The organism is Bradyrhizobium genosp. SA-3, from assembly GCF_004212635.1.
GTDB lineage: Bacteria > Pseudomonadota > Alphaproteobacteria > Rhizobiales > Xanthobacteraceae > Bradyrhizobium.
In genome coordinates, this window is the sequence record NZ_PSRT01000007.1 from 1 (window position 1) to 57671 (window position 57671).

Genomic DNA, 57671 nt, shown 5'->3' on the forward strand with positions numbered 1-57671 from the left:
CGGTGACCTCGGCCGGCTCGCGCCTGCTGGCGCAGCGGCTGGCGGCGCCGCTGACGACGCGCCAGCGATCGCGCGGCGGCTCGACGCCGTCAGCACCTTCGTTGTCGACTCGGCCACGCGCGAAGACATCCGCAGCATCCTGCGCGGCGCGCCGGACATGTCGCGGGCGCTTGCCCGTCTCTCGGTCGGCCGCGGCGGACCGCGCGACCTCGCCGGCATCCGCGACGGCATCATCGCGGCCGACCAGGTGCTGACGCGGCTGTCCGAACTCGACCAGCCGCCGCAGGAGATCGTGGCGGTGATGGCGGCGCTGCAAAAGCCGTCGCGTGCGCTCGCATCCGAGTTTGCCAGCGCGCTCGACGAGCAACTGCCGCTGATCAAGCGCGATGGCGGCTTCGTGCGCCAGGGTTACGAGCCCGCGCTCGACGAAGCCCGCAATCTGCGCGATGCCTCGCGCCTGGTGGTGGCCTCGATGCAGGCCCGCTACGCCGACCAAACCGGCGTGAAGGCCCTGAAGATCCGGCACAACAACGTGCTCGGCTATTTCGTCGAGGTCACCGCGCAGCACGGCGACAAGCTGACGTCGCCGCCGCTGAATGCGACCTTCATTCATCGCCAGACGCTGGCGGGCCAGGTGCGCTTCACGACCTCCGAACTCGGGGAAATCGAGGCCAAGATCGCCAATGCCGGCGACCGCGCGCTCGGGCTCGAGCTCGAAATCTTCGAGCGACTGTCCGCCAAGGCGCTCGAGATCAGTGAAGATTTGCGCGCCGCCGCGCACGGCTTTGCGCTGCTCGATGTCGCGACGTCCCTCGCCAAGCTGGCGGTCGACGAGAACTATGTGCGGCCCGAGGTCGACACCTCGCTCGGCTTTGCCATCGAGGCCGGCCGCCATCCCGTGGTGGAGCAGGCGCTCAAGCGCAATGGCGAGCCGTTCATCGCCAATGCGTGCGATCTGTCGCCGGCGCCCGGACAGAAGTCCGGCCAGCTCTGGCTGCTCACCGGTCCCAACATGGCCGGTAAATCGACTTTCCTGCGCCAGAACGCGCTGATTGCCCTGATGGCGCAGATCGGCAGCTTCGTGCCGGCCACGCGGGCGCGGATCGGCATCGTCGATCGGCTGTTCTCGCGCGTCGGCGCCGCCGACGATCTCGCCCGCGGTCGCTCCACCTTCATGGTCGAGATGGTCGAGACCGCGGCGATCCTGAATCAGGCCGGCGAGCGCGCACTCGTGATCCTCGACGAGATCGGCCGCGGCACCGCGACCTTCGACGGCCTCTCGATCGCGTGGGCCGCGATCGAGCATCTGCACGAGAGCAACCGCTGCCGCACGCTGTTCGCGACGCACTATCACGAGCTGACCGCGCTCTCGGCCAAGCTGCCGCGCATGTTCAACGCCACCGTGCGCGTGAAGGAGTGGCAGGGCAACGTCGTGTTCCTGCACGAGGTGCTGCCGGGCTCGGCCGACCGCTCCTACGGCATCCAGGTCGCCAAACTCGCCGGCCTGCCGCCAGCCGTGATCACGCGGGCCAAATCGGTGCTGGCGAAGCTGGAGGCCCAGGATCGCGGCCAGACCGCCCGCGCGCTCGCCGACGATCTGCCGCTGTTCGCCGTGCCCTCGCGCGCCGCCGCGGAGGCCGCGCCGCCGAGCGAAGCGGAGCTTTTGATGGAAGCTGTGAAGGCGTTACATCCCGACGAGATGTCGCCACGCGAGGCGCTGGATGCGCTGTATGCGTTGAAGGCCAAGCTGCCGAAGCAGTGATAGTGCAGTAGTGCCGTAGGGTGGGCAAAGCGAAGCGTGCCCACCATGCAACGGCGAATCCGCAGGCAGATGGTGGGCACGGCGCGAAATGCGCGCCCTTACCCACCCTACGAAGGTACGAAGCTCACGCCGCCGCCAGCCGCTTCCTTCGCCCGTTCCACCACAGCGTCAGATTCCAGACGATGCAGGTGGCGAAACCCATGCTGAGGCCGATCGCGGAGCCGAAGTTTGCGGCGCCGAGATGCATCACTGCGATCGCCATACCGAACCCGAGCAGGCCCCAGGCAGAATTGGCAAGCACCGCGGCGGTCGGCGGGCCGCCGATGCGCGGATGCAGGATCACCATCATGCTGGTGAAGACGATCGGATAGAGCGCGATGACGCCGGAGACACGCGGGCCGACCCAACCCGACGTCGAGACCACGATCGCGACCAGCGTCGCCACCAGCGCGGCGCGGAACGGAATGTCGTACCAGCGACGCGTGACCAACGGCATCTTCACATGGCGATACTTAGCCAGTAGCGGAATGCAGATGCCGAAGGCAATCAGGTTCACGGCGAGTCCGGCCGTCAAGGTCCAGTCGAACAGGCGGATGATGGAGGCCAGCACGATCCACACGGCGATCGCGCTGCCGGCACTCACCAGCAAATTATTCCGCTGCGCCAGCACGACATAACAGAGGCCAAGAACGATCGTCGCAGCGTTCACCGGAAGGCTCGACAGCGCGCCTTGCGCGATGAAGGCGGCGTCATGGTCGAGCGCGAGGAATACATAGGAAGGCCCCGCCGAGATCGGCAGCGTTGCCACCAGCGCGCCGATCACCGGTCCCGAGCGTTCGGTGATGATCGATGCCGTCACGACGAACGCCGCCGCGATCGCCATGCGCAGGAGAAGGAAGAAGATGAAGTGGAGGTCGGGGGACATCTAACGCGGGATGTTTTTTTGAGTCGAATTATCCGCGGGGTCGTTCACCTCTCCCGTAGGGAGAGGTCGATTTGCGCAGCAAATCGGGTGAGGGCTTTAAGTCCCACGATGGAGCGCAGCCCCTCACCCGCGCTTTCAGCGCGACCTCTCCCTATGGGAGAGGTGGGCAGCTACATCCGCTGCATCGACACGGACACCTTCGGGCCGTTCTTGATGGTCTGATAGACCACGCAATAGCGCTCGGTGAGTTTCAGCAACAGATCGAGCTTGTCTTGCGGCGCATCAGTGTCGACCTCGAAGCGCAGGCGGATCTCGGCGAAGCCGACCGGGGTCTCCTTGTCGACGCCGAGCGTGCCGCGGAAATCGAGATCGCCCTCGGCATAGACATTGCCGGTCCTAAGCGGCAACTCGATCGCGGTCGCAACCGATTTCAGCGTGACGCCGGCACAGGCGACCAGCGCTTCCAGCAACATGTCGCCGGAGCAGAGCTCGAGGCCCGAGCCGCCGGTGGCGGGATGCAGACCGGCCATCGCGATGGCGCGGCCGGTCTCGACCTTGCAGGCGATGCCGTCGCGGTCCGTTGACCCCTTGGCCTTCAGCGTGATCAGCGCAGCCTTGGGATCGGTCTTGTAGCGCTCCTTGATCGGGGCCTGCATCTGGCGCAATTGGGCAGCGTCCATGTTCGTTTTCTCCCGGAAAGATTGCTCCTCGATGTACCGGCTTGAAGGCGAATTGTCACCACCACATGGCCTGACCGGGACCCTGGGTTGCGTCACGGTCGGGCACGCTGCGGTCGAGCGAACGGTCGAGTGACGTCAGCACACTTCGCTTGAAGTTCTCGAACAGCGGCGAATTGCGGTCGCGCGGCCGGCCGAGGTTGATCTCGATCTGGTCGAACAGCCGGCCCGGCCGCGGCCGCATCACCAGCACGCGATCGGCCAGCACCACGGCCTCGTCAACGTCATGTGTGACGAGGATCAAGGTCGGCCGCGTGTCGGCCCAGAGGTCGAGCAGATGATCCTGAAGGTCGCGGCGAGTGAAGGCGTCGAGTGCGGAGAAGGGCTCATCGAGCAAGAGCACCTCCGGCTGCGGCACCAGTGCGCGTGCGATCGCGACGCGCTGTGCCTGTCCGCCGGAGAGCTCGCGCGGCCAGGCCTGCGCCTTGTCAGCAAGACCGACACACGCGAGCGCGCGCGCCACCTTCTCGCGCCGCTCGGCTGCGGGCAGATCAGCAAGGCCGAAGCCGATATTGTCGGCGACGCCGAGCCAGGGCAACAGCCGCGGCTCCTGGAAGATGATGCCGATTTTGGCGTGCGGCGAACTGATCGCCTCATCATCGAGCGTCACCGTGCCGGAGCTGGCGCGATCGAGGCCGGCGATGGCGCGCAGCAACGTTGATTTGCCGCAGCCGGAACCGCCGATGATGGCGATGATCTCGCCCTGGCGGATCTGGGCGGAGAAGCGCGCCAACGCCTGCACGCCATTGGGATAGGTCTTGCTGACCCGGTCGAGCGCCAGCATCGTCTCAAGCTCCCTTCGCGCGGGAGAAGGCGTCCTGCCAGCGCAGGAAGGGCGCGGCGGCAACCTCGATCAGCCAGTCCGTGAGCTTGCCGAGGATGGCGAAGATCACGATGGCCGCGAGGATCTGTGCGGGCTTGCCGAGCTGCTGGCCGTCGAGCAGGAGATAGCCGAGGCCTTCGGAGGCGCCGATCAGCTCGGCGGCCACCACGAACATCCAGCCCAGACCAAGGCCGACGCGCAAGGAGACGACATAGGCCGGCAGCACCGCGGGCAACAGGATGCGGCGGATCATGGCGACCCCGGAGAGACGGAAAGTACGACCGACCTCGACGATCTTGCGATCGGCCGAAAGGATCGCGCCCACCACGCCGAGATAGACCGGGAAGAACACGCCGACCGCGATCAGCGCGATCTTCGATGTCTCGAAGATGCCGAGCCAGAGAATGAACAGCGGCACCCAGGCGAGCGAAGGGATCGCGCGCAGTGCCTGCACGGTCGGATCGAGCAGCCGGCGCGCCAGCGACCAATAGCCGGAAATGGCACCTAACAGCGTGCCTGCGACGACGCCGAAGGCAAAACCGAGCCCGACCCGCCACAGCGTCGCTGTGATGTGGCGGACCAGCTCGCCCGAGCGGGCGAGCTCGGTGATGGTGGCAAACACGCGCGAGGGCGGCGGCACCAGCCGTCCGTTGGACCAGCCGAGCCAGACCACGAGCTCCCAGCCAAGCGCCAGCGTCAGCGGCAACAACAGCCCCAGCATCGGCCGCGCATAACGTGCGACGCGCGAAGGCGCGGCAACGCTGTCGGCCGAGGATTGTTGCAGGACTGGCGCGTCGGAGATCATGGAGCTAGCAAGCGCGTCTGGTCGGGGAATGTAACAGTGTTGCCTATGTTCTCAGCCGTCGTCCCGGCGAAGGCCGGGACCCATAACCACAGGGCAGCATGGTTACGGGGACTCGGAGTTATCGCCTTCGCGCAACAACCACTCTCAGTGGGTATGGGTCCCGGCCTTCGCCGGGACGACACCTGAGTTTGCCGCGCGCTTGCCGACATCAATTCGTCGGCAGCGGGACCTGGTCGTCGATCAGGGTATCGAGCGTCGCCTTCACATCGACCTTGGCGTCGACGACGCCGGCCTGCTGGAGCGCGAGGCCGGCGGCGAGGATCGACTCGCGCTGGGGCGCGCCGATGCGGCTGTGGGTGAGCTCGGTGCGCTCCTTGAGCTGCTTGTCGACGACGGCCTCCGGCAGTTTTGTGACTGCGATGAAGGTCTTCTTCAGCTCGCCGTAATTCGCCAGCGAATACTTTCGCGCTTCCTCGTATACCGCAAGCACGCGGCGGGCGGCGTCCGGATAGTCCTTCAAAAACTGCTCGCGCACATTGAGGATGCCCCAGGTGTTGGCGTCGGCCTTGCGATAGAACAGCTTGGCGCCCTCCTCGACCTCGGCCTGCGCCATCATCGGATCGAGGCCGGCCCAGGCATCGACGTCGCCGCGGATCAGCGCGGTCTTGCCATCGGCATGCTGGAGCAGCACCGGCGTGATGTCCTTTTCGGTGAGACCCGCGCCAAGCAGGGCGCGCACCAGGAAGATGTGCGGATCGGTGCCGCGCGTGACCGCGACACGCTTGCCCTTGAGGTCAGCAACGCCGGCGATCTTGGAATCCTTTGACGTCACCAGCGCCGTCCATTCGGGACGCGAATAAACGTAGATCGCCTTGATCGGATTGCCGTTGATGCGGGCGACCAGCGCCGCCGAGCCCGCGGTCGAGCCGAAATCGATCGAGCCGGCGTTGAGGAATTCGAGCGCCTTGTTGGAGCCGGCCGACTGCACCCAGGTGATGGTGATGCCGTCCTTGGCAAACTCCTTCTCCAGCAGGCCCTTCTGCTTCAGGAGCATCGACACCGGATTGTAGGTCGCCCAGTCGATGCGGATCTCCTTGAGCGGATCCGCCGCCCGCGCCACTGGGCTCATTGCGAGCGCGACGGCTCCCGCCAACAGAATGCGTCGTGTAATCCCGGTCATGCCCAGCTCCTCAAAAATTTCATTGTTTTTCAAGGAGTTATGTCTAGAGGTCAACGAGAAAATCCGTCCCTTGCGAGCGTGCGGCCCGAGAACAGATTTGCCCAAAGCCGCAGCTTTCCGGCATGGAACGGCTATTGCCAGAGAATGGCGGGTGACAGCGCCTGCCGCCTCTTATATCCGGTGAGATATGGACAGCGTCGCGATTGAGCAGAAGCCAGAGACGGATGACCGCTTCGACACCGCGCGGATCACCGCCGCGGTCGATGCGCTCGCCGAAAAGCACGAGGGCCGCGAGGACACGTTCCGCACGGCCATGGCGCAATTGCTCAAGGCTGAACTGATCGCCTCGCGCGCCGCGGCACAGGCGATCCTTTTGAAGGACCGCCACGGAAGGCGCTGCGCCGAGCGGCTGTGCCATGTGCAGGACGAGATCATCCGCATCCTCTATTCAGCGGCAACGCGGCATCTCTACCGCTCGCCGATCCCGAGCGGCGCCGAGCGTATGGCGGTGGTGGCGACCGGCGGCTATGGCCGCGGCCTGATGGCGCCGGAATCCGACATCGATCTCTTGTTCATTCTGCCCTACAAGCAGACCGCCTGGGGCGAGCAGGTCGCCGAAGCCATCCTCTACTGCCTCTGGGACATGGGGCTGAAGGTCGGCCACGCCACCCGCTCGGTCGACGAATCGATCCGTCAGGCGCGCGGCGACATGACGATCCGCACCGCGATCCTGGAGACGCGCTTCCTGACCGGTGACAAGCCGCTCTATGACGAATTGGTCGAGCGCTTCGACAAGGAGGTGGTGCAGGGCACTGCGTCCGAATTCGTCACCGCAAAACTCGCCGAGCGCGAGGAGCGGCATCGCCGCGGCGGCCAGTCGCGCTATCTGGTCGAACCCAACGTCAAGGACGGCAAGGGCGCCCTGCGCGACCTGCACACGCTGTTCTGGATCGCAAAGTACGTCTATCGGGTCCGCGACACCGACGAGCTGGTCGAGCGCGGCGTGTTCGACGCGCAGGAATATCGCAGCTTCCGCCGCTGCGCCGATTTCCTCTGGTCGGTGCGCTGCAATCTGCATTTCTACTGCAATCGCGCCGAAGAGCGCCTCTCCTTCGATCTGCAGCGCGAGATCGCGGTCCGGCTCGGCTACACCTCGCATCCCGGCATGCAGGACGTCGAGCGCTTCATGAAGCATTACTTCCTGGTCGCTAAGGAAGTCGGAAACCTCACCGCCATCCTCTGCGCCAAGCTTGAGGACCAGCAGGCCAAGCCGGCGCCGGTGCTGAGCCGGATGATGGCGCGGCTGCGGCCCAGCACCGTGAAGCGGCGCGTCCCCGATAGCGACGACTTCATCGTCGACAACAACCGCATCAACGTCGCCGCGCCCGACGTCTTCAAGCACGATCCGGTCAATCTGATCCGCATCTTCCGCCTGGCGCAGAAGAACAACCTTGCCTTTCATCCGGATGCGATGCGCGACGTGACGCGCTCGCTCGGTCTGGTCAACGGGCAGCTTCGCGAGAATCCCGAAGCCAACCGGCTGTTCATGGAGATCCTGACCTCCAACGACGCCGAGACCGTGCTGCGGCGGATGAACGAGACCGGCGTGCTCGGGCAATTCATCCGCGCCTTCGGCAAGATCGTCTCGATGATGCAGTTCAACATGTATCATCACTACACCGTGGACGAGCATCTGATCCGCTGCATCGGCTTCCTCCAGGACATCGAGCGTGGCGGCATCGAGGAGTTCACGCTTGCGAGCGACCTCATGCGCAAGACGAGGCCCGAGCACCGCGCGGTGATCTACATCGCGACGCTGCTGCACGATGTCGCCAAGGGCCGGCCCGAGGATCACTCCATCGCCGGCGCCAAGGTGGCGCGGCGGCTGTGCCCGCGGCTCGGCTTCAGTCCGGCGGATACCGAGCTGGTGGCCTGGCTGATCGAAGAACACCTGACGATGTCGACGGTCGCACAGTCGCGCGACTTGTCAGATCGTAAAACGATCGAGAACTTCGCTGCCGTGGTGCAGTCGGTCGAGCAGATGAAGCTGCTGACGATCCTTACCACCGCCGACATCCGCGGCGTCGGCCCGGGCGTGTGGAACGGCTGGAAGGCGCAGCTGCTGCGCTCGCTCTATTACGAGACCGAGCCGGTGCTGACCGGCGGCTTCTCGGAGGTCGATCGCGGCAAGCGCCTCGCCGCCGCCTACGCAGAATTCCGTATGGCCTACGCCGAATGGCCGGAGGACGAGCTCGATGCCTATATCGGCCGGCACTATCCGGCCTATTGGCTCAAGGTCGAGCTGCCGCGCAAGATCCGCCATGCCCGCTTCGTCCGCTCCAGCGAGCAGGCCGGCCACAAGCTCGCGATCAATGTCGGCTTCGACGAGGTGCGCGGTGTCACCGAGCTCACGATCTTCGCGGCCGACCACCCCTGGCTGCTCTCGATCATCGCGGGCGCCTGCGCCTCGGCCGGCGCCAACATCGTCGACGCCCAGATCTACACCACGACTGACGGCCGCGCGCTCGACACGATCTCGATCTCCCGGGAATACGACCGCGACGAGGACGAGGGAAGGCGCGCCACGCGGATTGGCGAGATGATCGAGGACGTGCTGGAAGGCAAGCTGCGCCTGCCGGAAGTGGTGGCGCGGCGCACCGTGCGCAGCAAGGCGAAGCCTTTCGTGATCGAGCCGGAAGTGACCATCAACAACCAGTGGTCGGACCGTTACACCGTGATCGAGGTCTCCGGCCTCGACCGGCCCGGCCTGCTCTACGAGCTGACCACCGCGATCTCGAAGCTCAACCTCAACATCGCCTCGGCCCATGTCGCGACCTTCGGCGAGCGCGCGCGCGACGTGTTCTATGTCACCGACCTCCTGGGCGCGCAGATCAACGCGCCGACGCGGCAGGCCGCCATCAAGAGCGCGCTGACCCATGTGATGGCCGGCGACAAGGCGGTGCAGCCGGCGGCGTGACCCTCGTCCGTCATTCCGGGGCGCGCGTAGCGCGAGCCCGGAATCCATTCATCGGCAGAGTCGGTGGCGCGATAGATTCTCAGGTGCGCAATTGCGCACCATAGCTCGCCGCTCCGCGGCACCCCGGAATGACGGCGGAGTACTAAACCTCCACCCCCTCATGCCGCAGCAGCCAGCGCTTGCGCTCGAGGCCACCGCCGTACTTCACCAGTGAACCATCGGCACCGATCAGGCGGTGGCAGGGCAGCACCACGCTGATCGGATTGGAGCCGTTGGCGTGGCCGACAGCCCGAATGGCTTTGGGCATGCCGATCTTTGCGGCAAGCGCGCCGTAGCTCATCGTGGTCCCACTGGGGATTTGCGCGAGTGCGGTCCAGACCTTTTGCTGGAACGACGTGCCGGCGATGCGCCATGCGATGGCCGAGAGCTGGCCGAGATCGCCTTCAAAATAGCCCGACAGCGCGGTCCGCATCTGCGTCGGTGCAGGCTGATCGCGGAGGTCCACCGCACCATAATGCAGCCGCAACAGCTCGCGCATGCGGTGCTCGTAGTCTTCCCAATCGAGCGCGCGCAACACGCCCTCGGCGTCGGTGACGAGCAGCGCGATGCCGATCGGCGTCGTCAGGCGATCGAGACCGAAGCGTTCAGGCATTTTGGTTGACCGAGCGGGCATTGCGGCACCGTTGCATCGAAACACGTCCGTCGCACTTGCCACGCCGGCCGTGCTAACGTCCACCCGAAAGCTGACGCTTTGGGGGAGCTCAACTTGATTTTGATCGCCAATCTTCTGGTGGTGCTGGCCGCCATCCTGCATGTCTTCTTCCTGATCCTGGAGATGTTTCTCTGGGACAAGCCGCTGGGCTTGAAGGTGTTTCGCAACACGCCTGACAAGGCCGAGATCACGAAGGTGCTGGCCGCCAATCAGGGCCTCTATAACGGCTTCCTCGCCGCCGGCCTGATCTGGGGTCTCGCCCATGGCAATCCCGCCTTCGCGTTCCAGATCAAGGCGTTCTTCCTGCTTTGCGTGATCGTTGCCGGCGCTTATGGCGCCGCGACCGTCAGCACACGCATCCTGATGGTGCAGGCGCTGCCGGCGGCGATTGCGCTGGTGGCATTGTTCCTGGCTTAAGCTTTTGGCCTGAGACGCTACGGCGCAGCGCCGTGATCCTTGCGCGGCGGCGAACGTTCCTCCACAATCTTCGGCAGCGATGGCGACCGTTGCAATCAACGGACAAAGACCATCGATCGAAAATTCCGTCAGGAGGAACGACCCAATATGACCAATCGCAGAGCTTTCCTAGCTGCCACGGCGGCGCTCGCCTTCGCGTTCTCCGCGAGCCAAGCCCTCGCCCAGAAGAAATACGACACCGGCGCGAGCGACACCGAGATCAAGATCGGCCAGACCGTCCCGTTCTCCGGCGCCTATTCCGTCTATGCCAATATCGGCAAGACCCAGGCCGCCTATTTCAAGATGATCAACGATCAGGGCGGCATCAACGGTCGCAAGATCAATTTGATCCAGTATGACGACGCCTATTCGCCACCGAAGACCGTCGAGCAGGTGCGCAAGCTGGTCGAAGGCGACGAGGTGCTATTCACTTTCCAGCTGATCGGCACCGCTGCGAACGCCGCCGTGCAGAAATATCTCAACGGCAAGAAGATCCCGCAGCTCCTCGCCTCGACCGGCGCGGCGCGGTTCAACGACCCGCAGAACTATCCCTGGACCATCGCCTATAATCCCAACTACGTGTCCGAGGGGCGTATCTACGCAAAATACATTCTCGCCAATCATCCCAACGCCAAGATCGGCGTGCTCTACCAGAACGACGACATGGGCCGCGACTATCTCGCGGGCCTCAAGAGCGGTCTCGGCGACAAGGCCGCCAGCATGATCGTCGGCGAGGTCTCCTATGAGGTCACCGACCCGACCGTCGACTCGCAGGTGGTCAAGCTGAAATCGATGGGCGTCGACCTGTTCTACGACGCGTCGACGCCGAAATTCGCGGCCCAAGCGATCAAGAAGCTCGCCGACCTCGGCTGGTCCCCGGTGCATATCCTCGACATCAATGCGAGCCCGGTGTCGGCGACGTTGAAGCCCGCAGGCCTCGACATCTCCAAGGGCATCATCTCGACCAATTACGGCAAGGACCCCGGCGATCCCCAGTGGAAGGACGACGCTGGCGTGAAGGCTTTCTTCGCCTTCATGGACAAGTACTTCCCCGAAGGCGACAAGCTCAACACCGTCAACACCTACGCCTATTCGGTGGCCGAGCTGCTGGTGCAAGTGCTGAAGCAATGCGGCGACAACCTGACGCGTGAGAACGTCATGAAGCAAGTCGCCGGCATCAAGGGCTATACGCCGAGCCTGGCGCTGCCCGGCATCAAGATCACCACGGGCCCGAACGACTATCGCGTCAACAAGCAGATGCAGATGATGAAGTTCAACGGCGAACGCTGGGAGCTGTTCGGGCCGGTCATCGAAGACACGGGGCCGTCGGGCTAGGCGACATCGTAGGGTGGGTTAGCCGAAGGCGTAACCCACCACTTCTGCCGATACACGGGAAAGCGAACAGGTGGGTTACGCCCAGCGGACTGCGCTTCGCGCAGCCGCTGCGCTCCCTACGAACTACTACGTTGGTATCTCCCCAAAGTTCTTCCCCACCGGCAGCACTGCATGCCGAATCAGACGCGAATCCTCCACCGCCGCCTGGCGATGCTTCACCGCTTCGCGATAGACGGGATCGCGGATCATCTCGACGAAGGCAGCAACGCTCGGGTATTCGGCGATGAAGCAATGGTCCCAGCGCTCGTCCTGCGGACCGATCAGCATCAGCTCGAACCTGCCCTGCCAGACGATGCGGCCGCCGAGGCGCTCGAACACCGGGCCGCTCTCGCGGCCATAGGCCGCGTAGGCTTCCGCGCCGCTGGCCTTGCGGCCGTCCGGGTAGGCCGCTTCCTTGCGCAAGCGCACCAGGTTGAGCATGTGGATCGGACCCGGGCGGTCGTTGTCCCGGAATTGCGCGAAGATCTCCTTGGTCGGATCGATATGGCCCATGCGAGTTCCCTCTTTCTTGATGCCTGCGATCCTAGCTTCGCCGGCCCAGAAGCGGAACTGCGGCCGGCGAATGCCGCACCTCCTAATCGCGCGTTAAGCTTTGTGTAACCGGGCCTTAAACAGCGACCGCTAGCGTGCGGCGGGGCGGGTTGACCGGGCGTTTGGCGTATGGCGTGGGGAAAGAAAAAAGGTGGGCGAAAGGAGCCGCTGTTCGGCTTGCCCGCGGCGCTCTCCGATTTGCGCCTGACCGCGGCGGATCGCGTTCCCGGCGGCGAGGACAAGCCCAGGAAATCAGCGAAATCATCCGCCAAACGCAAGAGCGACGATGCCGGCGAGGAGCCGCCGCGCGAACGCAAGGCCTCGGCTGGCCGCAGCGGCGCCAAGCGCCGGTCGAAATCGCGCGGAGGCTTCAGCCTCGGCCGCCTGGTCTATTGGGGCGCAGTGCTCGGCCTGTGGGGCGTCATCGCCGTGATCGGCGTCGTGGTCTATGTCGGCGCGCATCTGCCGCCGATCCAGTCGCTGGAGATCCCCAAGCGCCCGCCGACGATCCAGATCGTCGGCATCGACGGCAGCATGCTGGCGCAGCGCGGCGAGATGGCCGGCGCCAATATCGCGCTGAACGACCTGCCGCCCTATCTGCCCAAGGCGTTCATCGCCATCGAGGACCGCCGCTTCTATTCGCATCTCGGCATCGACCCGGTCGGCATCCTGCGCGCCCTCGTCACCAACGTGCTCCATCGCGGTGTCTCGCAGGGCGGCTCGACGCTGACGCAGCAGCTCGCCAAAAACCTGTTCCTGACCCAGGAGCGCACCATGCAGCGCAAGCTGCAGGAGGCGGAGCTCGCGATCTGGCTGGAGCGCAAGCATTCCAAGAACGAGATTTTGGAGCTCTACCTGAACCGCGTCTATTTCGGCTCCGGCGCCTATGGCGTCGAGGCCGCGGCGCAGAAGTATTTCGGCAAGTCGGCCAAGAGCGTCACGATTGCCGAAGCCGCCATGCTGGCGGGCCTCGTCAAATCGCCCTCGCGCCTCGCACCGAACCGCAATCCGGAAGGCGCGGAAGCACGCGCGCAAATCGTGCTCGCGGCGATGGCGGATGCGAAGTTCATCACCGACGCGCAGGCCAAGGCCTCCATCGGCCATCCCTCCTACAATGTGAAGCCGGTCGGCGCCGGCACGGTCAACTACGTCGCCGACTGGATCGGCGAGGTGCTGGACGACCTGGTCGGCCAGATCGACGAGAGCATCAAGGTCGAAACCACGATCGATCCAAAACTCCAGAGCGTGGCGGAAGCCGCCATCATCGACGAGCTCGCGGCCAAGAGCGTCAAGTTCAACGTCAGCCAGGGCGCGCTGGTGGCGATGACGCCCGACGGCGCTGTGCGCGCCATGGTCGGCGGGCGGAACTATTCCGAGAGCCAGTACAACCGCGCGGTCACGGCTAAGCGCCAGCCGGGCTCCTCGTTCAAACCATTCGTGTATCTCACTGCGCTCGAGCAGGGGCTGACACCGGATACCGTCCGCCAGGACGCGCCGATCGAGGTCAAGGGCTGGCGACCCGAGAACTACACCCACGAATATTTCGGCGCGGTGACGCTGACGCAGGCGCTGGCGATGTCGCTCAATACGGTCGCGATCCGCCTCGGCCTCGAGGTCGGGCCGAAGAACGTGGTGCGTACCGCGCACCGGCTCGGCATCACCTCGAAACTCGAGCCCAACGCCTCGATCGCGCTCGGCACGTCCGAAGTCTCCGTCGTCGAGCTGGTCGGCGCCTATGCCCCCTTCGCCAATGGCGGCTTGGCGGTGGCGCCGCATGTCGTGACGCGAATCAAGACGCTGGGCGGCAAGCTGCTCTACATGCGCCAGCCGGACGAGCGCAACCAGGTGATCGACCCCCGCTATGTCGGCATGATGAACTCGATGATGCGGGAAACCTTGATCAACGGCACCGCCAAGAAGGCCGAGATCCCCGGCTGGCCCGCGGCCGGCAAGACCGGCACCAGCCAGGATTACCGCGACGCCTGGTTCATCGGCTACACCGCCAACCTCGTCACCGGCGTCTGGCTCGGCAATGACGACAACTCGCCAACCAAGAAGGCGACTGGCGGCGGCCTGCCGGTCGAAGTCTGGACGCGCTTCATGCGCACGGCGCACGAGGGCGTGCCGGTGGCCGCCTTGCCGAATTCACAAGCCAGCTGGGGCCTGTCGAACCTCGCGCAGGCGGCCTCGCAGATCTCGCCGCCCGCGCCGGCGGCACCGGCACCCGCGAACGCAGGCGGCTATCGCCCGCCGCCTCCCACGCGCGCCAATGTGCGCCCCGAGGCGGCGGCAGGGCTCGATGGCTGGCTGATGGACCGACTGTTCGGCGGGAATCGATAGGTTCGGGGTGAGGGCCACGGGGCCTCAAAACAAAAACTGCGAAAACAACCCCATGCACAGTAGAACGCGACGTCCGGCGTGACGCTGGGTGGATTGTAAGAAGCGTTTGATGTGACGAGGCAAATCAGACCCGCGGCGCAATCCTCGCGGGGTTGGGCAACAATCGCACGAAACGCGCAAGATGCTACCTCGCTCTCCGCTGTCATTCCCCGCCACCGGGTCTCGCCTTCGGCGAGCCCGATGACAGGCTCCGGCGGGGAATCCAGTACGCCGCGGCCTCTCGATTCAATTACGACGGCCTCTGGAATACTGGATCGCCCGCTTTCGCGGGCGATGACACCTTCCAAGACCGCAGCAGCGAAGCCTAATCCTCGGCCCCATACCGATGCAGGTCATTGCCGTACGTATCGAGCCACTTCTTGGCGCGTTCCATCGACGGGCAGACTTTTCCGCAGACGCGCCAGAACCGTGCCGAGTGGTTCATCTCGACGAGATGGGCGACCTCGTGGGCGGCGAGGTAGTCGAGCACGAAGGGCGGCGCGAGGATCAGGCGCCAGGAGAACGACAGCGAGCCGGCCGAGGTGCAGGAGCCCCAGCGGCTGGACTGATCGCGGATCGAGAGCCGCTTGACCCTGACGCCGAGCTCGGACGCGTAGGCCTCCGCCGAGCGCTGAAGGTCACGGCGCGCCTCGCGCTTGAGGAAATCGCTGACGCGGCGGTCGATATAGTCGAAGCCGCCAGCGACGCAGAGAATGCGTTCACCGCTGTCGCGCATCTCGGTCCACACCGTGCCACGCTCACCGGCGCGGTGAACGATGCGATGGGGAACGCCGCGCAGCGGTATCACCGTTCCCGACTGGAACGGAGCGGCCTTCGGCAAGCGGCCGAGACGTGCGGCGATCCAGGCACCGTGACGCTGCGCGAAGTCCTTGGCCTCGACGAGCGTGCCACGCGGCGGCATGGTGAGGATGGCTTCGCGGTCACTCGGATGAATTCTGAGCGTGTAGCGGCGCGCGCGTCTGTGTCGGCGCAACCGGATCGCGAAAAACTGCGATCCGTGGGTGATGACGAGGGTCTTCGGTTCGTGGGGCCGCCGATAAAGGAGCGCGCGAGTGGCCATGTCTGTCAGTCCGGGGGGCAGGAGGGCGCCCGGATTCTGCCATAACCGCCGCCATGGAAAGCGCTCGGCGCAAAAACAAATCATTTGCCCAATATACAGCGGTCAAGCGTCCGGGAGACCCTACAGACTGGGGTTGGAACCCGCTTTTTTCGCCCCCGCTGGACGCATGCGGCACCCCCAAGGGGTGAGTGCCGACTCACTCCTATAAGGCTACCTAAATACCGCGAATCTGGACGGAAGTGACCCCCGTCAGAGCCTCCAATAGGGCCTGAATTTTCGACGGGAAAGCCGAAATACGCGACTAGAGCCGTTCCGATGAAATCGGAGCGGCTCTATTTCCTGTCTTGACGCGTTTTCTTTACGCGAACCGGTCGCCACTTCGCTCGAAAACGCTCTATTCGGCCGCGAGCGCCTGCAATGAGGTCGGATTCGCCGCCGAGACCATGAAATCATGAATCCGCGGCACGATTTCCGACTTGAAACGCGAGCCGTTGAACACGCCGTAATGTCCGACGCCCTTCTGGACGTAATGAACGCGGCGATGATCGGGAATCGAGCTGCACAATGTGTGCGTTGCTTCGGTCTGACCGAGACCGGAGATGTCGTCCTTCTCGCCTTCGACCGTCATCAACGCCACGCGCGTGATCTTGGAGGGATCGACGCGTGTTCCACGATGGGTCATCTCGCCCTTGGGCAGCGCGTGCTTCACGAACACGGTGTCGACGGTTTGCAGATAATACTCGGCGGGAAGGTCCATCACCGCGAGATATTCATCGTAGAACTCGCGATGCTTGTCGACGAGATCGCCGTCGCCCTTCACCAGATTGGCGAAGAGCTGCTTGTGGGCGTTCATATGCCGGTCGAGATTCATGCTGATGAAGCCGTTGAGCTGCAGGAATCCCGGATAGACGTCGCGCATCATGCCCGGATGCGGGAACGGCACCTTGGTGATGACATGGTTGCGGAACCAGTCGATGCCGCGCTCCTGAGCGAGGTTGTTCACCGCGGTCGGATTGCGGCGGGTATCGATCGGCCCGCCCATCAGCGTCATCGAGGTCGGCACGAAGGGATCGCGCCGCGCTTCCATGATCGAGACGGCGGCGACAACGGGCACGGAGGGCTGGCACACCGCCATGACATGGGTGTTGCCGCCGAGGACGTGCAGCATCTCGATGACATAGTCGATGTAATCGTCGAGATCGAAGCGGCCCTCGCTGAGCGGCACCATGCGGGCATCGGCCCAATCGGTGATGTAGACCTCATGCGCGGGCAGGAAGGCTTCCACCGTGCCGCGCAGCAGCGTGGCATAATGGCCGGACATCGGCGCCACGATCAGCACGCGCGGCTGCGGGCTGCGCAAGGGGCGAGCGAACTTGCGATCGAAGTAGAGCAGGTTGCAGAACGGCTTTTCCCAGACCGAGCGGATCTCGACGGGGACGCGGATGCCGTTGACCTCGGTGTCGTTGAGGCCCCATTCCGGCTTGCCGTAGCGGCGCGTGGTGCGCTCGAACAATTCGCAGGCCGCCGCGACCGACTTGCCGACCTCAGTGCGCGCCCAGGGATTGAGGGGATTCTGAAACAGGAGCCTGGTCGCGTCCGTGACCGCACGCGCCGGATTGAGAGAGGCATGCGCCATCTCGTACATCCAATACATCGGCGTCGTCAGGCCGGGACTGCCTTCAGCCGCCAGGGGCGGCGCGCCGCCAAACTCACCAATAGGCATCGCTATATTCCTCTTCGCATCGCAGCATACTGCCGAATGCGCAATATTGCGTCAATGCATGGTTCCGTACATCTACGTGGCGGGAAAGCCCAAACCAACCTGAATCCACGGGAAAGTGACGTTATTCGCCAGCCGAGAGCAGAGAGCCGTGCTTCCTGGCGCTTCTCAACAGGGCAAGGAATGCCCCAAAAGATGCAACCAGTAGTACCGCGTTGATGGCCAATGCCTCCAGCATCAGATCGGTCCTAAAGGTTTGCTCGATCAGGAGTGCGCGCATGCCCTCGAAAGCATAGGTCGGCGGTAACGCCCAGGCGACGTATTGCAGCCAGACCGGCAGCACACTGACGGGATAGTAGACGCAGGCCAGCGGCAGGATGGCGAACATCAAGGTCCAGACGATGCTCTCGGCGCCGAGGCCGTTTCGCAGCACCAGGCCCGAGACGAAGATGCCGACTGACCAACTCGTGAAGATCAAATTGCAGAAGAAGGCGATCAGCGGCAGGCCGAGGGCATAGACATTGAAGTGAAACAGGAACAGCGCGAGCAGGGTCATCGGGATGATGCCGATCGCGAGCCGGATCAGGCTCATGACCATCAGCGACAGCAGAAACTCGATCGGCTTGAGCGGGCTCATCATGAGATTGCCGATGTTGCGCGCCCACATCTCCTCCAGGAACGAGATGGAGAAGCCGAGCTGCCCGCGGAACAGGATGTCCCAGAGGATGACGGCGCCGATCAGCGTGCCGCCGGCGCGCGCGAAGAAATTGGCATTTTCGGCGATGTAGAGCTGGAGAAAGCCCCAGGTGATGACTTGCAGCGCCGGCCAGTACAAGAGCTCGAGCAGCCGCGGCCAGGACGACATCAAGAGATACCAATAGCGCAGGATCATCGCGCTGATGCGATGGACGGAGATGCCGCGATGGAGGGACAGCGTCATTGCGAGGAGCTCGCGACAAAATTGCGTAGCAATTTTGCGCTGATGCGACGAAGCAATCCAGAGTCCCTCCCGCGGGACGATTCTGGATTGCTTCGCTTCGCTCGCAATGACGAAAGAAGCGCCCTAGCCCGGATGGACCCGCTCATCGTGCCGCCTCCTTTGCGCCGTTCACGCGGCCGCGCGCGACGTCCAAAAACACCTCCTCCAGCGTGGTGCGGTTGTAGCGCGCCATGATGGCCTCCGGCGTGTCGTCGTCCTCGATGCGGCCGCGCTTCATGATGATGATGCGGTCGCAGAGCCGCTCGACCTCGAGCATGTTGTGCGACGCCAGGAGGATGGTGGCGTTGTGCTGCTTGCGATAGCGCTCCAGATGCGCCCGCACCCAATCGGCGGTATCAGGATCGAGCGAGGCGGTCGGCTCGTCCAGCAAGAGCAGCTCGGGCTGATTGATCAGCGCCTTCGCGAGCGCAACACGGGTCTTCTGCCCGGCGGAGAGCTTGCCGTTGGCGCGGTCGATGAAATCGCCGAGGTCGAGATCATTGGCGAGCCCGGCGATGCGGTCAGCGAGGTTCTTCACCGCGTAGAGCTTGCCGAACACGGTGAGGTTCTGCCGCACCGTGAGCCGCATCGGCATGTCGACATAGGGACTCTCGAAATTCATCCGCCCCAGCACGGACGCGCTCTCCTCGGGCATGCGATGCCCGAGCACCTGCACACGGCCGGAGGTCGGCAGCACCAGGCCCATGATCATCGCGATGGTCGTGGTTTTGCCGGCGCCGTTGCCGCCGAGCAGCCCGGTGATGCTGCCGCACGGAAGCGAAAAGGAGATATCGTCGACGGCGCGGGTCTGCTTGTAGACCTTGACGAGATGATCGACCGCAATCGCCGCGGGTGCGCTGCGATCCGCGACAGTCGGCCAGCTTGAAGCCTTGTCATTCTCGGTCATGCTGGCCGTTCTTCTGCTATTGCAGCGGATAGCGCAAGGCTTGTAATTCCTGGGTGGTTCCGTGAGCCGCGCGTTTGTGACCTTAGAAGGCAGCGCCACATTGGCCGATATGACCGAAATTGCCGATTCCGACTTTCGCCACGCGCAGCGGCATATCCGGCTGGACACGATCCTGCGGCTGCGCTGGCTCGCGGTGCTGGGGCAGCTCGCCGCGATCTTCATCGTGGCGCAGGGGCTGGAGTTCAATGTCGAGATCGCCCCCTGCGTCAGCATCATCGCCCTGTCGGCGGCGCTCAATCTGGCGCTCCAGACCGCGGCCAATCCGATGCAGCGGCTGGAGCCGATGCAGGCGGCCGGGCTGCTGGCGCTGAACATCGTGGAATTGGCTGGTCTGTTGTTCTTCACCGGCGGCCTCCAGAACCCGTTCTCGTTCCTGTTCCTCGCGCCCGTGCTGATCTCGGCCACGGCGCTGCCGGCCCGCTTCACCTTCGGCCTCGGCCTCCTCGCTGTGGCCTGCGCCTCGGTCCTGTTCTTCTTCCATTCGCCGCTGCCGTGGGATTCCGACGATCCGCTGGTGCTGCCGCCGATCTATCTCGTCGGTGTCTGGCTCTCGATCGCGCTCGCGATCGGCGTCACCAGCCTCTACTCCTTCCAGGTGACCGAGGAGGCGCGCAAGCTCGCGGACGCGCTGGCCGCAACCGAGCTGGTGTTGACGCGCGAGCAGCATCTGACCCAGCTCGACGGATTGGCTGCCGCGGCCGCGCACGAGCTCGGCACGCCGCTCGCGACCATCTTCCTGATCTCGCGCGAGCTGGAAAAAACGGTGAAGGACCCGAGCTTTGCCGCCGACCTGAAAACCTTGCGCGAGCAGACCCAGCGCTGCCGCGACATCCTGAGCAAGATCACCCAGCTGTCCTCCACCGGCGCGCCGTTCGACCGCATGAAGCTGTCGGAGCTGATCGAGGAGGTGGTGGCGCCGCACCGCGATTTCGGTGTCGACATCAAGGTGCGGATCGCAGTGGCCGTCGCAGCCGAGCCGGTCGGCTCACGCAATCCGGCAATCCTCTACGGCATCGGCAACATCGTCGAGAACGCGGTCGATTTCGCTCGCACCACCGTCGAGGTGAACGCCTGGTGGAACAAGGACGATATCGAGCTCGTGATCTCCGACGACGGCCCCGGCATCCCGCCCGACATCCTCAACCGGATCGGCGAGCCCTATCTGTCGCGGCGGCGCACCCAGGATGAAGGCAGCGAACGACGCGGCCTCGGCCTCGGCGTCTTCATCGCGCGCACACTGCTCGAACGCACTGGCGCCAAGGTCTCGTTTACCAACCGGACCTTTCCGGACCACGGCGCGGTGGTCCAGATCAATTGGCCGCGAGAGCGTTTTGAGGCTATCGAGACGCTTGAAGAAACAATAGGATAGGCCGCGACCTTGCGTCGCACAACGGGACCGATCGACCATTTGCCGCCTTGGCACCGACCGATTGCGACGCCATATGTCAATGCGCTGGAGAGAGGACAACACCTTGAACGCCATCGCCGAACTGAACGAACAGACCGACCGCTCGCTTCTCATCGTGGAAGACGACAAGCCGTTTCTGGAGCGGCTGTCGCGCGCGATGGAGACACGGGGCTTTGCCGTAACGTCGTGCGACACCGTCTCGGACGGGCTCGCGCAGATCGGCAAGTCCGCTCCGGCCTACGCGGTGGTCGATCTGCGGCTCGGCGACGGCAACGGTCTCGACGTGGTCTCAGCGCTGAAGAAGAAGCGCCCGGATGCGCGCGCGATCGTGCTGACCGGCTATGGCAACATCGCCACCGCCGTCACCGCGGTGAAGATGGGCGCGATCGATTATCTGTCGAAGCCGGCCGACGCCGACGACGTCGTCGCCGCGCTGCTCTCGACCAGCGCGGAGAAATCCGAGCTGCCGACCAATCCGATGTCCGCCGACCGCGTGCGCTGGGAGCACATCCAGCGCATCTACGAAATGTGCAACCGCAACGTCTCGGAGACGGCGCGCCGGCTCAACATGCACCGCCGCACGCTGCAGCGCATTCTGGCCAAGCGCGCGCCGCGGTAACGGTCTCGTAGGGTGGGCAAAGGCGCGCAGCGCCGTGCCCACCGCTTCTGCCTCAATTCTGATGTTGAATGGTGGGCACGCTTCCGCCTTCGCTCTTCGAGCTACGGCGGACAAGTCGCTTTGCCCACCCTACGGCGTCTGCGCTCGCGATCGCCGCTACTCCCAGAAATCCGCATGCCCCTGCGGATCGACCAGGCGGTTGATCCGCAGCGCAGCCGCCATCGCAAAGCGCACCGTCATCTGCTTGCGCGTGGCGGCAGCAAGCTTGTGCTCGGGCGCCGCGCAATGCATGTGCGCGCCATAGGCGTCGGCGACGATCAGGCCGGTGTCTTCAGGAAAGATCTCGCACGGCAGATCCTGCGTGAAGGCGAAGAACAGCCGGTCGCAATGGGCGCGGTATTCGTGCCATTTCTGATCAGCGCGCAGATCCTCGACCGACGATTTGATCTCGATGATCCAGATCTCGCCGCGCTCGTTCAGCGCGACGAGATCGGCGCGGCGGCCCGAGGGCAGCGGCAATTCGCTGATGCAGGAGAAACCGAGCGAGCGCAGCAGCCGCGCGGTGCCGCGCGCGACCGCCAGTGCGGTCTCCGACTGGCGACGGTCGGGTGGTGGAACAAGAGCGATGTTGCGGGCGGTGCTGTCCATGGGGGGAGGATAGCCGATTCCGTTCTCGATGTCGTCCCGGCGCAGGCCGGGACCCATAACCACAGGGAGGCGTTTGGCGAAGACTCGTAGTGAGCCCTTTCTCGGTATGAATACCGCGCTCCACCGATAGATCACGCGGTATGGGCTTCGCCGGGACGACACTCGGGAACCTCCCTCCTCCCTCGCACTTATCACGCAGCCGCCGCACCTCGGCGGCCCACGAGTCTGCGCGCGCATGATCGACGATCTCTGGTACAAGAACGGCGTGATCTACTGCCTTTCCGTCGGCTCCTATATGGATGCCAATGGCGACGGCGTCGGCGACTTCAAGGGCCTCTTGCGCCGGCTCGACTATCTGCACGGTCTCGGCATCACCACGATCTGGCTGATGCCGTTCCAGATTTCGCCGCAGCGCGACGACGGCTACGACATTGCGGACTATTACAGCGTCGATTCCCGCTACGGCACGCTCGGCGATTTCGTCGAGTTCACCCATGGCTGCAAGCAGCGTGGCATCCGCGTCATCATCGATCTCGTCGTCAACCACACCTCGGACCAGCATCACTGGTTCAAGGAGGCGCGGCGCGACAAGAACTCGCCCTATCGCGACTGGTACGTCTGGTCCGACAAGAAGCCGGCTAACGCCAACGAGGGGATGGTGTTTCCCGGCGTGCAGAAATCGACCTGGACGCGCGACAAGGAAGCCGGCGCCTGGTATTTTCATCGCTTCTACGATTTCCAGCCCGATCTCAACACCTCGAACCCGCACGTGCAGGCTGAGATCCTGAAGATCATGGGCTTCTGGATCCAGCTCGGCGTCTCCGGCTTTCGCATGGATGCGGTGCCGTTCGTGATCGCGACCAAGGGCGCCAAGGTGAAGAAGCCGGTCGAACAGTACGACATGCTGCGCGCGTTTCGCGAATTCCTGCAATGGCGGCAGGGCGACGCCATCATCCTCGCCGAGGCCAATGTGCTGCCGAAGACGGACATGGAATATTTCGGCCGCGACGCCGACCGCATGCACATGATGTTCAACTTCCAGGTCAACCAGCATCTGTTCTATGCGCTGGCCTCGGCCGATTCGCGGCCGCTGGCGAAGGCGCTGAAGGCGACCAAGCCGCGGCCCGCCACGGCGCAATGGGGCCTGTTCCTGCGCAATCACGACGAGCTCGATCTCGGACGGTTGACCAAGGCGCAGCGCGAGGTCGTGTTCAAATGCTTCGGACCCGACAAGGATATGCAGCTCTACGATCGCGGCATAAGGCGGCGCCTCGCACCGATGCTGGGCGGCGACCGCCGGCGGCTCGAACTCGCCTACAGCCTGGTGTGCACATTGCCGGGGACGCCCGTGATCCGCTATGGCGACGAGATCGCGATGGGCGATGACCTGTCGCTGCCCGAACGCGATTGCGCGCGCACGCCGATGCAATGGTCGACCGAGCCGCATGGCGGCTTCACCAAGAGCGACAAACCGGCATGCCCTGTGATCGACAAGGGGCCGTACGGCTATCCGCATGTCAACGTCGCAAAACAGCGACGCGATCCCAACTCCATGCTGAACTGGACCGAACGCATCGTGCGCATGCGCAAGGAGGTGCCGGAAGTCGGCTGGGGCGACTTCACGATCATTCCTGTGCGCGATCCCGCTGTGTTCATCATGCGCTATGACTGGCGCAACAATTCGGTGCTGTTCATGCACAATCTCGACGAGAAGCCGCGCGAGATCGCGTTCTCGGCGGGGCTGCCTGATGGGGCCGGCGCGCACCTCATCAACCTGCTCGCGGAAGATCACAGCCACGCCGACAAGCGCGGCCAGCACCGCGTCGTGCTGGAGCCCTACGGCTATCGCTGGTATCGCGTCGGCGGGCTGGATTATCTGCTGAAGCGGAGCGACATTGAGATGCGATAGTTTGCCCCGCGGCTTCAACGATCGTCATTGCGAGCGCAGCGAAGCAATCCAGAATCTTTCCGCGGAGGGACTCTGGATTGCTTCGCTACGCTCGCAATGACGAGGAGATAGTGTCGGCCACAACTCTCCGCCGTTGCGCTTCGCTTGTCCAGGACGGCGGAGCATGACGCTGTCGCCTCATTCTCCGTTTACGGCGCCGCCACCACCACGCCCTCATTCCCGCGCAAATCCAGCACGCCCTCCAGCCGCTCACCCTCCCGATCGAGAAACGTTGACAGCAGGATCTCGCTGCCGAAGCGGATGGCGCTGGTGGTCACGGCGATCGGATCGGCGCCGAGATTGAGCGCCACGACCACGGCCCGGCCGCCGGCCTCGCGGCGATAGATCAGGAGATCGCCTTGCGCCGCGATCGGATGATAGTCGCCTGCCATCAGCGGCGGCGAGCCCTTCCGCAAGGCGATCAAGCGCTTGTACAGCGTCAGGATCGAGCGCGAATCGGCCTCGAGATTGGCGACGTTCTCGTGGATATGATCCTCCGGCAGCGGCAGCCACGGCCGGACCTCGGAGAAGCCGGCGAAATTGGAGGAATCCCACTGCATCGGGGTACGGCAGCCGTCGCGGCCGACACCGATGCCGGGCACGTTCTTCTCGAAGGGATCGCGCACGTCCTCCGGCGCGATCGCGAGCTGATGCATGCCGATCTCGTCGCCGTAATAGAGCGTCGGCGTGCCGCGCAGCGTCAGCAGCAGCATGGCGGCGACGCGGGCCTGCTCGGGACCAACCCGGCTTGCGACGCGCGGACGATCGTGATTGCCGAGCACCCAGTTCGGCCAGGCGCCGCGCGGCAGCGCCTTCTCGTAATCCTCGATGATCTTCTCGATCGAGCGCGCGCTCCAGAAGGTCGAGAGCAGCGCGAAGTTGAACGGCATCTGCGCGCCGGTGAGATCGTTGCCGTAATAGGCCATCAAGCGATGCAGCGGCAGATAGATCTCGCCGATCAAGACGCGCGCGCCAAAGGCATCGGTGACACGCCGCATCTCGGCGATCACGTCATGCACCTCGGGCTGATCGGTCGAGTATTGCGTCAGGATCTTCTCGTTCGGCGGCCGGCCCTCGACGTAATGCGGGTTCGGCGGATTGTCGCGGAATTCGACGTCCTTGATCAGGTGCCAGATCACGTCGACGCGGAAGCCGTCGACGCCCTTCTCCAGCCAGAATCGCATCACGTCGTAGATCGCGGCGCGCGCGTCCGGATTGCGCCAGTTGAGGTCCGGCTGCTGGGCGAGGAAGGCGTGGTAGTAATATTGGCCGGTGGTCTCGTCGAATTGCCACGCGCTGCCGCCGAACTCGGACAGCCAGTTGTTCGGCACCCCGCCATCAGGCGCCGGATCGCGCCAGATGTACCAGTCGCGCTTGGGATTGTCGCGCGAGGACCGGCTCTCGACGAACCAGGGATGCTGGTCCGAGGTGTGGTTCGGCACGAGGTCGAGGATCAGCTTCAGGCCATTTTCGTGGGCGGCGGCGAGCAGCGCATCGAAATCGGCCATCGTGCCGAACAGCGGCTCGATGCCGGTATAGTCGGAAATGTCGTAGCCGAAATCCGCCATCGGCGAGGGGAAGATTGGCGACAGCCAGATCGCGTCGACGCCGAGCGATTTGACGTAAGGCAGCCGTCCGAGGATGCCAGCGAGATCGCCGACGCCGTCGCCATCCGAGTCCTGAAAGGAGCGCGGATAGATCTGATAGAAGATGCCGTCGCGCCACCAATTCTCGCCGCTCTGAGCCATGCCGGAAAACCCACCGAAAAGTCTGCGCCTCGCGCGGGAGAACGCGACAGCAACGCCCCGGTTCAGATTGGCAGGTCAATTGGGACGGCCGTGTGACGGTTGTTCCCCGGGCTCGTTCCGAATGTTTGCCCCCGAATCTTTTGCTTGGCGGCCTGGCAAAAATCGGCATTGTGAGGCCATGACCGAGCAAAACGATACCAAAGCCAAAGCTGGCGCGATCATCGTTCCCGTGACGCTGTTCGAGCAGAACTGCACCGTCATCTGGGACGAGCCTTCCAAGAAGGCCGTGGTGATTGATCCCGGCGGCGACGTGCCGAAGATTCTGGATGCGATCAAGCAGACCGGCGTCAGCGTGGAGAAGATCTGGCTGACCCATGGTCATATCGACCATGTCGGCGGCGCTGCCGACTTGCGCGACGCGCTGAAGGTGCCGATCGAGGGCCCGCATGAAGCGGACAAGTTCCTGCTCGACAACGTGGTCGAGAGCGGCGCGCGCTTCGGCATGACCGGGGTGCGCAATTTTGCGCCGGACCGCTGGCTCAACGAAGGCGACAGCGTCTCGATCGGCGGCCTGCAGTTCGACATCCTGCACTGCCCCGGGCATTCGCCCGGCAGCGTGGTGTTCTTCAACAAGGACTTGCGTTTTGCCCATGTCGGCGACGTCCTGTTCGCAGGTTCGGTCGGACGCACCGACCTGCCCGGCGGCAGTCACGCCACGCTGATCAACTCAATTCTGACCAAGCTGTTGCCGCTCGGCGACGACGTCGGCTTCATCTGCGGCCATGGCGCCGGCTCGAGCATCGGCCAGGAGCGGATGACCAATCCGTTCATCACCGGCGAGATGTAAGGTATTACTCGGCGGCGTCCGCCAGCGCCGCGGGTTCGCCGAGGTTGCGCTCGCCCCATTCCCGGATCGCAGCGACGACCGGCACAAAACTCCTGCCCTTGCGGGTCAGGCGATATTCGACCTTGGGCGGCACCTCGCCGAAATCCTTGCGGTCGATCAGGCCGCTTTGCGTCAGCGCCTTCAATTCGCGGCTGAGCACGCGCGGGGTGATCTCGGCGCTGCCTTCCGTGCCGCGCAGCAGGCCGCTCCTGATCTCGCCATAGCGGCGCGGACCGTCCTTGAGGTCCCAGACGATGCGCAGCTTGTACTTGCCGCTGATCATCTTCTGAAACGCCGCGACCGGACAGGTGCGCGCGGGGTTCGGTCTTGCCTTCGCCCTTGCCTTGGCCATGTCGTCTCCTCCAGGCGCAGAATTCCTGTCTTGACGCGTTTTCTTTACGCGAACCGGTCTCCACTTCGCTCGAAAGCGCTTTGGCACGAGGATAGGAGCGACACCGAAAAAGTCCATACTATCAATTTTGTCCATACTTGCAGGATCGCTTGCAAGCCGCAGATGATGACGCACACGACGAAGTAAGGAGCGTCACATGAAGCACTTCATGATCACATATGCGTTCAGGAACGGCACGACGGAGGCCTGGCACCAGGAGATCGGCCGTTTCATCAAGGCGATCGACGGCGATCCGGAACTGAAAGGGCGGATCGGCTATCGTGTCCTGAAGCACCGCGATGACGGCAGCTATATCCACCTCGCCAGCGTCACCGACGATGCCGCGCAAAAAACGCTGCAATCGCGCGACTTCTTTAAGGCCTATCAGGAGATGACGCGGAAGGTGGCCGGCGGCGAGGTCACGGTGACGCCGATCGAGGTGATTGACGCAACGGCTTCGGGTTGACGCGAACGACGCGACGGCGCCGCCAAAAACTCCGCTGTCGTCCCGGACAAGCGCAAGCGCAGATCCGGGACCCATAACCACAGGGAGGAGTTTGGGGCAGCCTGATAATTCCGAGTCCCCGCAACCACGTCCGCCTGTGGTTATGGGTCCCGGATCGGCGCGCACTTGGGGCGCGCTTGTCCGGGACGACGGCGGGGACGGAGCTACTTCATCAACCCCGCCGCCGTGAGCGCGCGCGTGATGATCTGGCCGAGATCGAAGCTGCGTGTCCGCTCGGGCTTCGCCTCGACCGGCTGTGCGGCGACCGCTGCGCGGATCGAGCGGGCGAGATGCGGCGCGGGCGTCAGCGCCGGCTTCGGCGTTGCAGGCTTTGCCTCCGCCTTTGGCGCCGCCTCCGCAATCCAGCCGGTGAGACCGAAGAACTTTGCGATGTGGTAGGACGAGGAGATGCCGGCCTCGATCAGGAACGCGCCTTCCATGCCGTAACGCTGGTCGTTGTCGGCAAGGCCGAGCGGCGTGCCGTGCGCCATGTCGGTGATGGCGTAGGATTCGACCAGGGTCTCGCCGTCCTGGTTCCACCAGGCCTGGCGCGGATAGCCGTCGACATTGGTCTCGGCCATCGGCACCTCAGGCAGACCGTGGAGATCGAGCCATTGCTTGACGATCTCGTTGGCATTGCCGGGATTGACGGTGCGGTCGGCGCTGCCGTGCCACACCGACACCTTCGGCCAGGGACCACGATGGTTGGTGGCGTTGCGCACGAGATCGCCGAGCTCGCGCGCCGGACGCGCCGGGGAATGAAACATGCCGTCCAGCGCCTCGCGCAGGTTCGAGGCGATGCCATAGGGCAAGCCCGCGATCACCGCGCCGGCTGCGAAAACTTCCGGATAGGTCGCAAGCATCACCGATGTCATGCCGCCGCCGGCGGACAGGCCGGTGATGAAGATGCGCCTCTGATCGATGCGATGCGCTTCCACCATGTGGGCGATCATCTCGCGGATCGAACGCGCCTCACCGTTGTCCCGTGCGGTGTCCTCCGGATTGAACCAGTTGAAGCAGGTGTTGCCGTTGTTGATCCTCTGCTGCTCGGGCATCAGCAGCGCGAAGCCGTAATGCTTCGCCAGCGTCGACCAGCCGGCGCCGAGATCGTAGCCGGAAGCGATCTGGCCGCAGCCATGCAGCACGACGACGAGCGCGCGCGGCTTCTGCAGCTGCGTCGGCACGAAGGCGAACATGCGCAAGGCCCCCGGATTGTCACCGAAGCCCGTGACCTCTTGCAGTGGGCTGGATGAATCCGCGCTGCGGCCGAGCTCGGCGAAGCGCAGACCGTCCAGCTTTGGCAGACGTCTCAACAGATCGACATTTCGGGCTAGTGACACGGCAACTTCCTGGTGGGCAACTTCCAACGTTCAGCCAAACCAGATAGTTGCTGCGTTGCAAAATAAAAAGACCGTGCGCTGTCAATCGCGCGAAAATCGCCGGGATTTCCCGCGGAATCCGCACTTATTAACCGCTATGCCTCAACTTGGTGCAGAGGCGCGGCGCATCCAGGCCAGAAATGCGGCGCAGATCATGATGAATGTCACAAACAGCGCAAGCGAGACGAGAAATCCTGCGCGCGCTGATTGCAAGGATTCGACGGCGAAGAACAATGTGCCGATTGCGGCCACTCCGGCCGCATTTCCGATCTGCGCCGTGGTGCCGTACATGCCGGAGGCCGAGCCTGCGGCGACAGGTTTTACGCTCGCGAGCACCGCACCCGACAACGGCGCCATCACCAGTCCCTGACCGTAGCCGAAGACGATCATCGTGAGCGCAAGCGCAATCGGCGTCGGTGCATCGACATAGAGCGCGACGAGCGCAAGCGCAGCAAGGCCTGCGATCTGGAGCGCGCAGCCCTCGAGCAACACCTTGGTGCCGCGATGCCGCGCCCGTGCGCCGCTGTGGCGCGAGGCCACGACGAAGGCAAGCGCGAGCGGGATGAAGGCCATGCCGGCCGTGAGCGGCGGGATCTTCAAGCCGCGCTGCATGTACAGCGTCATCACTAGGTAGAACGAGAGGTTGGCGACGAAAAAGAAGAACGCCGCGCCGAGCCCGCGCAGGAAGGCTGCGTCCGACAGCAGCGTGAGATCGATCAGCGGCATGCCGCCGTCGCGCGCGACCGCGTGCTCCAGCTTCAGGAACGCGGCGAGGATCGCGCCGCCGCTTGCCATCACTGCCCATAGCCACGGCGCCCAGCCGACATCGTGACCGAACAGCAGCGGCCCGATCAGGCATAACAAGCCTGCGAACAGCACCACGCTGCCCTTGATGTCGAGCTTTGTACCTGATCGCCGCGGCACCGACGGCATGATGCGCCAGGCGGCAGCGGCGATGGCGAGGCCACCGGGCACGTTGACGAAGAACACCGCGCGCCAGCCGGTGCCGGCGAGATCGAGAGTGACCAGCAGACCGCCAAGCAGGAAGCCCGCGGCGCCGGCAAGCCCGAGCACGATGCCATAGATGGCGAAGGCGCGGCTGCGCGTCTCGTCCGTGAACAACAGATGCAGCGTCGCCAGCACCTGCGGCACCATCAGCGCCGCGGTCGCGCCCTGCGCCAGCCGGGCGATGATCAGCTCTGCGCCAGATTGCGCGAGGCCGCACCACAGCGACGTCAGGGTGAAGCCGAGCACGCCCGCCAGGAAGACATTCTTGGTGCCGTGAATGTCGCCAAGCCGGCCGCCAGTGACGACCAGCGTGGCATAGGCGATCAGGTAGATCGCAATCACGGATTCGATCTGCGCCGGCGACGCTTTCAGATCGACCGCGATGGTGGGGATGGCGACGTTGACCACGAAGGCGTCGACGCCGAACATGAACTGGGCGGCGACGACGATGGCCAGCACCCACCAGCGGCGCGAGGAGTCGAGCTGTCGTGTGACGATCTGATGCATGGGAGCATGATCCCGGACTATCGTTGCCGGATCATTTCAGATCCCGTGCGGTGTCGCGATTACCTGCGAGGTAGGATTCGCGTGCCTCATTCGAAGGCGCGATTGCTTCGCCTCTCCCCGCGTGCGGGGAGAGGCCGGAATTCAAACGCAGTTTGAATTCCGGGTGAGGGGGAGCTTCCGCGAGTCGCACTGCCACTGAATTTGCGGAAGCAGCCCCTCACCCCGCCCTCTCCCCGTAAGAACGGGGAGAGGGAGACGAGACATCTCATCGCGCCTCCGCGCATGCCTGCATTCCGCCGCGCGGGACACCGTGCGATTGCGTTCGCTTCCGCGAGCACGTAGCCTCGCCGCCTCAACAAACAGAAAATCGAAGCCGGAGAGAACGCCATGGCGCGCCTGAAATTCGGAGCCTTTCTTGCCCCGCATCACCCGGTCGGGGAGCATCCGATGCTCCAGTTCCGGCGCGATCTCGACCTGGCCGAGCAGCTCGATAGCCTCGGTTATGACGAGTTCTGGTGCGGCGAGCATCACTCTTCCGGCTGGGAGATGATCGCATCGCCCGAGATGTTCCTGGCCGCGGCCGGCGAGCGCACCAAGCGGATCAAGCTCGGCACCGGCGTGGTGTCGCTGCCCTACCACCACCCCTTCAACGTCGCCCAGCGCATGGTGCAGCTCGATCACATGACCGGCGGCCGCGCCATCTTCGGCTCCGGTCCCGGCGCGCTCGCCTCCGACGCGCATACGCTGGGCATTGACCCGATGACGCAGCGCGACCGCCAGGACGAGGCGATCGGCGTGATCCGCCGCCTCTTCAACGGCGAGCGCGTCACCGCGAAGAGCGACTGGTTCACCATGAACGACGCCGCGCTGCAGATCCTGCCGTTGCAGGAGGAAATGCCGTTCGTGGTGGCCTCGCAGATCTCTCCGTCCGGCATGACGCTGGCCGGCAAATACGGCATCGGCATCATCTCGCTGGGCTCGATGACGACGCAGGGTCTGATGTCGCTGCAGCAGCAATGGCAGTTCGCCGAGGACGCCGCGAAAAAACACGGCACCAGGGTGAGCCGCGCCGACTGGCGCGTGCTCCTGACCTGGCATATCGCCGAAACCCGCGAGCAGGCGCGCCGCGAAGCGGGCGCCGGGCTGATGCGCTGGCACAACGAATATAATGTCGGCACGCTGCAGCGGCCGGGTCTCACCGCTTTCTCCTCGCCCGATGAAGCCGTGGACAAGACCGCCTTCGTCGAGGGCGCAGCCTCCACCATCGGCACGCCCGACGATCTCGTCAAGACCATCAAGAACGTGATGCAGGTGTCCGGCGGCGTCGGCGCCATCATCGGCTTCGTGCACGACTGGGCCAATCCGGAAAACACCCGCCGCAGCTGGGACATGGTCGCGCGCTACGTCGTGCCGGAGATCAACGGCTACATCGACGGTCTTCGCAAGTCGCAAAAATTCGTGATCGAGAATCGCGCGATCTTCGAGCGCGCAGGCCAGGCTGTGATGGCCAAGATCATGGAGAACGAGAAGGCCGCCGAGGCGCTGAAGGTGACCGGCCCCGGCCGCGTCGCCATTCCCGCCGTCAACGCCCCGGATTTGCAGAAAGAAGCGGCGAAGCGGTAGGTCTATCTCTGTCGTCCCGGCGAAAGCCGGGACCCATAACCCCAAGGAGCAATTTTTCGCGAGCTGACAACCGCGAGTCTTCGCCAAACACAATTCGGTGGCTATGGGTCCCGGCCTTCGCCGGGACGACGATGATGATACGTGTCGCGATTTTGTGCGCAAGACGACCGCAGCTCATCGCGACCGGATCGTGCTATGCTCGCGGAGCTTGCCAACCGGAGCATCGTCATGTCGATGCAGAATGTGGCCGCCCCTGCGCTTGGCTTCACCCCGCCCAGACGCAATGAGCTGACCCACATCCCCGGCGACGAAGGCTGGCCGATCATCGGCAAGACCTTGCAGGTGCTCGCCGACCCCAAGGGCCACATCGAGGCGAACGGTGCCAAATACGGCCCGGTCTACCGCACGCACATTTTCGGCGAGACCAATGTCGTGCTGCTCGGGCCCGAGGCCAACGAGCTCGTGCTGTTCGACCAGCAGAAACTGTTCTCCTCGACGCACGGCTGGAACAAGGTGCTCGGCCTGTTGTTTCCGCGCGGCTTGATGCTGCTCGATTTCGACGAGCACCGCCTGCATCGCAAGGCGCTGTCGGTCGCGTTCAAGGCGGGGCCGATGAAGTCATATCTCAGCGATCTCGATCGCGGCATTTCCGCGCGCGTGGCGCAGTGGAAGGCCAAACCCGGCGAGATGCAGCTTTATCCGGCGATGAAGCAGCTCACGCTCGATCTCGCTGCGGCCTCGTTCCTCGGCGCCGACATCGGCCCCGAGGTCGACGAAATCAACCGCGCCTTCGTCGACATGGTCGCGGCCGCCGTCGCCCCGGTCCGCCGCCCCGTGCCCGGCACCCAGATGGCGCGAGGGGTGAAGGGACGCAAACGCATCGTCGCCTATTTCCGCGAGCAGATTCCGCTGCGACGCGGAAATCACGGCGGCGATGACCTGTTCTCGCAGCTCTGCCGCGCGACCCACGAGGACGGCGCGCTGCTCTCGGAGCAGGATATCATCGACCATATGAGCTTTTTGATGATGGCGGCGCACGACACGCTGACCTCGTCGCTGACCTCCTTCATCGGCGAGCTCGCCGCCAATCCGGACTGGCAGGACAGGCTGCGGGCGGAGGTCCTCGCGCTCGGCCTTGCCCCGGATGCGCCGAGCAGCTTCGACGATCTGGAAAAAATGCCGCTGACGGAGATGGCGTTCAAGGAGACGCTGCGGATCAAGCCGCCGGTGCCCTCGATGCCGCGCCGCTCGATGCGCGATTTCAGCTTCAAGGGCTTTACGGTTCCGGCCGGCACCGCCGTAGGCGTCAATCCGCTCTACACCCATCACATGAAGGACATCTGGCCGCAGCCGGACCGGTTCGACCCCCTGCGCTTCACCGAGGAGGCGCAGCGTGGCCGCCACCGCTTCGCCTTTGTGCCGTTCGGCGGCGGCGCGCATATGTGCCTCGGCCTGCACTTCGCCTATATGCAGGCGAAGTGCTTCGCGCGGCATTTCCTGCAGAACATCGAGGTATCGCTGCAGCCGGGTTACAAGCCGGACTGGCAGATGTGGCCGATCCCCAAGCCGCGAGACGGTTTGCGGGTGCGGGTGAAGGCGGTGTGAGCCTCCCGTGTCCCGGACGCGCGAAGCGCGAGCCGGGACCCAGAATTTTGCGACACGTTCAGCTCGGAGAGATGGGCCCCGGCTCTGCAGCGCACCGCTGAAGGAGCGCTGCGCTGCGTCCGGGGCACGAGAACTCCCTGGCGAGATATCGTAGGATGGGGCAAAGCCACCGGGTCGCGCGTACGCGCGCCCGATGACAGGCTCCGCGTGCCCACCACGCCGCTCCGGTCTCGAACATCGATGGTGGGCACGCTGCGCTTTGCCCACCCTACGGCTTCGGCGCCGTGGCTCCTACGTCCCCTGGTCGAACGCCTTGCGCAAGGCCACATAACCCTGCTGCTGCTGGCTCCAGTTGCGGCCACCGGTCATGGCACCGTCGATGACGAGGTCGTGGCCGTTGATGAAGCTGGATTCGTCGCTCGCCAGGAACACCGCGGCGTGGGCGATGTCATCGGGGAGACCGGCGCGCGGGATCGGCTGCGCGGTCTTGTAGACCTCGCGCATCACCGCCGGCGTCTTCTCGGCCGCGTCGGTCGACAGCCCCAGCGCCTTGCCGAAGATGCCGGTTGCGATCGCGCCGGGCGAGATCGAGTTGACGCGCACATTGGACTCGCCGAGCTCCATCGCCACGCATTTGGTGAGATGGATCACCGCCGCCTTGGCCGCGCTATAGACCATCGAGGACGAGAACCCGGCGAGACGGCCGGCGATGCTGCCATTGTTGATGATGCTGCCAAAACCCTGCTTCTTCATGTGGGGCGCGGCGTGCTTCATGCCGAGCATGACGCTGCGCACCAGCGTCGCCATCGCCGCATCGAACCGCTCGACCTCGAGGCCCTCGATGCCCCCGGTCTGTGCCGGGCCGCCCGCATTATTGAACAGGCAGTCGATCCGGCCGAATGTGTCGACCGCGAGCGCGATCAGCGCCTGCATCTGCGCTTCGACGGTGACGTCGGTCTGGCGGAAGATGCAAGTCGCCCCGAGCTGCTTCGCCAGCGCCTCGCCTTCCGGCACGCGCCGACCCGCGATCACAATTTTGGCACCTTCGGCAACGAAGACTTCCGCGGTACGCAATCCGATCCCGCTCGTCGCGCCGGTGATGACCGCAACCTTGCCGTCCAGCCTGCCCATGGAATGTTCCCGTTTTTGAATGATTTGATTTTCAGATGGCGGACACTGACAGATGACGGCGCCGCGACGGTCACTATTCCCGCCGGCCCGCGGCAAGGCAAGCTTTGCTTGCGCGTCCGACATGCGTAACATTCGCAACCATGGCTCGATTTTCGAACGGGCATCGCGACCGGGCGGGGCATGGGGAAGCTGATCGACGAGTTCCGCAAAGGCTGGCAGGGCGTGGCACCGCCATCGCTCGGTCTGAGCATCGCCTTTGCGGTCGTCTGCCTGCTGATTGCGACGCTGGTGCGCTGGGGTCTCGCGCATGTCCGGCCCGACGTCTACTTCACCCCGTATTTCCCGGCCGTGTTCTTTGCCGCCGCGTTCGGCGGCTTCCGGATCGGCATCGTGACGGCACTCGTCGGCGGCGTGCTCGGCGTCGTCGTCAATTTCGGCGATGCCTTTGCCGATCGCGCCCGGTTTGCCCTGCTGACGCTCTATTGGGTGGTCTGTGCGCTCACCATCTGGGGCGTCGAGCATTATCGCTCGCTGCTGATCGAACAGCGCCGGATTTCCAAGCGCCTGATCGAGGAAGAAGACTATCGCAAGCTGCTGGTCGATGAGCTCCAGCACCGACTGAAGAACAAGCTGTCGACGGTGCACGCCGTGCTGCACCAGGTGCTGCACGACCAGCCGCAGGTCTGGGCCCGCATCGATCCGAGGCTGCGGTCGCTGGCCACGACCGACGATTTGATCTCGCGGATCGACAAGGCGGGCTGCGACATCCGCGATCTCCTGATCTCGGAACTCGGACCTTACGGCCACGTCCGCTTCACGCTCAATGGCGACCGGCTGTTCCTGCCGCCGAAGCTCGCAGTCACGCTGTCACTGATGTTTCACGAGCTCGCCACCAACGCGGGCAAGTATGGTGCGTTCTCTGCGCCGCGCGGATTGTTGCAGGTATCATGGACGGTCACCGGCGATCGCCTGACCATCACCTGGGACGAGACCGAGGGACCGAGCATCGGCGAAGTGTCGGCACCGGGCTTCGGCACCAAATTGCTGAAGTCGGCGCTAACCGGCTTCGACGGCAAGACCGAGCTCTCATTCTTGAAGACCGGCCTCCATTGCATCATGCAATGCCGTATCCCCAAGAGCGGCTGACGGACAACAAAGTTAGGTCGATCGGGTGACCTCTCCCCAACGGGGAGAGGTGTGACTACGGCTTGCACCGTTTCAACCCAGGCTCATCGCGGGATCAGGTTCGATACAAGCGAAAGAGAACCGCGCGCTCCGCTCGCAGTTTCGCGGGCGCATTGACCCTCTGTTAATGACGATCGACGTCGCGCGTCGCATCGTCGCAAGTTTCGTCCAAAACACCCCCGTATTTCCTCGGACCCCTTAACCAAACTTAAGAGGGAACCGCGCTAGATCGCGCCCATTGCAAAAGCGCGCTGAAACAACAAGATTCATGACTTCTATGAACGACAACGGATATTTTGGCGCGAGCGAAGCCGAGCTCGGATTTCTCAAGGAAATCGTTAGAATGCTGCCGGCCGGCCTGACCGTGCAGGACGCGCATGGCGAGCTTTTGCTGGTTAACGATGCCGCGGCTTCCCAGCTCGGCATGGACGGCAGCCGTCCCTCGCCCGATCTCGCGCCGCGCCGCGAAGCCTGCCGACAGGCGCTGAGCGCCGGCCAGGCGGTCGTCACCGAGGAAGCCCTTCATAACGGCGCCGCGCGCCAGGTGCTGCTCACGACCCATCGTCCCCTCCGCCTCGCCGGACGCCAGCTCCTGATCTCGGCGTCGTCCGACATCACCGAGCAGAAGAATTTCGAGGACCAGCTGTTCCGCTCGGCCTATTTCGACGAGCTGACCGGGCTGCCCTCGCGGCGCGTGATCGAACATCGCACCAACGGCCTGCTCGCACGCGATGGCGGCGAACGTTTCGCGCTGGCCTTTCTCGACGTCGACAATTTCAAGCACATCAACGACTATTACGGCCACGCCGTCGGCGATGCGCTGCTGGTCGAGCTGTCGAAGCGGCTCGGACGCGACTTGCGCGATTCCGACATGCTCTCGCGCATTTCAGGCGACGAATTCCTGCTGCTGCTGTCGCCGATCCAGAGCCAGGAGGAAGTCGCCGAATTCATGCAATCGACGCTGCAGCGGCTGACCGCGCCGTTCTTCATCGACCATTCGGAAATCTTCGCCTCCACCTCGGTCGGCATCAGCCTCTACCCCGATCACGGCAGCAGCTTCGAGACCCTGCGCCAGAACGCCGACATTGCGATGTACCGCATCAAGAACGACGGCAAGGGGTCGGCGGCCTTCTTCGATTCCAGCATGGAGCGCGAGGCGCTGGCGCGGATGAAGGTCGAGCAGTCGCTGCGCCTCGCGATCCTGGAAAAGCGCTTCTGCTGCGCGTTCCAATCCAAGGTCGACATCAGAACACAGGCGGTGAAGGGTATCGAGGCCCTGGTGCGCCTGCGCGACGACGAAGGCGTGATTCAGGCGCCCGGCTCGTTCATCAACCTCGCCAGCGAGCTCGGGCTGATCGACGAGCTGACTCATCTCGTGCTGGCCGAGATCGTCAGGTCTATCGACCTGATCAACGAGACGTTCGGCGCGGAAGCGACCATCAGCATCAACGTCGCCGCCAAGCAGGCCGGCAATCCCGAGTTCATGCGCAGCTTCGCGCAGGCGCTGCACGACACCGGTTTTCCGCAACGATTCATGATCGAGCTGACGGAAGACGCCTTCGTCGCCAAGAATCATTTCCAGGACGAGATCCTGCCGATGTTCCGCAAGCTCGGCGTCGGCATCTCGATCGACGATTTCGGCACCGGCTATTCCTCGCTCTCGGCGCTCGCCGACATCACCGCCGACGAGATCAAGATCGACCGCTCCTTCATCACCGACATCCATAAGCGTCCGCGCAGCCAGGGCATTCTGCGCGCGATCGAATCCTTGAGCGAAGCGCTCGGCATGACCGTGATTGCCGAGGGCCTCGAATCCTACGAGGAGCTTGCCTATCTCCAGGCCGCGACCAAGATCCGCTACGCGCAGGGCTATTACTTCTCCCGGCCGATCTTCCTGGAAGAGTTGAAGCTCGCAACGACGGTGGCCAGCGAAGCGCGGGTCAACGTGGCGAGCCGCCCGATGCAGCAGAACCGCCAGGGCTATTCGCGAGCGAGCGGGTATCGGCGGTAGGGGGCGCTCCACAATCTCGGCCATCGTCCCGGCGAAGGCCGGGACCCATAACCACAGGATGAGGTTTGGCGAAGACTCGTAGTCACCAGCTCGCCCCACGACGACTGCCGCGGAGTATGGGTCCCGGCCCCCGTGCGCAACTGCGCACTAGGCCGGGACGACACCGAGGATGGGGTCGCACTCCCATCGACCAATTCCCCCTTTGAAATTACTGGCCTTTTGCTAATAAGCAGCCAGACTTCCCGCGAGGTACGTCATGCCCGCCCCCTCCATCAGCGATCCCGCCTATCTTCGTGCGCGCGCGATGGAGACGCTGTTCGAGCGGCTGGAAAAGCTGTGCGAGGGGGCGATCGCGATCGACCGTGGCGGGCGGGTCGTCTACGTCAACGAAAAATACCTCACAGCGCTCGGCCTCAAGCGGACCTCTGAGGCGATCGGCCGCCCGATCGAGGAGGTCATTCCGAACAGCCTGATGCGGAAGGTGGCCGAGACCGGCGAGCCGATCCTGCTCGACATCATGGAGCTCGGCGGCGAGCAGCTGGTCGTCACCCGTATGCCGATCGAGGACGAGAACGGCAAGGTGATCGGCGCGATCGGCTTCGTGCTCTATGACCACCTCGAAAGCCTGAAACCCCTGCTCGCCCGCGTCGCCCAGCTCGAGAGCGATCTGCGGCTGGCGCGGCGGCAATTGTCCAACGCCCGCGCGGCGCGTTTCACCTTCGCCGACTTCGTCGGCACGACGCCGGCCATTGCACAGGCCAAGGAGCTGGCGAGCCGCGCCGCGCGGCAGAGCGTCACGGTGCTGCTCACTGGCGAGACCGGAACGGGCAAGGAGATGCTGGCGCAGGCGATTCACAACGCCTCGTCGCGGGCGGAGAAGCCGTTCGTCAGCGTCAACGTCGCCGCGATTCCCGACACGCTGATCGAGTCGGAATTCTTCGGCACCGCGCCGGGCGCCTATACCGGCGCCGACCGCAGGGGGCGCGAGGGCAAATTCCGGATTGCCGACGGCGGCACGCTGTTCCTCGACGAGATCGGCGAGATGCCGCTGCAATTGCAGGCCAAGCTGCTGCGCGTGCTGCAGGAGCGCGAGATCGAGCCTCTCGGCTCGGACAAGATTTCCAGGGTCGACGTGCGCGTGGTCGCCGCGACCAATGTGGATCTGCGCAAGCGCGTCAGCGACGGCACATTCCGCCCCGACCTTTACTATCGCCTCAACGTGCTCTCGATCGACCTGCCGCCGCTGCGCCAGTGCCTGGATGATCTCCCTGACATCTGCACGCGGCTGCTCGAGGACATCAGCGCATCCGGCGACTATGTCAGCGCCCGGATCACGCCGAGCGCGCTCGCCGTGCTGGCGCGCTACGACTGGCCGGGTAATGTCCGCGAGCTCCGCAACATCCTGGAGCGGGCGCTGATCCTCAGCGATTCCGGGCGGCTGACCGGCGAGGATTTCGTTCGCATCCTTCCCGTCGGTGCCGAGGTCCGAACCGTAGCGCCCGAGCGCCCGGCCGGAACAGTGGTACCGTATGCCGAAGCCGAGGCCGAGTTCGAGAAGCACACGCTCGAACAGGCGCTCGCCGCCAGCAACGGCCAGATCTCCGAGGCCGCCAGGATGCTGCGGATCTCGCGCGCCACCTTCTACAAGAAGCTCGCCAAGTTCGGCCTCGCCGCGGGGCCGGCCTCCGTCTGAGTTTCGAGACACGGACTGTCCGGAGTCTCGGATTCCGGACAGCGCAGCGTGCCGCTTTGTCCGGATGACTCCACTGAAATTGCTGGGGTTTCGCCCATTTGCACCAATTGACGCCATCTGGCGCGGACCTTGCTCTTCGCTCTTGCACAATGACGCGTGCTGCACACGCGCATTCGCAACCAGGGAGGACGCAGATGAGTGAAGCGATCTCAGTCCATCAGCTTCAGGCCAAACAGCCCTCGCACGTCACCGTCGCCACCGCGAGCCTGATCGGCACGGCCATCGAGTGGTACGACTTCTTCCTCTACGGCACCGCCGCGGCGCTGATCTTCAACAAGCTGTTCTTTCCGACCTTCGACCCGATGATGGGAACGCTGCTGGCGTTCGCGACCTATGCGCTCGGCTTCATTGCGCGTCCGCTCGGCGGCGTCGTGTTCGGGCATTACGGCGACAAGATCGGCCGCAAGACCATGCTTTATCTGACGCTGCTGATCATGGGCGCCGCCACCGCGGCGATCGGCTTCCTGCCGACCTATGAGACCGCCGGCATCTGGGCCGCGATCCTGCTCGTCACCTGCCGCCTGATCCAGGGCTTTGGCTTAGGGGGCGAATGGGGCGGCGCGGTGCTGATGGCGGTCGAGCACGCGCCCGCCGACAAAAAGGGCTTCTACGGCAGCTGGCCGCAACTCGGCGCACCGCTCGGCCTCGTGCTCGGCACGCTGGTGTTCTCGGTGGTGTCCTCGATGCTGACCGACGCGCAGCTCTATGCCTGGGGCTGGCGCATCCCGTTCCTGTTTTCGATCGCGCTGGTGCTGGTCGGCCTGTGGATCCGCTTCACCATCGCGGAATCGCCGGAGTTCCAGAAAGTCAAGGACACCAAGCAAGAAGTTAAGATGCCGATCCTCGAGGCTGTCCGGATGTATCCCAAGAACATCCTGCTGGCGATGGGCGCGCGCTTTGCCGAGAACGGCTTCTTCTATATCTACGCGACTTTCGTGCTCGCCTATGCCACGCAATCGCTCGGCATGAACAAGCAGGACATGCTCAACGGCGTCTTGATCGGCGCGGCGATCGAGACCTTCACCATTCCGGCGTTCGGCGCGCTCTCCGACCGCGTCGGACGGCGGCCGATCTACATCTTCGGCGCGGTGTTCTCGGCGCTGATGTCGTTCCCGCTGTTCATGCTGCTGGCGACCAAGAACCCGCAATATGCCTGGATCGCGATCGTGCTGGGCCTCGCCATTGGCCATGCCGCGATGTATGGCCCGCAGGCGAGCTTCCTGTCGGAGCTGTTCGGCACCAAGGTGCGCTATAGCGGCGTCTCGCTCGGCTACAACCTCGCCTCGATCTTCGCCGGCGCGCTGTCGCCGCTGATCGCGACGGGATTGATGACGGCGTACGCGCCGGCGACCTGGCCGATCTCGCTTTACATGATCGCGCTGGCGCTCATCACCATCGTGTCGGTCTACTTTGCCACCGAAACGCGCAAGATAATTCAGGGCTGAATGCCCCGATCAGCCTTCCAGCGCGAGGAGCAGCCTGTTCCAGGGCTGCTTCTCGCGATAGGATCGGCACCAACGGCATACGGTCAAAACGATCGGGAGGAACGCCGTGAGCCATCACCCAGCTCTGCCTTACCTGCGCAATTCCGAGAAGGGCAAGGTCGTCACCGCAGCCGAAGCGGTCATGCTGATCCGCGACGGCGATACGGTGGCGACCGGCGGCTTCGTCGGCATCGGCTTTGCCGAGGAGATCGCGATCGCATTGGAGGAGCTCTATCTCTCCAACGAGGGCGATGCGCCCTACACGCAGGGCAAGCCGCGCAATTTGACGCTGGTCTATGCTGCCGGCCAAGGCGACGGCAAGCAGCGCGGCCTCAATCATTTCGCGCATGAAGGCCTGGTCCGCCGCGTGATCGGCGGGCACTGGGGCCTTGCGCCGAAATTGCAGCAGCTTGCGATCGCGGGCCAGATCGAGGCCTATAACCTGCCGCAGGGCGTCATCACGCATCTGTTCCGCGATATCGCGGCGCACCGGCCCGGCCACATCACCCGCGTCGGCATGGGCACCTTCGTCGATCCCCGGCACGGCGGCGGCAAGCTGAACGCGCGCACCACCGAGGACATGGTGGAGATGATCACGCTGCGCGGCGAGGACTGCCTGCTCTACAGGACGTTCCCGATCAATGTCGGGATCATCCGCGCCACCACAGGCGATCCCGACGGCAACCTCACCATGGAGAAGGAGGCGCTGACGCTGGAAGCGCTCGCCATTGCCATGGCCGCGCATAATTCCGGCGGCATCGTCATCGCCCAGGTCGAGCGCGTCGCCGAGGCCGGCAGCCTCAATCCGCGCCAGGTCAAGATCCCCGGCATTCTCGTCGACTGCGTGGTCGTGGCGAGGCCGGAGAACCACTGGCAGACCTTCGGCACGCCATACAATCCGGCGTTCTCGAGCGAGATCCGCGTCCGCGCCGCTTCGCTGCCGGTGATGCCGGTCAGCGAGCGCAAGATCATCGCCCGGCGCGCCGCCCTGGAGCTGAAGGCCAACAGCGTCGTCAATCTCGGCATCGGCATGCCCGAGGGGATTGCCTCGGTCGCCAACGAGGAGCGGATCATCGACCTCATCACGCTGACGGCGGAGCCGGGCGTGATCGGCGGCATCCCGGCGAGCGGCATCGATTTCGGCGCGGCGATCAACACGCAGGCCGTGATCGACCAGCCCTATCAGTTCGACTTCTACGACGGTGGCGGCTTGGATGCCGCCTTCCTCGGCCTCGCCCAGGTCGACCGCGCCGGCAACCTCAATGTCAGCAAGTTCGGGCCGAAACTCGCGGGTGCCGGCGGCTTCATCAACATCAGCCAGAACGCCAAGGAGGTCATCTTCGTCGGCACCTTCGGCGCGGGCAAGCAGCGCATCGCGGTGAACGACGGCAAGCTCGTCATCCTCGACGAAGCCAAATCGCGCAAGTTCGTCGATAGCGTCGAGCACGTCACCTTCAGCGGCCCGTTTGCCGCCGCGCGCAAGCAGCGCACGCTGTACGTCACCGAGCGCTGCGTGTTCGAGCTCAGGCCCGACGGCCTCGAGCTAACGGAAGTTGCGCCCGGCATCGACATCGAGCGCGACATCCTGCGCCTGATGGATTTCAAGCCGCTGATCCCGCGCGATCCTGTTCTGATGGACGGCCGCATCTTCCGCGACGATCTCATGGAGCTGCGCGAGCGCCTGCTCACCATCCCGCTCGACCAGCGCTTCACGCTGGACGAGCAGCAGAACCTGTTCTTCGTCAATCTGGAGCGCTACCCGCTGCGTAGCAAGGCCGAGATCGACACCATCGCTTCCATCGTCGAGGCGAGGCTCGCCCCGCTCGGCCGCCGGGTCTACGCCATCGTCAATTATGACAATTTTTCCATCCTGCCGGAGCTGATGGACGATTATTCGGCCATGGTCCGCAGCCTGGTCGATCGCTTCTATTCCGGCGTGTCGCGCTACACCACGTCGGGCTTCCTGCGCATCAAGCTCGGCGAAGCCCTGGAGAAGCGCGGCGTTGCGCCGCATATTTTCGAGAGCGCGGACGAAGCGCAGTCCGATCGGCGGCAGGTCGAAGGAGTCGGCGTTGCGCGCGCCATGCAGCAGGTCCAAAAATGATGCATGCTCGCAAGGCCAATCCGCTTCGCCGGAAGGTTCAATTGCAATGTTCGTAGTGTTGTGCAAATCGCTGTTGCCAGAAGCTTTGAATCAGGAGGGACCATCGTGCGTCGATCACTCATCATAACAACAACCATCCTCGCGCTCGCCGCGGGCGCGTCCGCACGGGCCGACGATCTCAAGATCGCGCTGATCTACGGCAAGACCGGTCCGCTCGAGGCTTATGCCAAGCAGACCGAGACCGGCCTGAAAATGGGCTTTGAATACGCCACCAAGGGCACCATGACGCTCGACGGCCGCAAGATCGTCGTCATCACCAAGGACGATCAGGGCAAGCCGGACCTCGCGAAGGCGGCGCTCGCGGAAGCCTATCAGGACGACAAGGCCGACATCGCGATCGGCACGACCTCGTCGGCCGGGGCGCTCGCCATTCTCCCCGTCGCCGAGGAGAACAAGAAGATCCTGATCGTCGAGCCCGCGGTCGCGGATCAGATTACCGGCGAAAAGTGGAATCGCTACATCTTCCGCACCGCGCGTAACTCCTCGCAGGACGCGATCTCCAACGCGGTCGCCATCGGCAAGCAGGGCGTCACCGTCGCGACGCTGGCGCAGGACTACGCCTTCGGCCGCGACGGCGTCGCCGCCTTCAAGGAGGCGCTCGCCAAGACCGGCGCGACGCTCGCCGCGGAAGAATATGCTCCGACCTCGACCACCGACTTCACCGCCGTCGGCCAGCGCCTGTTCGACGCGCTGAAGGACAAGCCGGGCCGCAAGGTGATCTGGGTGATCTGGGCCGGCGCCGGCAATCCGCTGGCCAAGCTCCAGGACATGGATCCGAAGCGCTACGGCATCGAGCTGTCGACCGGCGGCAACATCCTGCCGGCCCTCGCCGCCTATAAGGGCCTGCCCGGCATGGAAGGCGCGACGTACTATTTCTATGCGATCCCGAAGAACCCGGTGAACGACTGGCTGGTCGCCGAGCACCAGAAGCGCTTCAACGCGCCGCCGGATTTCTTCACCGCGGGGGGCTTTGCCGCCGCGATGTCCGTCGTCGCCGCCGTCACCAAGGCGAAGTCGACCGACACCGAGAAGCTGATCACGGCCATGGAAGGCCTGGAGTTCGACACGCCGAAGGGCAAGATGATGTTCCGCAAAGAGGACCATCAGGCGCTGCAGAGCATGTATCACTTCAAGGTCAAGGTCGATCCGAACGTCGCCTGGGCCGTGCTCGAGCCGGTGCGCGAGCTGAAGATCGAGGACATGGACGTGCCCGTTAAGAACAAGCGCTGAGTGCCCACCTCTCCCGCTTGCGGGAGAGGTCGGATCGCATCGTAAGATGCGATCCGGGTGAGGGCTTTCTCCTCTTGGGGGTTCTCGCCAGCGGAGACACCCTCTCCCCTACCCTCCCCCGCACGCGGGGGAGGGAGCGCAGCGTGATCGCGGATATATCTCCGTTCCCATCATTCGCCGGACTCCAATGCCGCTGACCCTCGAAACCCGCGACCTCACCATCCGCTTTGGCGGCCATGTCGCGGTCAACAACGTCACCTGCACGTTCCGCCCGGGCGAGCTCACGGCCATCGTCGGGCCGAACGGCGCCGGCAAGACCACCTATTTCAATTTGATCTCGGGTCAGCTGCGCGCATCCCGCGGCAGCATCCTGTTCGACGGCACCGACATCACGGGGCAGTCCGCGCCGATGCGCACCCGCGCAGGCCTCGGGCGCGCCTTCCAGCTTACGAATCTCTTCCCGAACCTCACCGTGGAGGAGAACGTCCGCCTCGCGGTGCAGGCGGCGAACGGCACCCATTACGACATGCTGCGGCCCTGGATGGTCCGCCGCGACCTGATCGCGCGTGCTGACGCCATCCTCGACCAGGTCGCGCTCGGCAGCCGCCGCGGCGTCGCTGCGACCGCGCTGTCGCATGGCGACCAGCGCAAGCTCGAAGTGGCGCTGATGATCGCGCTGGAGCCTGATGTCTTCATGTTCGACGAGCCGACCGCCGGCATGAGCATCGACGAGGTGCCTGTCGTCCTTAACCTGATCGCGCAGCTCAAGCAGGACCGGAGCAAGATCATCCTGCTCGTCGAGCACAAGATGGACGTGGTGCGCTCGCTCGCCGACCGCATCATCGTGCTGCATAACGGCCAGCTGGTTGCGGACGGCCCGCCCGCCGAAGTGATCGCCTCGCCAATCGTGCAGGAGGCCTATCTCGGCGTAGCACCCAAGACCGCTGCAGGGAGTGCAGCATGACCGACCTTTTGAAACTCTCCGGCGTGCACACCCATATCGGCCGCTATCACATCCTCCAGGGCATCGATCTCGCAGTTCCGCAGGGGCAGACCACGATGCTGCTCGGCCGCAACGGCGCCGGCAAGACCACGACGCTGCGCACCATCATGGGCCTCTGGCAGGCCTCGCACGGCGAGATCAGCCTCGCCGGCGAGCGCATCGAGAGCCGCGCCACGCCGGACATCGCGCGGCTCGGCGTCGGCTACGTGCCGGAGAGCATGGCGGTGTTCTCCGATCTCACGGTGAAGGAGAATTTGGTGCTGGCGGCGCGCGATGGGCCGCTGGACGATGCCCAGCTCGACTGGATTTTCGGCTTCTTTCCAGCGCTGCGCCGATTCTGGCTGTCGCGGGCGGGCAGTCTCTCGGGCGGGCAGAAGCAGATGTTGTCCATTGCGCGCGCCATCATCGAGCCGCGCAAGCTCCTCTTGATCGACGAGCCGACCAAGGGCCTCGCGCCCGCCATCGTGATGGCGCTGATCGAGTGCCTGAAGGAGATCAAGCGCAAGGGCGCGACCATCCTTCTGGTCGAGCAGAATTTCTTTGCCGCCCGCGAGCTCGGCGACAAGGTGCTGGTGATGGACAACGGCACCGTCGTCCATCGCGGCGAGATGGCGGCGCTGGCGGCCGACGTGCCGCTGCAAGAGCGACTGCTCGGCCTGAGCCTGGAGGCGCATCAGTGACTGAACTCGCCGCAAACGATCCGCTGCCGAAGCCGAAGCGCGATCTCGCGCCGATCCTGCTGCCGGTCGCGCTCGCGCTTCTCATGATCCCGCTGATCGGCTCGACCAGCTCGTGGCTGACGCTGACGGCCGCGAGCCTCGCCATGGGCATGATGATCTTCATCATGGCCTCCGGACTTACATTAGTGTTCGGCCTGATGGACGTGCTCAATTTCGGCCACGGCGCCTTCATCGCGGTCGGCGCCTATGTCGCAACGCTCGTGCTGGCGCCGTTTGCGGCCTCGATCCAGGCCGATTCGCTGTGGGTGAACCTGGCGGTGCTGGCGCCGGCAGCGCTGCTGTCGATGGCGGTATCAGGCGCGCTCGGCCTGATCGTCGAGCGCGTGCTGATCCTGCCCGTTTACGGCCAGCATCTGAAGCAGATCCTGATGACGACGGGCGGCCTGATCGTCGCCGAGCAGACGCTGTATGCGCTGTGGGGACCGCAGATCATCCCGATGCCACTGCCCACTTCGCTGCGAGGGTCCTTCATCCTCGGCGACGTCGCAATTGCAAAGTACCGCGTGCTGGCGATGCTGATCGGCCTTGCCATCTTCATCGCGATCCAGCTCGTGCTTAATCGCAGCAAGCTTGGCCTCCTGATCCGCGCCGGCGTCGAGAACCGCGAGATGGTGGAGGCGCTCGGCTATCGCATCCGCCGGCTATTCCTCGGCGTGTTCATGACGGGATCGGCGCTCGCGGGTCTCGGCGGCGTGATGTGGGCGCTCTATCGCGAGCAGGTTCACGCCTCCATGAGCGACGACCTCACCGTGCTGATCTTCATCGTCGTCATCATCGGCGGGCTCGGGTCGATCGGCGGCTGCTTCATCGGCGCGATCCTCGTGGCCATGGTTGCCAATTACGGCGGCTTCCTGGTGCCGAAACTTGCCCTCGTCTCCAACATCCTGCTGATGGTCGCCATTCTGATGTGGCGGCCGCGCGGCCTCTATGCGGTGACCAGCCGATGATGACCCTCTCCGGTGACCCGCCGCGCAGCCGTGTCCTCACGCTCGTTCTCGTCCTCATCATCCTGGCGCTGGCGGCGACGCCGTTCCTGTTCCCGGGCGCCAAGGCGCTGAACGTCGCGGCCAAGATCTGCGTTTTCGCCGCCCTCGTTGCGTCCTACGACCTGTTGCTCGGTTACACCGGCTCGGTGTCGTTCGCCCACACCATGTTCTACGGCATCGGCAGCTACGCGATCGCGATCGCGCTGTACGGGATGGGCCCGAACTGGGCCGCAGTCGCAACCGGCATCGTCATTGGCCTGCCGCTCGCAGCCTTGCTCGCGCTCGCAATCGGGCTGTTCTCGCTGCGGGTCGCCGCGATCTTCTTTGCCATGATCACGCTCGCGGTCGCCTCCGCCTTCCAGGTGCTGGCCTCGCAGCTCTCCTGGCTGACCGGCGGCGAGGACGGGCGCAGTTTTCAGCTGCCCGAGCTGCTGCGGCCCGGCACCGTGCTGGTCTCCAAGAGCCTGTTCGGCTTCGAGATCAACGGCCGCATCCTGACCTTCTACCTGGTGTTCGCGATCTCCGCCCTAATGATCCTGGCTCTGCTGCGGGTGGTGAACTCGCCGTTCGGACGTGTGCTCCAGGCGATCCGCGAGAATCGTTTTCGCGCCGAGGCGCTCGGCTTCCGTACCGTCTTCCATTTGACCTACGCCAACTGTCTCGCGGCGCTGGTCGCCGCGAGCGCCGGCATCCTGAATGCGCTGTGGCTCCGTTATGCCGGGCCCGACACCTCGCTCAGCTTCTCGATCATGCTGGACATCCTGCTGATGGTCGTGATCGGCGGCATGGGCACGATCTACGGCGCGATCATCGGGGCCACCATCTTCATCCTCGCCCAGAACTATTTGCAGTCGCTGATGGGCGTCGCGTCCACGGCGGCGTCGGAAGCCGGCCTGCCGCTGCTGCCGGGCCTGTTGCATCCCGACCGCTGGCTGCTGTGGCTCGGGCTGCTGTTCATCGCCAGCGTTTACTTCTTCCCGACCGGCGTGGTCGGACGGCTGCGCAAGGCCGGCGGCGACAAGAGCGCGGGCGCCTCGCATTAAGCGAAGATTAATGATGCAGCGCGGGGGTTCGTTGCATTTGGATGCGATCTCGCAATGGGATTAATGCCCAGGTAACTGGCTTTCCTAAGGTTTAGGCCATTTGTGTGGTGTATTCCTGCCCTTCCAGGGAGGGGGAATGCGCCACGTCTTGTCAGGGATCGCAGCCGGAATGTCCCTAGCCGCGAAGAACGGCTGGGAGGCGGCGCTTCGGCGCGGGCCAGTGCTGTGGCTGACCCTGTGCGGCGTGTTGCTGGTCGCGGGCATCTTCACCGTGACCGCCATGGCCATCGGCGAATTCCGCGAGCGGACCCTCGCCAACCGCGAGCGCGAGCTGGAAAACACGGTGCAGCTGATCGCGCGGCACTTCGATCAACAATTTGAAGATTCCGACGCCGTCGCCGCCGATGTGATCGGGCAGATGAACCTGCCGGAGATCACCTCGCCCGCGATGTTTCGCGAGCGCATGTCCGGGCCTGCGGCGAACCAGATGCTGCGCAGCAAGATCAGCTCGGTGTCTTATCTCGGCGACATCGCGATCTACGACGCCGACGGCGAGCTGATCAACTGGTCGCGGGCGCAGCCGCTGCCGAAGATCAACATCTCCTCTCGCGCCTACTTCCAGACGTTCAAATCCGATCCGACGGCCGAGCCGGTCATCCTGGAATCCGTCCGCAGCTTCATCATCGCCAAATGGACCACCGTCGTCGCGCGACGGCTGAACGGCGCCGACGGAGCCTTCCTCGGCGCGATAGTGCGGCGAATCGATCCGGACAGCTACCAGCAATATTTCGCATCCGTCGCGCTTGCCGAGGGCACGGCGATCTCGCTGTTCGATCGCGAAGGCAAGATGCTGGCGCGCTATCCGCATCTCGAAGAGATGATCGGACGAAGCTTCAAGAATGCGCCGCTGATGCAGAAGGTGCTGGCCAAGGGCGGTCAGCACACACTCCGCGTCAGGAGTCCGCTCGACGGCGAGGAGCGGCTCGGCTCGGCCGTGTCCCTGAATCATTTTCCCCTGGTCATCGTGGCGACCAATACCATGTCGGCTGCGCTCGCGGACTGGAGGCAGCAGACCGGCTTCATGGTCACGACGGCGACGCTCTCGGCAGCCGTGATCGCGCTGATCCTCTATCTGATCATCCGCCAGATCCACCGGCAGAACCGCGAGGCCCAGGAGCGAATCGAGGCGGAGCGGCAGCGGCTCGATACCGCCCTCAACAACATGTCGCAGGGGCTGATCCTGTACGATGCCGCCGGATACATCGTCATTTGCAACCGCCGCTACGCTGACATGTTCGGTCTCTCCCACGATGTCATCAAGCCCGGCTGTCACATCCACGAGGCGATGTACCATCGCAAGGAGCGCGGCGCGTTCGACGGCAATGTCGAGGAATTTTGCGCAGACGTCATGCGGATCGTCGCCGAAGGCACGGTCTCCACGAGAACTCATCAGCTGGCCAACGGCCGCGCCTTCCACGTCATCAACACCCCGCTCGCGCAGGGCGGCTGGGTCGCCACGATCGAGGACATCACCGAGCGCCGTAACCTGGAGCAGGAGCGCGACCGCAACCACACCTTCCTGCGCGAGATCATCGACCACATCCCCTCGCAGATCACGGTAAAGGACGCGCGCACGCGGCAGTATCTGCTGATCAACGGCGTCGCCGAGCAGCAATTCGGCCAGTCACGCGAGGACGTCGTCGGCAAGACTGCCTTCGACATCTTCCCGACGCCGTCAGCGACGGTGGTGACCGAGGACGACAACAAGGCACTGCGATCTCCCAAGGGGCTCTTCAAGGACGAGCATCCCTGGCAGACCCAGGCCATGGGGCTGCGCTACATCACCTCGACCCGGATCGGCCTCCGCGACAAGGCCGGCGAGCCGCGCTACCTCATCCACGTCGTCGATGACGTCACCGAGCGGCGGCGCGCCCACGAGAAGATCGCGCATATGGCGCACTACGATGCGCTGACCGACCTGCCGAACCGCACGCTGTTCCGCGAGCAGATCGAACGCGAGCTGGCGAAGGTTGCCAGCGGCGGGCAGTTCGCGCTGCTCTACATTGACGTCGACGAATTCAAGGGCATCAACGATTCGCTCGGCCACCATGTCGGCGACGAACTGTTGAAGGCGATCGCGGGCCGTCTGCGCGGCTGCCTCAAGCAGGACGACCTGATCGCGCGGCTCGGCGGCGACGAATTCGCGGTCATCCAGACCGGGATCCAGTCCTCCACCGACGTGGTGTGGTTCGTGACGCGGATCTACGAAGCGATCCGGCAGCCCTATCACTGTCTCGGCCATCAGCTCTCCACCGACGCGAGCATCGGGATCGCGCTGGCACCGCAGGACGGCTCCGATCTCGATCAGCTCATCAAGAACGCCGACCTCGCGATGTACGGCGCCAAGGCCGAAGGGCGCCGCACCCACCGCTTCTTCGAGCCGGCGATGGACGCCTGCGCCAAGGCGCGCCTGGCCATGGAGCAGGATCTGCGCCAGGCCCTGGTCAACGGCGGCTTCGAGATTCACTACCAGCCCCTGGTCGATCTGCGCTCGGGCAAGGTCTCCGGCTGCGAGGCGCTGCTGCGCTGGCGCCATCCCGAGCGCGGCATGGTGTCGCCGGCGGAGTTCATTCCGGTCGCCGAAGACACCGGCCTGATCAACGAGCTCGGCGACTGGGTGCTGCGCATGGCCTGCAACGAGGCCGCGACCTGGCCTGCGCATGTCCGCGTTGCGGTCAACGTCTCGCCGGTGCAGCTCAAATGCGACACGCTGGCCTTGCGGATCGCCGGCGCGCTCGCCGCCTCCGGGCTCGACCCGCGCCGTCTCGAGCTCGAGATCACCGAGGCCGTGCTGATCCGCGACGACGAAGCGGCGCTCTCGATCCTGCACCAGCTCCGCGCCATCGGCGTGCGCATCGCGCTCGACGATTTCGGCACCGGCTACTCCTCGCTCAGCTATCTGAAGCGCTTCCCGTTCGACAAGATCAAGATCGACCGCTGCTTCGTCGCCGACATCGCGGAGACGAACGGCGCGCCGGTGATCGTGCAAGCCGTGGTCAACATCGCCGCCGCCAGCAGCATGACCACGGTCGCCGAGGGCGTCGAGACCGAGGCCCAGCGTGAGATGCTGCGCAACCTCGGCTGCACGGAGATGCAGGGTTATCTGTTCAGCGCGCCGAAGCCGGCCACCGAAGCGCGAAAGCTGTTCGACACGGGCGATGGCTTGCCGGGCGCCTTGCCGGTGGCGGCGGTGGCCTGATGGCGAAGCCAGGCAAGGCTCCGGCCAAGACCGTCGATGTCGCCGATTCCTATGCCGTGCGGCTGATGCAGCATCTGGTGGTGCCGACCTTCGTGATCGACCCGAAGCGCCGCGTCGTGATCTGGAACAGAGCCTGCGAGCGGCTGACCGGCGTCACCGCCTCGGAGGTGATCGGCACCAATAAGCACTGGCGGGCCTTCTACGAGACCAAGCGCCCCTGCCTCGCCGACCTGGTTGCACTGGACCGACCAGAGCAGCTTCCGGAGTACTATTCGGAATATGCCGCGCGCGGCCATAACGGCCTCGGCTTCAGCGCCGAGAACTGGTGCGTGATGCCGAAGCTCGGCAGCCAGCTGTATCTCGCCATCGACGCCGGCCCGATCCACGACGAGGCCGGCCAGCTGATCGCCGTGGTGGAGACGCTGCGCGACCTCACCGACCAGAAGCGCGCCGAGATGGCGCTGAAGGAGCTCGCCACCAAGGACGGGCTGACCGGCCTGTCGAACCGCCGCGCCTTCGACCAGAAGCTGATGAGCGAATGGGCCCGCGCCCAGCGCACGCAGAAGCCGCTGGCGCTGCTGTTCGTCGACGTCGACCATTTCAAGCTGTTCAACGACCGGCACGGCCACCAGAGCGGCGACGAATGCCTGCGCGCAGTCGCCGCCGCGGTCAGCCGGCACGCCATGCGCCCGCTCGACCTCGCCAGCCGCTATGGCGGCGAGGAGTTCGCGCTGATCCTGCCGGACATGGGTTGCGATACCGCCTGCGTCGTCGCCGAGGAGATCCGCTGCGCCGTCATGGCCTTGCAGATCGCCCACGGTGCCGTGGGCGCCGGCGAGCACGTCACCCTCAGCGTCGGCGTCGCAAGCCAGATTCCCAGTGGTGCCGATGGCGGCCCCGACCGGCTGCTCGGCGCGGCCGACGAGGCGCTCTATGTGGCCAAACGGCTCGGCCGCAACCGCGTCATCTGCGCCGAATGGGCGCTGGCCGAGTTCGCCGCCCTCGGCCGGGAGGCCGCAGCGGTTCCGGCCCCTGTCCGGCGCAAATCGGCCTAGAGCCATTTCCGTTCCGATGGAATCGGGACGGGGCTCTAGATTCTTGTTTTGACGCGTTTTCTTTACGCGAACCGGATCCACTTCGCTCGAAAACGCTTCTAGCGCGAGCCCGCGAGAAGCGGTTGCCCGCCCCTCGCCAATCGGCTACATGAAGCCTCGACTAGCACCCGTAGCTCAGCTGGATAGAGCGTTGCCCTCCGAAGGCAAAGGTCACACGTTCGAATCGTGTCGGGTGCGCCACTTCGCCAGAGCACGCCACGCTCGCCATTCGTGACCGAAGCCTGACCAAATCCGCGACGGAACGTTTCGCTCTCGCCGCTTGCCGCCACTACCGATATCCGGTACCATCCGCTGCGTGCAATACGAATGGGACGATCGCAAAGCCGCCGATAACCTTCGCAAACACGGCGTGGATTTTGCGGATGCCATTGCGGCCCTCGAAGACTCGAACCGTCTGGAAGAAATCGACACGCGGTTCGCCTACGGCGAGGAGCGAATGCAAGTCATCGGAATGGCGCACCGACACGTCCTGTTCGTGGTTGTGACCGTGCGTGACGACGACATCTGTAGAATCATTTCGGCCCGAAAGGTCACACGACATGAGCAAGACCGGTACTACGCGGGTGACCGTGAAACGTGGTGAGCCCCTCCCACGGGGCGGCACCGATTGGACGCGACTCGATGCGATGAGCGACAAGGAGGTGATGGGTGCCGCGCGGTCCGACCCTGATGCGCAGCCGCTCACGCCCGAACAACTCGCTAAGATGCGCCGGGTGTCGCGCGTGAAGGTGCTGCGACAGCGCCTCGGGATGACGCAGGCGGAATTTGCCGAAGCCTTCCACCTGCCCATCACGACGTTGCGTGATTGGGAGCAGCGCCGCAGCACGCCCGACGCACCAGCCCGTGCGTTGTTGCTGGCCATCGAGCGCAACCCGAAGGTCATGCGGAGATTGCTTGCGGATAGTGCGGCGTAGTCTCGGCGGCTTTCTCGACCTGCGGAGCACCACATCATAGCGCTACGGTGAGGCAGAAGTGCCCATCTTCGTCAGCCGTGGTGCGCCACTTCGCGACATTGCGCGAATTCATGGCCTGCAATCCTCCGCCCGACCGCGCACGGCAGCCGCAGATCTGCGAGAACGGCCCGCAGAAATGCATCATGCGGTACGTTCGAAAGCGGTCCATGGACGCGGGAGCATGGCCACCTCGCGCTTCGCTTCGCTCAATTGTATCATCCTTCCATGAGCGAATCCGACACGGTGACCGGCGAGGCCTCGCCCGTCCGCAAGATCATCCATATCGACATGGATGCTTTCTATGCGTCCGTGGAACAGCGCGATAATCCGGACCTGCGCGGAAAGCCGGTCGCAGTCGGAGGCTCTGCGGAACGCGGCGTCGTCGCAGCCGCCAGCTATGAAGCGCGCAAGTTCGGTGTTCGCTCTGCCATGCCTTCCGTGACTGCGAAGCGGCAGTGCCCCGATCTGATCTTCGTCAAACCGCGCTTCGAGGTCTACAAGGCGATCAGCCGACAGATCCGCGACATCTTTGCCGAGCATACGCCCATCATCGAGCCACTGTCGCTCGACGAGGCCTATCTCGACGTGACGGAAAACCTGCAAGGCATCCCCTTGGCACGGGACATCGCCCTGCGCATCCGCGAGAAGATCAAAGCCGAGACGGGCCTCAACGCTTCGGCGGGCATCTCCTACAACAAGTTTCTGGCAAAGCTCGCCTCCGATCATCGCAAGCCCAACGGTCAGTTCGTGATCTCGCCGGAAATGGGCCCCGCTTTCGTCGAGACGCTGCCCGTCGGCAAGTTCCACGGGATAGGCCCGGCGACGCGTGCGAAGATGAACGCGCTCGGCATGTTCACCGGCCTCGACATCCGCAACCAGACGCTGGAGTTCATGAATGCGAACTTCGGCAAGTCAGGTGCGTATTACTACTGGATCTCGCGCGGTGTGGACGAACGTCCGGTCCGGGCCAACCGGATCCGCAAGTCGATCGGCGCGGAGAACACGTTCTCAACCGATCTCACCGAGTTCGACGCGCTGGTTGCCGAGCTCAGACCTCTCGTCGACAAGGTCTGGCGCCATTGCGAGTCCACCGGCAATCGCGGCCGCACCGTCACCCTGAAGATCAAGTTTGCCGACTTCGAGATCATCACGCGCAGCAGGTCCGTCGCAGCGGCGGTTGCGGGACGGGACGATTTGGAACGGCTGGCCTGCGGCCTGCTCGAAGCCGAGATGCCGCTGCCCAAGCGCGTCAGGCTGCTGGGAGTCTCGCTGTCTTCGCTCCAGGTCGGCGGCGATTCGGAGCCTCAGCTGACCTTGGGTATTTGAACGGGGCCGAAGGATGCTTCTAAAGCGAGATGAGATGAGGCTCGATAGCCGCAAAGGCGAAGGTAGGCACCCTCTCCGCTTTGCGGGAGAGGGTGCTTCCGCAATGGGACAATCCCCTAGTGGAGAGAGCCCTCACCCGGCGCTTCGCGCCGACCTCTCCCGCAAGCGGGAGAGGTGAACGAGCCCCGCGGCAATCGATTCAACCCAATGCCATTCCGCGTTAGCTGGCGCGGCATCTTTATCCGCGACGCGGCGCCAAACCTGTCGTAGAGACATCAAAACACGCCTTTTCGCGATTGATGTTGGAATGCTTGCCTTATTGATACGCCTCGGACTGCGCTTCGAAGACCGCATCGAGGAGCGGCGGTTTGTCGATCAGTACGTCCGAGGCAGTCTCGGGTGGACGCAGATCGCAATGCTGCTCGATGCCGCCACCTATGCCGGCTACACCATCTGGGATTGGGTGCTCTACCCCGAAGTCGTTCCGACCACGCTTGCAATCCGCGGTGGCACTGCCCTGTTCGTGCTGCTCCCGCTGACCGCGCTGCTGTCACGGCGATGGATGAAGCCATGGGCAGAGACGATTTTCCTCGTCTACTGCGTCATTCCCGGCTGCATCCTGCCCAGCATTTATCTCGTGCTGCCGTCAGGCTTCACGTTTGCCGCTCCGGGCATGATGATGATCATCCTGTTCGTCTCGACCATGCTGCCATTGCGGATCGGCTCGCTGGCGATTTTCTGCCTGCTGTCGTGGGTGGCGCTGCTGGTCGCCGAGACGTTCGCGCTGACGATGCCGCCGGGCCTGCGATTCATCAATCATTCTCTCGTCGGAAACGCTTACGCATTGTCGCTCTATGCCGTGGCTGCGCGCGAGTACCGGGCGCGAAAGCAATTCCGGACGTCCGAGGCGCTGCAACGGGAGAAAGAACGCTCGGAGAAATCGCTCCGCGATCTACGCGCGACCCAGGAGCACCTCGTGCAGGCAGAAAAGCTCGCCTCGCTTGGGCAATTAGTGGCAGGCGTCGCTCACGAGGTCAGCACCCCGCTCGGCCTGGCCTTGACGACCTCGACAGCCATGCAGACTGATCTACAAGCAATGGCTGACGCATTGGGCGGAGCATCGGTCCGACGATCCGATCTGACCAAGGGCATTGACCGGCTCAAGCAGGGGCTCAACCTGACCTTCGACAACCTGCACCGCGCATCCGAGATGGTGCATAGTTTCAGGCAGGTCGCAGTCCATCAGGCCGATGAGGACCGGCGCACGTTCGAGCTCAGGGATTGGCTGTCGGAGTTGATGTCCAGGCTCGGGCCGCTATTGTCGCACCATGCCCTGACCGTCGACGTCCAATGCCCGGCGGGAATCACGCTCAACAGCTATCCCGGAGCGCTTGCTCAGGTCATCAGCAATCTCGCTCTCAACACGGCCGGGCACGCCTATCCTGACAAAAGCGGCGGCAGGTTTGTCATCACGGTGAGCCAGCCCGACTCCAAATCAGTCCGCCTGGTCTGCGCCGATGAAGGCGTCGGAATCCCCGAGCCGTTACAAGCGCACATCTTCGATCCGTTCGTTACGACCAGTCGGGAGCGTGGCAATGCCGGCCTCGGGCTGCACATCGCGTTCAATTTGGTTGTCTCATCGCTCAACGGTCGGCTGCGACTCGAGAGCAAGGCGGGTCCGGGAACTCAGATCGCCATCGAGATTCCCGCCGAAGCAACATTGTAAGAGAACAGCGAAGTCTCGAGTCTGATGCTATTGCGAGCGGATCCCCATGAGTGGAGCCGGCTGGCTTCTTGATGCGGTCCGCCTCTCTGCAGCTCGAGCTCGGTCTTTTTCCCAATCGCCTCTCACGAGATCCCGCGGGCGCAAGCATCGAACGTCGACGCCGACGAGCTTCTGCTCGCCTGACTGTTTGACAGCCAGAGTCCGGTTACATTCTTTCTGTGTCGATCTTCGAGGCAGTGCCTGACGTGAACCTGACAGACGGCATCGACTTTCAATTCGACGCGCCGTTTTGAGCAAGATGTCTTCATTGCTTTCGTTCGAGCGCGAGCGACGCAAATTTTTTTGCGCGCGCAGTTTGCTCGCGCCATTCAAATGACACGTACTGACGGATAGTCGTCGGCGTTCGCGATGTTGCTCACGCGCGACGCATGAAATCGAAAAGATAGATTGTCGTTGTATTCACCATCTCGCTTTCGAACTGCGCCTGAAGTTTCGTCGTTCGCCGCTCGAGGAGCTGATCGTGACTCAACTCAACATGCGTTTCTCCGAAGACGAGCAGTCCCGGAACGTACGGACAGGTGCGCTCGCCGCGATCGTCACTCAGGTCGTGCGTGTTGCGACACAGACCGGATCTGTGATCCTGCTCTCGCGCCTGCTGACGCCAGTCGACTTTGGTACTTATGCGATGGCTTCGCCGGTACTCGCCTTCGCGGTGCTATTCCAGGATCTCGGTCTTGGACACGCGACCGTGCAGAAGGACGAGTTGACGCACAACGAACTGAGTGCGCTGTTCTGGGTGAACCTCTCGGTCGGCGCGCTGCTGGCGGTCACCCAGATGGCGCTATCGCCACTTGTCGC

Annotated in this window: 45 protein-coding genes, 1 tRNA gene and 1 pseudogene (1 of these 47 running past the window's edge); 30 read left to right on the forward strand and 17 right to left on the reverse strand. The window is 64.3% G+C overall.

Annotated elements, in window-relative coordinates; all coding sequences use genetic code 11:
- Nucleotides 1-1762 (forward strand): annotated as a pseudogene (mutS, locus tag CWO91_RS03310) (DNA mismatch repair protein MutS); the annotation flags it as partial.
- Between the two features lie 124 nt (nucleotides 1763-1886).
- Here mutS and CWO91_RS03315 read toward each other — a convergent pair.
- The 5 genes from CWO91_RS03315 to CWO91_RS03335 form a co-directional block, all read right to left on the reverse strand.
- Entirely contained in the window at nucleotides 1887-2687 is an 801-nt protein-coding gene (locus CWO91_RS03315) for a hypothetical protein (protein WP_130212223.1), read from the reverse strand.
- A 170-nt stretch (nucleotides 2688-2857) separates the two neighbouring features.
- Nucleotides 2858-3367 (reverse strand): OsmC family protein, encoded by a 510-nt coding sequence (locus CWO91_RS03320; protein ID WP_165405207.1) that lies wholly within the window; start codon nucleotides 3365-3367, stop codon nucleotides 2858-2860.
- Nucleotides 3368-3422: 55 nt separating this feature from the next.
- Entirely contained in the window at nucleotides 3423-4208 is a 786-nt protein-coding gene (locus tag CWO91_RS03325) for an ABC transporter ATP-binding protein (protein WP_130212225.1), read from the reverse strand.
- Between the two features lie 4 nt (nucleotides 4209-4212).
- Entirely contained in the window at nucleotides 4213-5052 is an 840-nt protein-coding gene (locus tag CWO91_RS03330) for an ABC transporter permease (protein WP_130212226.1), read from the reverse strand.
- A 208-nt stretch (nucleotides 5053-5260) separates the two neighbouring features.
- The gene (locus CWO91_RS03335) at nucleotides 5261-6232 is read right to left on the reverse strand and encodes an aliphatic sulfonate ABC transporter substrate-binding protein (RefSeq protein WP_130212227.1); all 972 of its coding nucleotides are present in this window, start codon (nucleotides 6230-6232) and stop codon (nucleotides 5261-5263) included.
- Between the two features lie 187 nt (nucleotides 6233-6419).
- Between CWO91_RS03335 and CWO91_RS03340 the strand changes: the two genes are divergently transcribed.
- Nucleotides 6420-9209 carry a [protein-PII] uridylyltransferase gene (locus tag CWO91_RS03340; protein ID WP_130212228.1) on the forward strand — a complete coding sequence of 930 codons (2790 nt, stop codon included), beginning with the start codon at nucleotides 6420-6422 and terminating at the stop codon, nucleotides 9207-9209.
- Between the two features lie 142 nt (nucleotides 9210-9351).
- Here the strand turns inward: CWO91_RS03340 and CWO91_RS03345 are convergent, their stop codons facing one another.
- A complete protein-coding gene (locus CWO91_RS03345) occupies nucleotides 9352-9882 on the reverse strand; it encodes a methylated-DNA--[protein]-cysteine S-methyltransferase (protein WP_130212294.1) in 531 nt (176 codons plus the stop codon).
- Between the two features lie 99 nt (nucleotides 9883-9981).
- Between CWO91_RS03345 and CWO91_RS03350 the strand changes: the two genes are divergently transcribed.
- Together CWO91_RS03350 and CWO91_RS03355 are read left to right on the forward strand one after the other, a co-directional pair.
- Complete coding sequence (locus CWO91_RS03350) at nucleotides 9982-10338, forward strand: DUF1304 domain-containing protein (RefSeq protein WP_208752979.1); 357 nt, start codon at nucleotides 9982-9984, stop codon at nucleotides 10336-10338.
- Nucleotides 10339-10485: 147 nt separating this feature from the next.
- Nucleotides 10486-11712, forward strand: a complete 1227-nt coding sequence (locus CWO91_RS03355) for an ABC transporter substrate-binding protein (protein ID WP_130212229.1) — start codon at nucleotides 10486-10488, stop codon at nucleotides 11710-11712.
- 126 nt (nucleotides 11713-11838) lie between these two features.
- Here the strand turns inward: CWO91_RS03355 and CWO91_RS03360 are convergent, their stop codons facing one another.
- Complete coding sequence (locus CWO91_RS03360) at nucleotides 11839-12264, reverse strand: DUF1330 domain-containing protein (RefSeq protein ID WP_128947902.1); 426 nt, start codon at nucleotides 12262-12264, stop codon at nucleotides 11839-11841.
- Between the two features lie 168 nt (nucleotides 12265-12432).
- On the opposite strand from CWO91_RS03360, the gene CWO91_RS03365 reads away from it, so the two are divergent.
- Complete coding sequence (locus CWO91_RS03365) at nucleotides 12433-14643, forward strand: transglycosylase domain-containing protein (RefSeq protein WP_130212230.1); 2211 nt, start codon at nucleotides 12433-12435, stop codon at nucleotides 14641-14643.
- Nucleotides 14644-15007: 364 nt separating this feature from the next.
- On the opposite strand, the gene CWO91_RS03370 is transcribed toward CWO91_RS03365, so the two are convergent.
- From CWO91_RS03370 to CWO91_RS03390, 4 genes are all read right to left on the reverse strand, one after another.
- Nucleotides 15008-15847, reverse strand: coding sequence for a M48 family metallopeptidase (locus tag CWO91_RS03370; protein ID WP_130212231.1), 840 nt, complete (start codon nucleotides 15845-15847; stop codon nucleotides 15008-15010).
- Between the two features lie 310 nt (nucleotides 15848-16157).
- Nucleotides 16158-17486 (reverse strand): polyhydroxyalkanoate depolymerase, encoded by a 1329-nt coding sequence (locus CWO91_RS03380; protein WP_130212233.1) that lies wholly within the window; start codon nucleotides 17484-17486, stop codon nucleotides 16158-16160.
- 121 nt (nucleotides 17487-17607) lie between these two features.
- Entirely contained in the window at nucleotides 17608-18423 is an 816-nt protein-coding gene (locus CWO91_RS03385; protein ID WP_130212234.1) for an ABC transporter permease, read from the reverse strand.
- Between the two features lie 142 nt (nucleotides 18424-18565).
- Nucleotides 18566-19369, reverse strand: a complete 804-nt coding sequence (locus CWO91_RS03390) for an ABC transporter ATP-binding protein (protein WP_130212235.1) — start codon at nucleotides 19367-19369, stop codon at nucleotides 18566-18568.
- A gap of 109 nt (nucleotides 19370-19478) precedes the next feature.
- Between CWO91_RS03390 and CWO91_RS03395 the strand changes: the two genes are divergently transcribed.
- Nucleotides 19479-20798, forward strand: a complete 1320-nt coding sequence (locus CWO91_RS03395; protein ID WP_130212296.1) for an ActS/PrrB/RegB family redox-sensitive histidine kinase — start codon at nucleotides 19479-19481, stop codon at nucleotides 20796-20798.
- A 103-nt stretch (nucleotides 20799-20901) separates the two neighbouring features.
- Nucleotides 20902-21456: an ActR/PrrA/RegA family redox response regulator transcription factor gene (locus CWO91_RS03400; protein WP_165405209.1), complete on the forward strand. Its 555-nt coding sequence runs from the start codon at nucleotides 20902-20904 to the stop codon at nucleotides 21454-21456.
- A gap of 156 nt (nucleotides 21457-21612) precedes the next feature.
- Here the strand turns inward: CWO91_RS03400 and CWO91_RS03405 are convergent, their stop codons facing one another.
- Complete coding sequence (locus CWO91_RS03405; RefSeq protein ID WP_130212237.1) at nucleotides 21613-22104, reverse strand: MmcB family DNA repair protein; 492 nt, start codon at nucleotides 22102-22104, stop codon at nucleotides 21613-21615.
- A gap of 235 nt (nucleotides 22105-22339) precedes the next feature.
- On the opposite strand from CWO91_RS03405, the gene CWO91_RS03410 reads away from it, so the two are divergent.
- Nucleotides 22340-24013: an alpha-amylase family protein gene (locus CWO91_RS03410; RefSeq protein ID WP_130212238.1), complete on the forward strand. Its 1674-nt coding sequence runs from the start codon at nucleotides 22340-22342 to the stop codon at nucleotides 24011-24013.
- A 188-nt stretch (nucleotides 24014-24201) separates the two neighbouring features.
- On the opposite strand, the gene CWO91_RS03415 is transcribed toward CWO91_RS03410, so the two are convergent.
- On the reverse strand, nucleotides 24202-25800 hold the full coding sequence (locus CWO91_RS03415; RefSeq protein WP_130212239.1) for an alpha-amylase family glycosyl hydrolase: 1599 nt from the start codon (nucleotides 25798-25800) through the stop codon (nucleotides 24202-24204).
- Between the two features lie 178 nt (nucleotides 25801-25978).
- On the opposite strand from CWO91_RS03415, the gene CWO91_RS03420 reads away from it, so the two are divergent.
- Nucleotides 25979-26647, forward strand: coding sequence for an MBL fold metallo-hydrolase (locus CWO91_RS03420; RefSeq protein WP_130212240.1), 669 nt, complete (start codon nucleotides 25979-25981; stop codon nucleotides 26645-26647).
- Nucleotides 26648-26651: 4 nt separating this feature from the next.
- On the opposite strand, the gene CWO91_RS03425 is transcribed toward CWO91_RS03420, so the two are convergent.
- Nucleotides 26652-27038 (reverse strand): winged helix-turn-helix transcriptional regulator, encoded by a 387-nt coding sequence (locus CWO91_RS03425; protein WP_130212241.1) that lies wholly within the window; start codon nucleotides 27036-27038, stop codon nucleotides 26652-26654.
- 196 nt (nucleotides 27039-27234) lie between these two features.
- Here CWO91_RS03425 and CWO91_RS03430 point away from each other — a divergent pair, with 196 nt between their 5' ends.
- Entirely contained in the window at nucleotides 27235-27543 is a 309-nt protein-coding gene (locus tag CWO91_RS03430; RefSeq protein WP_130212242.1) for a hypothetical protein, read from the forward strand.
- 203 nt (nucleotides 27544-27746) lie between these two features.
- On the opposite strand, the gene CWO91_RS03435 is transcribed toward CWO91_RS03430, so the two are convergent.
- Both CWO91_RS03435 and CWO91_RS03440 read right to left on the reverse strand, forming a co-directional pair.
- Nucleotides 27747-28922 carry an extracellular catalytic domain type 1 short-chain-length polyhydroxyalkanoate depolymerase gene (locus tag CWO91_RS03435; RefSeq protein WP_165405210.1) on the reverse strand — a complete coding sequence of 392 codons (1176 nt, stop codon included), beginning with the start codon at nucleotides 28920-28922 and terminating at the stop codon, nucleotides 27747-27749.
- A gap of 141 nt (nucleotides 28923-29063) precedes the next feature.
- Nucleotides 29064-30476, reverse strand: a complete 1413-nt coding sequence (locus CWO91_RS03440; protein ID WP_130212244.1) for an MFS transporter — start codon at nucleotides 30474-30476, stop codon at nucleotides 29064-29066.
- A gap of 387 nt (nucleotides 30477-30863) precedes the next feature.
- Between CWO91_RS03440 and CWO91_RS03445 the strand changes: the two genes are divergently transcribed.
- Both CWO91_RS03445 and CWO91_RS03450 read left to right on the forward strand, forming a co-directional pair.
- A complete protein-coding gene (locus CWO91_RS03445) occupies nucleotides 30864-32099 on the forward strand; it encodes an LLM class flavin-dependent oxidoreductase (protein ID WP_130212245.1) in 1236 nt (411 codons plus the stop codon).
- A gap of 228 nt (nucleotides 32100-32327) precedes the next feature.
- Nucleotides 32328-33704, forward strand: coding sequence for a cytochrome P450 (locus tag CWO91_RS03450; RefSeq protein WP_130212246.1), 1377 nt, complete (start codon nucleotides 32328-32330; stop codon nucleotides 33702-33704).
- 291 nt (nucleotides 33705-33995) lie between these two features.
- Here CWO91_RS03450 and CWO91_RS03455 read toward each other — a convergent pair whose 3' ends face one another.
- Nucleotides 33996-34835, reverse strand: a complete 840-nt coding sequence (locus CWO91_RS03455) for an SDR family NAD(P)-dependent oxidoreductase (protein ID WP_130212247.1) — start codon at nucleotides 34833-34835, stop codon at nucleotides 33996-33998.
- A gap of 180 nt (nucleotides 34836-35015) precedes the next feature.
- Here CWO91_RS03455 and CWO91_RS03460 point away from each other — a divergent pair, with 180 nt between their 5' ends.
- The 18 genes from CWO91_RS03460 to CWO91_RS03555 all read left to right on the forward strand — a co-directional run.
- Nucleotides 35016-35981 (forward strand): sensor histidine kinase, encoded by a 966-nt coding sequence (locus CWO91_RS03460; protein WP_130212248.1) that lies wholly within the window; start codon nucleotides 35016-35018, stop codon nucleotides 35979-35981.
- 316 nt (nucleotides 35982-36297) lie between these two features.
- A complete protein-coding gene (locus CWO91_RS03465; protein WP_165405211.1) occupies nucleotides 36298-38031 on the forward strand; it encodes a putative bifunctional diguanylate cyclase/phosphodiesterase in 1734 nt (577 codons plus the stop codon).
- A 256-nt stretch (nucleotides 38032-38287) separates the two neighbouring features.
- Entirely contained in the window at nucleotides 38288-39724 is a 1437-nt protein-coding gene (locus tag CWO91_RS03470) for a sigma-54 interaction domain-containing protein (RefSeq protein WP_130212250.1), read from the forward strand.
- A 194-nt stretch (nucleotides 39725-39918) separates the two neighbouring features.
- A complete protein-coding gene (locus CWO91_RS03475; RefSeq protein ID WP_130212251.1) occupies nucleotides 39919-41229 on the forward strand; it encodes an MFS transporter in 1311 nt (436 codons plus the stop codon).
- Between the two features lie 106 nt (nucleotides 41230-41335).
- Entirely contained in the window at nucleotides 41336-43372 is a 2037-nt protein-coding gene (locus tag CWO91_RS03480; protein ID WP_130212252.1) for an acyl CoA:acetate/3-ketoacid CoA transferase, read from the forward strand.
- A 105-nt stretch (nucleotides 43373-43477) separates the two neighbouring features.
- A complete protein-coding gene (locus CWO91_RS03485; protein WP_130212253.1) occupies nucleotides 43478-44662 on the forward strand; it encodes a substrate-binding domain-containing protein in 1185 nt (394 codons plus the stop codon).
- A 187-nt stretch (nucleotides 44663-44849) separates the two neighbouring features.
- On the forward strand, nucleotides 44850-45626 hold the full coding sequence (locus CWO91_RS03495) for an ABC transporter ATP-binding protein (RefSeq protein WP_130212254.1): 777 nt from the start codon (nucleotides 44850-44852) through the stop codon (nucleotides 45624-45626).
- Nucleotides 45623-46345 carry an ABC transporter ATP-binding protein gene (locus tag CWO91_RS03500; RefSeq protein WP_130212255.1) on the forward strand — a complete coding sequence of 241 codons (723 nt, stop codon included), beginning with the start codon at nucleotides 45623-45625 and terminating at the stop codon, nucleotides 46343-46345. The genes CWO91_RS03495 and CWO91_RS03500 overlap by 4 nt, the downstream gene beginning before the upstream one ends.
- Nucleotides 46342-47352 carry a branched-chain amino acid ABC transporter permease gene (locus tag CWO91_RS03505; protein WP_130212256.1) on the forward strand — a complete coding sequence of 337 codons (1011 nt, stop codon included), beginning with the start codon at nucleotides 46342-46344 and terminating at the stop codon, nucleotides 47350-47352. The genes CWO91_RS03500 and CWO91_RS03505 overlap by 4 nt, the downstream gene beginning before the upstream one ends.
- On the forward strand, nucleotides 47349-48434 hold the full coding sequence (locus tag CWO91_RS03510; protein WP_208752977.1) for a branched-chain amino acid ABC transporter permease: 1086 nt from the start codon (nucleotides 47349-47351) through the stop codon (nucleotides 48432-48434). Before CWO91_RS03505 ends, CWO91_RS03510 begins: the two co-directional genes overlap by 4 nt.
- A gap of 169 nt (nucleotides 48435-48603) precedes the next feature.
- Nucleotides 48604-51693 (forward strand): bifunctional diguanylate cyclase/phosphodiesterase, encoded by a 3090-nt coding sequence (locus CWO91_RS03515; RefSeq protein ID WP_165405212.1) that lies wholly within the window; start codon nucleotides 48604-48606, stop codon nucleotides 51691-51693.
- On the forward strand, nucleotides 51693-52748 hold the full coding sequence (locus CWO91_RS03520; RefSeq protein WP_130212259.1) for a sensor domain-containing diguanylate cyclase: 1056 nt from the start codon (nucleotides 51693-51695) through the stop codon (nucleotides 52746-52748). The genes CWO91_RS03515 and CWO91_RS03520 overlap by 1 nt, the downstream gene beginning before the upstream one ends.
- Nucleotides 52749-52911: 163 nt before the next feature.
- Nucleotides 52912-52988 (forward strand) — tRNA-Arg (locus CWO91_RS03530).
- Between the two features lie 115 nt (nucleotides 52989-53103).
- Entirely contained in the window at nucleotides 53104-53391 is a 288-nt protein-coding gene (locus CWO91_RS03535) for a BrnT family toxin (RefSeq protein ID WP_130212260.1), read from the forward strand.
- A 43-nt stretch (nucleotides 53392-53434) separates the two neighbouring features.
- Nucleotides 53435-53722, forward strand: a complete 288-nt coding sequence (locus CWO91_RS03540) for a helix-turn-helix domain-containing protein (protein WP_245471110.1) — start codon at nucleotides 53435-53437, stop codon at nucleotides 53720-53722.
- A 264-nt stretch (nucleotides 53723-53986) separates the two neighbouring features.
- Entirely contained in the window at nucleotides 53987-55087 is a 1101-nt protein-coding gene (gene dinB / locus CWO91_RS03545) for a DNA polymerase IV (RefSeq protein WP_130212261.1), read from the forward strand.
- A gap of 307 nt (nucleotides 55088-55394) precedes the next feature.
- The gene (locus CWO91_RS03550; protein WP_130212262.1) at nucleotides 55395-56813 is read left to right on the forward strand and encodes a sensor histidine kinase; all 1419 of its coding nucleotides are present in this window, start codon (nucleotides 55395-55397) and stop codon (nucleotides 56811-56813) included.
- 520 nt (nucleotides 56814-57333) lie between these two features.
- Nucleotides 57334-57671, forward strand: partial view of a lipopolysaccharide biosynthesis protein gene (locus CWO91_RS03555; protein ID WP_130212263.1) — the 5' portion only. The gene runs 886 nt beyond the window's last position; 338 of the gene's 1224 nt are visible here — the first part of the coding sequence; its start codon is at nucleotides 57334-57336; its stop codon lies off the right edge, out of view.

Excerpts from the sequence above, each read along its gene's own strand:
- CWO91_RS03315 (WP_130212223.1), bottom strand. The coding sequence starts at position 2,687 with ATGTCCCCCGACCTCCACTTCATCTTCTTCCTTCTCCTGCGCATGGCG.
- CWO91_RS03320 (WP_165405207.1), bottom strand. The coding sequence starts at position 3,367 with ATGGACGCTGCCCAATTGCGCCAGATGCAGGCCCCGATCAAGGAGCGC.
- CWO91_RS03325 (WP_130212225.1), bottom strand. The coding sequence starts at position 4,208 with ATGCTGGCGCTCGACCGGGTCAGCAAGACCTATCCCAATGGCGTGCAG.
- CWO91_RS03330 (WP_130212226.1), bottom strand. The coding sequence starts at position 5,052 with ATGATCTCCGACGCGCCAGTCCTGCAACAATCCTCGGCCGACAGCGTT.
- CWO91_RS03335 (WP_130212227.1), bottom strand. The coding sequence starts at position 6,232 with ATGACCGGGATTACACGACGCATTCTGTTGGCGGGAGCCGTCGCGCTC.
- CWO91_RS03340 (WP_130212228.1), top strand. The coding sequence starts at position 6,420 with ATGGACAGCGTCGCGATTGAGCAGAAGCCAGAGACGGATGACCGCTTC.
- CWO91_RS03345 (WP_130212294.1), bottom strand. The coding sequence starts at position 9,882 with ATGCCCGCTCGGTCAACCAAAATGCCTGAACGCTTCGGTCTCGATCGC.
- CWO91_RS03355 (WP_130212229.1), top strand. The coding sequence starts at position 10,486 with ATGACCAATCGCAGAGCTTTCCTAGCTGCCACGGCGGCGCTCGCCTTC.
- CWO91_RS03360 (WP_128947902.1), bottom strand. The coding sequence starts at position 12,264 with ATGGGCCATATCGATCCGACCAAGGAGATCTTCGCGCAATTCCGGGAC.
- CWO91_RS03365 (WP_130212230.1), top strand. The coding sequence starts at position 12,433 with ATGGCGTGGGGAAAGAAAAAAGGTGGGCGAAAGGAGCCGCTGTTCGGC.
- CWO91_RS03370 (WP_130212231.1), bottom strand. The coding sequence starts at position 15,847 with ATGATTTGTTTTTGCGCCGAGCGCTTTCCATGGCGGCGGTTATGGCAG.
- CWO91_RS03380 (WP_130212233.1), bottom strand. The coding sequence starts at position 17,486 with ATGCCTATTGGTGAGTTTGGCGGCGCGCCGCCCCTGGCGGCTGAAGGC.
- CWO91_RS03385 (WP_130212234.1), bottom strand. The coding sequence starts at position 18,423 with ATGACGCTGTCCCTCCATCGCGGCATCTCCGTCCATCGCATCAGCGCG.
- CWO91_RS03390 (WP_130212235.1), bottom strand. The coding sequence starts at position 19,369 with ATGACCGAGAATGACAAGGCTTCAAGCTGGCCGACTGTCGCGGATCGC.
- CWO91_RS03395 (WP_130212296.1), top strand. The coding sequence starts at position 19,479 with ATGACCGAAATTGCCGATTCCGACTTTCGCCACGCGCAGCGGCATATC.
- CWO91_RS03405 (WP_130212237.1), bottom strand. The coding sequence starts at position 22,104 with ATGGACAGCACCGCCCGCAACATCGCTCTTGTTCCACCACCCGACCGT.
- CWO91_RS03410 (WP_130212238.1), top strand. The coding sequence starts at position 22,340 with ATGATCGACGATCTCTGGTACAAGAACGGCGTGATCTACTGCCTTTCC.
- CWO91_RS03415 (WP_130212239.1), bottom strand. The coding sequence starts at position 25,800 with ATGGCTCAGAGCGGCGAGAATTGGTGGCGCGACGGCATCTTCTATCAG.
- CWO91_RS03420 (WP_130212240.1), top strand. The coding sequence starts at position 25,979 with ATGACCGAGCAAAACGATACCAAAGCCAAAGCTGGCGCGATCATCGTT.
- CWO91_RS03425 (WP_130212241.1), bottom strand. The coding sequence starts at position 27,038 with ATGGCCAAGGCAAGGGCGAAGGCAAGACCGAACCCCGCGCGCACCTGT.
- CWO91_RS03430 (WP_130212242.1), top strand. The coding sequence starts at position 27,235 with ATGAAGCACTTCATGATCACATATGCGTTCAGGAACGGCACGACGGAG.
- CWO91_RS03440 (WP_130212244.1), bottom strand. The coding sequence starts at position 30,476 with ATGCATCAGATCGTCACACGACAGCTCGACTCCTCGCGCCGCTGGTGG.
- CWO91_RS03445 (WP_130212245.1), top strand. The coding sequence starts at position 30,864 with ATGGCGCGCCTGAAATTCGGAGCCTTTCTTGCCCCGCATCACCCGGTC.
- CWO91_RS03450 (WP_130212246.1), top strand. The coding sequence starts at position 32,328 with ATGTCGATGCAGAATGTGGCCGCCCCTGCGCTTGGCTTCACCCCGCCC.
- CWO91_RS03455 (WP_130212247.1), bottom strand. The coding sequence starts at position 34,835 with ATGGGCAGGCTGGACGGCAAGGTTGCGGTCATCACCGGCGCGACGAGC.
- CWO91_RS03460 (WP_130212248.1), top strand. The coding sequence starts at position 35,016 with ATGGGGAAGCTGATCGACGAGTTCCGCAAAGGCTGGCAGGGCGTGGCA.
- CWO91_RS03465 (WP_165405211.1), top strand. The coding sequence starts at position 36,298 with ATGAACGACAACGGATATTTTGGCGCGAGCGAAGCCGAGCTCGGATTT.
- CWO91_RS03470 (WP_130212250.1), top strand. The coding sequence starts at position 38,288 with ATGCCCGCCCCCTCCATCAGCGATCCCGCCTATCTTCGTGCGCGCGCG.
- CWO91_RS03475 (WP_130212251.1), top strand. The coding sequence starts at position 39,919 with ATGAGTGAAGCGATCTCAGTCCATCAGCTTCAGGCCAAACAGCCCTCG.
- CWO91_RS03495 (WP_130212254.1), top strand. The coding sequence starts at position 44,850 with ATGCCGCTGACCCTCGAAACCCGCGACCTCACCATCCGCTTTGGCGGC.
- CWO91_RS03500 (WP_130212255.1), top strand. The coding sequence starts at position 45,623 with ATGACCGACCTTTTGAAACTCTCCGGCGTGCACACCCATATCGGCCGC.
- CWO91_RS03510 (WP_208752977.1), top strand. The coding sequence starts at position 47,349 with ATGATGACCCTCTCCGGTGACCCGCCGCGCAGCCGTGTCCTCACGCTC.
- CWO91_RS03515 (WP_165405212.1), top strand. The coding sequence starts at position 48,604 with ATGTCCCTAGCCGCGAAGAACGGCTGGGAGGCGGCGCTTCGGCGCGGG.
- CWO91_RS03520 (WP_130212259.1), top strand. The coding sequence starts at position 51,693 with ATGGCGAAGCCAGGCAAGGCTCCGGCCAAGACCGTCGATGTCGCCGAT.
- CWO91_RS03540 (WP_245471110.1), top strand. The coding sequence starts at position 53,435 with ATGAGCGACAAGGAGGTGATGGGTGCCGCGCGGTCCGACCCTGATGCG.
- dinB (WP_130212261.1), top strand. The coding sequence starts at position 53,987 with ATGAGCGAATCCGACACGGTGACCGGCGAGGCCTCGCCCGTCCGCAAG.
- CWO91_RS03550 (WP_130212262.1), top strand. The coding sequence starts at position 55,395 with ATGCTTGCCTTATTGATACGCCTCGGACTGCGCTTCGAAGACCGCATC.